The organism is Bradyrhizobium sp. UFLA05-108 (assembly GCF_059803455.1).
Genome location: NZ_JBANAZ010000013.1, coordinates 1 through 57,671 on the forward strand (window position 1 = coordinate 1; position 57,671 = coordinate 57,671).

Annotated in this window: 46 protein-coding genes and 1 pseudogene (1 of these 47 running past the window's edge); 22 read left to right on the forward strand and 25 right to left on the reverse strand. The window is 63.6% G+C overall.

Annotated elements, in window-relative coordinates; genetic code table 11:
* Positions 1-196 precede the first annotated feature (196 nt).
* Together SO140_RS12110 and SO140_RS12115 are read right to left on the reverse strand one after the other, a co-directional pair.
* Positions 197-946, reverse strand: coding sequence for a glycosyltransferase family 32 protein (locus SO140_RS12110; protein ID WP_474803431.1), 750 nt, complete (start codon positions 944-946; stop codon positions 197-199).
* A gap of 75 nt (positions 947-1,021) precedes the next feature.
* On the reverse strand, positions 1,022-1,768 hold the full coding sequence (locus SO140_RS12115) for an FkbM family methyltransferase (RefSeq protein ID WP_474803434.1): 747 nt from the start codon (positions 1,766-1,768) through the stop codon (positions 1,022-1,024).
* 723 nt (positions 1,769-2,491) lie between these two features.
* Between SO140_RS12115 and SO140_RS12120 the strand changes: the two genes are divergently transcribed.
* The 4 genes from SO140_RS12120 to clcA all read left to right on the forward strand — a co-directional run bounded on the left by SO140_RS12120 (position 2,492) and on the right by clcA (position 7,836).
* On the forward strand, positions 2,492-3,094 hold the full coding sequence (locus tag SO140_RS12120; protein WP_474803437.1) for a hypothetical protein: 603 nt from the start codon (positions 2,492-2,494) through the stop codon (positions 3,092-3,094).
* 219 nt (positions 3,095-3,313) lie between these two features.
* The gene (locus tag SO140_RS12125; protein WP_474803440.1) at positions 3,314-4,159 is read left to right on the forward strand and encodes a metal-dependent phosphohydrolase; all 846 of its coding nucleotides are present in this window, start codon (positions 3,314-3,316) and stop codon (positions 4,157-4,159) included.
* A 480-nt stretch (positions 4,160-4,639) separates the two neighbouring features.
* Entirely contained in the window at positions 4,640-6,169 is a 1,530-nt protein-coding gene (locus tag SO140_RS12130; protein ID WP_474803443.1) for a PAS domain-containing sensor histidine kinase, read from the forward strand.
* A gap of 302 nt (positions 6,170-6,471) precedes the next feature.
* The gene (gene clcA, locus SO140_RS12135; protein WP_474803446.1) at positions 6,472-7,836 is read left to right on the forward strand and encodes a H(+)/Cl(-) exchange transporter ClcA; all 1,365 of its coding nucleotides are present in this window, start codon (positions 6,472-6,474) and stop codon (positions 7,834-7,836) included.
* 57 nt (positions 7,837-7,893) lie between these two features.
* On the opposite strand, the gene SO140_RS12140 is transcribed toward clcA, so the two are convergent.
* Positions 7,894-8,271 carry an NUDIX hydrolase gene (locus tag SO140_RS12140; RefSeq protein WP_449383012.1) on the reverse strand — a complete coding sequence of 126 codons (378 nt, stop codon included), beginning with the start codon at positions 8,269-8,271 and terminating at the stop codon, positions 7,894-7,896.
* 229 nt (positions 8,272-8,500) lie between these two features.
* On the opposite strand from SO140_RS12140, the gene SO140_RS12145 reads away from it, so the two are divergent.
* From SO140_RS12145 to SO140_RS12155, 3 genes are all read left to right on the forward strand, one after another.
* Positions 8,501-9,964 (forward strand): GH1 family beta-glucosidase, encoded by a 1,464-nt coding sequence (locus tag SO140_RS12145; protein ID WP_449383013.1) that lies wholly within the window; start codon positions 8,501-8,503, stop codon positions 9,962-9,964.
* 384 nt (positions 9,965-10,348) lie between these two features.
* On the forward strand, positions 10,349-11,581 hold the full coding sequence (locus SO140_RS12150) for an acetyl-CoA C-acetyltransferase (protein ID WP_474803450.1): 1,233 nt from the start codon (positions 10,349-10,351) through the stop codon (positions 11,579-11,581).
* Between the two features lie 280 nt (positions 11,582-11,861).
* The gene (locus SO140_RS12155) at positions 11,862-12,164 is read left to right on the forward strand and encodes an HU family DNA-binding protein (protein ID WP_027528369.1); all 303 of its coding nucleotides are present in this window, start codon (positions 11,862-11,864) and stop codon (positions 12,162-12,164) included.
* A 239-nt stretch (positions 12,165-12,403) separates the two neighbouring features.
* Here SO140_RS12155 and lon read toward each other — a convergent pair whose 3' ends face one another.
* From lon to SO140_RS12170, 3 genes are all read right to left on the reverse strand, one after another.
* The gene (lon, locus tag SO140_RS12160; protein ID WP_498542606.1) at positions 12,404-14,785 is read right to left on the reverse strand and encodes an endopeptidase La; all 2,382 of its coding nucleotides are present in this window, start codon (positions 14,783-14,785) and stop codon (positions 12,404-12,406) included.
* A gap of 8 nt (positions 14,786-14,793) precedes the next feature.
* Positions 14,794-15,180: an Hsp20/alpha crystallin family protein gene (locus SO140_RS12165; protein ID WP_449383016.1), complete on the reverse strand. Its 387-nt coding sequence runs from the start codon at positions 15,178-15,180 to the stop codon at positions 14,794-14,796.
* Positions 15,181-15,360: 180 nt separating this feature from the next.
* Positions 15,361-15,927: a YciE/YciF ferroxidase family protein gene (locus SO140_RS12170; protein ID WP_449383017.1), complete on the reverse strand. Its 567-nt coding sequence runs from the start codon at positions 15,925-15,927 to the stop codon at positions 15,361-15,363.
* 224 nt (positions 15,928-16,151) lie between these two features.
* On the opposite strand from SO140_RS12170, the gene SO140_RS12175 reads away from it, so the two are divergent.
* The 3 genes from SO140_RS12175 to SO140_RS12185 all read left to right on the forward strand — a co-directional run bounded on the left by SO140_RS12175 (position 16,152) and on the right by SO140_RS12185 (position 19,844).
* Positions 16,152-16,778 carry a MarC family protein gene (locus SO140_RS12175; RefSeq protein ID WP_474803459.1) on the forward strand — a complete coding sequence of 209 codons (627 nt, stop codon included), beginning with the start codon at positions 16,152-16,154 and terminating at the stop codon, positions 16,776-16,778.
* A 206-nt stretch (positions 16,779-16,984) separates the two neighbouring features.
* A complete protein-coding gene (locus SO140_RS12180; protein WP_449383019.1) occupies positions 16,985-18,796 on the forward strand; it encodes a chloride channel protein in 1,812 nt (603 codons plus the stop codon).
* Positions 18,797-18,962: 166 nt separating this feature from the next.
* Positions 18,963-19,844: a dihydrolipoyllysine-residue succinyltransferase component of 2-oxoglutarate dehydrogenase complex gene (locus SO140_RS12185; RefSeq protein WP_474803462.1), complete on the forward strand. Its 882-nt coding sequence runs from the start codon at positions 18,963-18,965 to the stop codon at positions 19,842-19,844.
* Positions 19,845-19,905: 61 nt separating this feature from the next.
* On the opposite strand, the pseudogene SO140_RS12190 reads toward SO140_RS12185, so the two are convergent.
* Positions 19,906-20,587, reverse strand: a pseudogene (locus SO140_RS12190) (MFS transporter); the annotation flags it as partial.
* 409 nt (positions 20,588-20,996) lie between these two features.
* Between SO140_RS12190 and SO140_RS12195 the strand changes: the two are divergent.
* On the forward strand, positions 20,997-21,383 hold the full coding sequence (locus SO140_RS12195; RefSeq protein ID WP_474803465.1) for a hypothetical protein: 387 nt from the start codon (positions 20,997-20,999) through the stop codon (positions 21,381-21,383).
* Positions 21,384-21,426: 43 nt separating this feature from the next.
* On the opposite strand, the gene poxB is transcribed toward SO140_RS12195, so the two are convergent.
* Together poxB and SO140_RS12205 are read right to left on the reverse strand one after the other, a co-directional pair.
* A complete protein-coding gene (poxB, locus tag SO140_RS12200; protein WP_474803468.1) occupies positions 21,427-23,163 on the reverse strand; it encodes a ubiquinone-dependent pyruvate dehydrogenase in 1,737 nt (578 codons plus the stop codon).
* Positions 23,164-23,288: 125 nt separating this feature from the next.
* On the reverse strand, positions 23,289-23,507 hold the full coding sequence (locus tag SO140_RS12205; protein WP_449383024.1) for a hypothetical protein: 219 nt from the start codon (positions 23,505-23,507) through the stop codon (positions 23,289-23,291).
* A gap of 230 nt (positions 23,508-23,737) precedes the next feature.
* Between SO140_RS12205 and SO140_RS12210 the strand changes: the two genes are divergently transcribed.
* The 4 genes from SO140_RS12210 to uraD all read left to right on the forward strand — a co-directional run bounded on the left by SO140_RS12210 (position 23,738) and on the right by uraD (position 26,356).
* Positions 23,738-24,019, forward strand: a complete 282-nt coding sequence (locus tag SO140_RS12210) for a hypothetical protein (RefSeq protein WP_449383035.1) — start codon at positions 23,738-23,740, stop codon at positions 24,017-24,019.
* An 87-nt stretch (positions 24,020-24,106) separates the two neighbouring features.
* Entirely contained in the window at positions 24,107-24,520 is a 414-nt protein-coding gene (locus SO140_RS12215) for a DUF3830 family protein (RefSeq protein ID WP_027528380.1), read from the forward strand.
* 1 nt (position 24,521) lies between these two features.
* Entirely contained in the window at positions 24,522-25,457 is a 936-nt protein-coding gene (puuE, locus tag SO140_RS12220; protein WP_449383025.1) for an allantoinase PuuE, read from the forward strand.
* 11 nt (positions 25,458-25,468) lie between these two features.
* Positions 25,469-26,356, forward strand: a complete 888-nt coding sequence (gene uraD, locus SO140_RS12225) for a 2-oxo-4-hydroxy-4-carboxy-5-ureidoimidazoline decarboxylase (protein WP_449383036.1) — start codon at positions 25,469-25,471, stop codon at positions 26,354-26,356.
* Here the strand turns inward: uraD and SO140_RS12230 are convergent.
* Together SO140_RS12230 and SO140_RS12235 are read right to left on the reverse strand one after the other, a co-directional pair.
* Entirely contained in the window at positions 26,353-29,079 is a 2,727-nt protein-coding gene (locus SO140_RS12230; protein WP_474799032.1) for a molybdopterin-dependent oxidoreductase, read from the reverse strand. The two genes, uraD and SO140_RS12230, sit on opposite strands and share 4 nt — an antisense overlap.
* Positions 29,076-29,903 carry an FAD binding domain-containing protein gene (locus tag SO140_RS12235; protein ID WP_449383026.1) on the reverse strand — a complete coding sequence of 276 codons (828 nt, stop codon included), beginning with the start codon at positions 29,901-29,903 and terminating at the stop codon, positions 29,076-29,078. The genes SO140_RS12230 and SO140_RS12235 overlap by 4 nt, the downstream gene beginning before the upstream one ends.
* 140 nt (positions 29,904-30,043) lie before the next feature.
* Between SO140_RS12235 and SO140_RS12240 the strand changes: the two genes are divergently transcribed.
* The gene (locus SO140_RS12240; protein ID WP_449383027.1) at positions 30,044-31,390 is read left to right on the forward strand and encodes an 8-oxoguanine deaminase; all 1,347 of its coding nucleotides are present in this window, start codon (positions 30,044-30,046) and stop codon (positions 31,388-31,390) included.
* A gap of 109 nt (positions 31,391-31,499) precedes the next feature.
* Here the strand turns inward: SO140_RS12240 and SO140_RS12245 are convergent, their stop codons facing one another.
* The 4 genes from SO140_RS12245 to SO140_RS12260 form a co-directional block, all read right to left on the reverse strand.
* Positions 31,500-32,576: a BMP family ABC transporter substrate-binding protein gene (locus SO140_RS12245; protein WP_449383028.1), complete on the reverse strand. Its 1,077-nt coding sequence runs from the start codon at positions 32,574-32,576 to the stop codon at positions 31,500-31,502.
* A gap of 73 nt (positions 32,577-32,649) precedes the next feature.
* The gene (locus SO140_RS12250; RefSeq protein WP_449383029.1) at positions 32,650-33,567 is read right to left on the reverse strand and encodes an ABC transporter permease; all 918 of its coding nucleotides are present in this window, start codon (positions 33,565-33,567) and stop codon (positions 32,650-32,652) included.
* Positions 33,554-34,645, reverse strand: coding sequence for an ABC transporter permease (locus SO140_RS12255; protein ID WP_449383030.1), 1,092 nt, complete (start codon positions 34,643-34,645; stop codon positions 33,554-33,556). Before SO140_RS12255 ends, SO140_RS12250 begins: the two co-directional genes overlap by 14 nt.
* Positions 34,629-36,200: an ABC transporter ATP-binding protein gene (locus SO140_RS12260; protein WP_449383031.1), complete on the reverse strand. Its 1,572-nt coding sequence runs from the start codon at positions 36,198-36,200 to the stop codon at positions 34,629-34,631. Before SO140_RS12260 ends, SO140_RS12255 begins: the two co-directional genes overlap by 17 nt.
* Before the next feature lie 568 nt (positions 36,201-36,768).
* Between SO140_RS12260 and SO140_RS12265 the strand changes: the two genes are divergently transcribed.
* Positions 36,769-37,875: a hypothetical protein gene (locus SO140_RS12265; RefSeq protein WP_449383032.1), complete on the forward strand. Its 1,107-nt coding sequence runs from the start codon at positions 36,769-36,771 to the stop codon at positions 37,873-37,875.
* A gap of 190 nt (positions 37,876-38,065) precedes the next feature.
* Here SO140_RS12265 and SO140_RS12270 read toward each other — a convergent pair whose 3' ends face one another.
* Genes SO140_RS12270 through SO140_RS12295 form a run of 6 tightly spaced genes read right to left on the reverse strand, consistent with a single transcriptional unit; the run spans position 38,066 to position 43,938 of the window.
* Complete coding sequence (locus SO140_RS12270; protein WP_449383033.1) at positions 38,066-38,551, reverse strand: nucleoside deaminase; 486 nt, start codon at positions 38,549-38,551, stop codon at positions 38,066-38,068.
* A gap of 13 nt (positions 38,552-38,564) precedes the next feature.
* Entirely contained in the window at positions 38,565-40,097 is a 1,533-nt protein-coding gene (locus tag SO140_RS12275; RefSeq protein WP_474799028.1) for an ABC transporter ATP-binding protein, read from the reverse strand.
* Positions 40,094-40,777, reverse strand: coding sequence for a biuret amidohydrolase (gene biuH, locus SO140_RS12280; protein ID WP_474799026.1), 684 nt, complete (start codon positions 40,775-40,777; stop codon positions 40,094-40,096). The genes SO140_RS12275 and biuH overlap by 4 nt, the downstream gene beginning before the upstream one ends.
* A gap of 11 nt (positions 40,778-40,788) precedes the next feature.
* Positions 40,789-41,715: an ABC transporter permease gene (locus SO140_RS12285; RefSeq protein WP_449382044.1), complete on the reverse strand. Its 927-nt coding sequence runs from the start codon at positions 41,713-41,715 to the stop codon at positions 40,789-40,791.
* A 1-nt stretch (position 41,716) separates the two neighbouring features.
* Positions 41,717-42,829, reverse strand: coding sequence for an ABC transporter permease (locus SO140_RS12290; protein ID WP_449382045.1), 1,113 nt, complete (start codon positions 42,827-42,829; stop codon positions 41,717-41,719).
* Entirely contained in the window at positions 42,826-43,938 is a 1,113-nt protein-coding gene (locus SO140_RS12295) for a BMP family ABC transporter substrate-binding protein (RefSeq protein WP_449382046.1), read from the reverse strand. Before SO140_RS12295 ends, SO140_RS12290 begins: the two co-directional genes overlap by 4 nt.
* Before the next feature lie 406 nt (positions 43,939-44,344).
* On the opposite strand from SO140_RS12295, the gene SO140_RS12300 reads away from it, so the two are divergent.
* The 5 genes from SO140_RS12300 (at position 44,345) to SO140_RS12320 (ending at position 51,459) form a co-directional block, all read left to right on the forward strand.
* Entirely contained in the window at positions 44,345-45,604 is a 1,260-nt protein-coding gene (locus SO140_RS12300) for an allantoate amidohydrolase (protein WP_449382093.1), read from the forward strand.
* A 98-nt stretch (positions 45,605-45,702) separates the two neighbouring features.
* Positions 45,703-47,076, forward strand: a complete 1,374-nt coding sequence (locus SO140_RS12305) for a hypothetical protein (RefSeq protein WP_449382047.1) — start codon at positions 45,703-45,705, stop codon at positions 47,074-47,076.
* A 232-nt stretch (positions 47,077-47,308) separates the two neighbouring features.
* Positions 47,309-49,375 (forward strand): alkaline phosphatase family protein, encoded by a 2,067-nt coding sequence (locus SO140_RS12310; RefSeq protein WP_449382048.1) that lies wholly within the window; start codon positions 47,309-47,311, stop codon positions 49,373-49,375.
* A 99-nt stretch (positions 49,376-49,474) separates the two neighbouring features.
* Complete coding sequence (locus tag SO140_RS12315; protein WP_449382094.1) at positions 49,475-51,031, forward strand: sulfotransferase family protein; 1,557 nt, start codon at positions 49,475-49,477, stop codon at positions 51,029-51,031.
* Positions 51,028-51,459: a hypothetical protein gene (locus SO140_RS12320; RefSeq protein ID WP_449382049.1), complete on the forward strand. Its 432-nt coding sequence runs from the start codon at positions 51,028-51,030 to the stop codon at positions 51,457-51,459. The genes SO140_RS12315 and SO140_RS12320 overlap by 4 nt, the downstream gene beginning before the upstream one ends.
* A 14-nt stretch (positions 51,460-51,473) precedes the next feature.
* On the opposite strand, the gene SO140_RS12325 is transcribed toward SO140_RS12320, so the two are convergent.
* The 4 genes from SO140_RS12325 to SO140_RS12340 all read right to left on the reverse strand — a co-directional run.
* Complete coding sequence (locus SO140_RS12325; protein WP_449382050.1) at positions 51,474-52,793, reverse strand: dicarboxylate/amino acid:cation symporter; 1,320 nt, start codon at positions 52,791-52,793, stop codon at positions 51,474-51,476.
* A 116-nt stretch (positions 52,794-52,909) separates the two neighbouring features.
* A complete protein-coding gene (acnA, locus tag SO140_RS12330; RefSeq protein ID WP_449382051.1) occupies positions 52,910-55,570 on the reverse strand; it encodes an aconitate hydratase AcnA in 2,661 nt (886 codons plus the stop codon).
* A gap of 21 nt (positions 55,571-55,591) precedes the next feature.
* Positions 55,592-56,911 carry an MFS transporter gene (locus SO140_RS12335; RefSeq protein WP_449382052.1) on the reverse strand — a complete coding sequence of 440 codons (1,320 nt, stop codon included), beginning with the start codon at positions 56,909-56,911 and terminating at the stop codon, positions 55,592-55,594.
* Between the two features lie 107 nt (positions 56,912-57,018).
* Positions 57,019-57,671, reverse strand: the 3' portion of a protein-coding gene (locus SO140_RS12340; RefSeq protein WP_449382053.1) for a GntR family transcriptional regulator. Its footprint extends 232 nt past the window's final position; only the last 653 of its 885 coding nucleotides appear in the window; the start codon falls outside the window, past its right edge — the gene reads right to left on this strand; it ends in the stop codon at positions 57,019-57,021.

Consider the following 57,671-nt stretch of genomic DNA (forward strand, 5'->3'; position numbering starts at 1 on the left):
CTTGGAGGCTTTCGGACGCCGGCCGCCGAATACGCCGCCCCGTCCCTCATGCGGCCGGCATCCGAAACCCTTCACAAGCTGCGACGTAGCGGGAAGGGCCGTCTTTGTGCGCAAAGCGGACCTTCTGCGGGATGCGCACGTCTGCGATGGGGCCAGAACCGGACAGGAAGTCGAAAGCGACCACGGCATCTCGAAGCTATTGCCAGCTTCCGGCAGCCCCATGCACGAAGGAGGCTTCTTCCAACGTTCCCCTGCTCATTCCTGCTTGGAAGATTTGACTTCCAGGAACGACCCGAATGTCATTGTGTTGCTTCAATGAACCATTTTGGGTGATGGTCTTTGAAATAGCATTTGGTCCGGTGACACCAAAGACCGGCGGATAAACTGATTTTCCCAGCAGCTTGGCTGCTACTTGCTTTGCAAATCGGCCCGCTTGCGCAGTCGGCGACTGCACGGCTCGAACGTTCTGGGTAATTCCATTGAGGATATCTGTCCAAACGGGATGCTTCGGCTCGCTCGCAAATAGGCAGTTGTGCACACTGTTCGTGATCGAGCGATCGTTGGGCCAGGTCCATTCCCGCTCGACAAAAATGACTCCCGCGTCAAATTCAAATCTCTTTCTGAACAGAACGTCAGTGTCGCAGTAAACTCCACCACAGTGATCCATCAAGAGGTATCGGACAGTGTCGACAACCCAAATGAATTTGGGCATCTGGGAGATCGTACTCTCATAATACTCAGGATAGTTTTTCTTGATGAATTGCACGATGTCATCGTCGTCGTGGATCAGTATTTTGTAGTCTGGATAGAGGGCTCTTATGACATCGACATTGCCCTGCGCAGTCGAAGACAGTTTCTTACTCTTGCTTGTGAGGTGGAATATTTTAGGGATCATGCCTTGCCCTGTACCAATCGTTCGCGGCTCTTCTGCACGTTTTCCGATCACATAAGCTACCTACAAGCTATCTTCGTTCCCTGGCACTGCCGATGGCCGTCCCTTTGCTGCGGCTGTTTCGTAATTTCAAGCGAACGCAATCTCGATATCGGGCGCAGATGGATTGTTTGGGGCGTCGAGAGCAGAGGGGAGACTTTCGACTTTAGCCCCGCCCACGCTGTTTTTGGACAGCGTTAGCTCAATAACGAGGGGCGTGCCCTCGCTGATCGGAGACCAATTGTTGGCGTGGACATGCAGCAGACTGAACTTCAATTCGTTCACAAAACTCACAATCCGATCAAGATGAAGATCAACCTCGTGGAACTCGATGACGACGCTGGAAATCCGAGCCCGATTGCGCACGATTGAATCGAGACACCTGTATTCACTCCCTTCAATGTCCATTTTCACGAAGACATTCGAAGCCGTAACCCGCGCAAAGACGTCGTCGAGCGTACAATGTATTCCTCCAATCGGGAGGCCAACATACTTCGCGACATGCCGTCTTTGCCCTTTGAAAAACAGCCGGAACGCTCGCAATTTCCATAGAAGCCCTAATGCCAGTTTCGGCTTAAGGTCGAAGAACGCCCTAACCGCCCTTTTCATAAAGAGCTTCGGGTTGGTGGAGGCATCGTAGGCGTCCAAAGGAACATCATTGATATTCACAAAATCGCTCTCGAATCTCCAATCGCAATTGACGCCAAACGACAAAAGGAAATCGGAGCGAGCAACATCTGAGCGAGACACCAGATATCCGCCGTCGCCCTTGCCCCCCAATCTAATGAGATCTTGGCAGGCCACGGGCTGCAACGTTGCAGGCAATCTAGCTTTCATGGAAAACCTCTGTAGCTGAAGGCACACTCATTCGCCCAGTCGCTACTGCCACCACTTCGCGGCGGAAATATTTCTCGACTGCGTGGCTCATCAGGCGCGACTCGCGCATCGCTTCATCTTCTGTCTCAATACGGAACTAGATCTTACCCCTCGCGGTGTGGATGCCAGACGAGCGCCATGAGACCACACTATACCAATCGTTCGCGGCTCTCCTGCACGTTTTCCGATCACACAAGCTGCCTACAACGATCTTCGTTCCCTAGCGCTGCCGCGAATGAGGATGGAAGGAACAGTTCGGAAACGATGCTCACAGAGGCCGGCAATGGGTCAAACTGCGACGTGCGAGAGAGGGCGCTTCTGGCGCAAAGGGAACATTGGCGACGGTAGCCAGACAAAACTGACACGGCGCACAAACTCGTGAGCGGGCCCCCCGCCACGTGGTTCGCGTCACTGAATTCGTGCCCGCATCTCGCTTGGCGCCAGAATGAATTCACCGCATCGCCGGATTTAGGTCGCATTGCGACCTAGGTCGCGGCCAAAGCTCGTGCGGGTGGGGGCGCAACACCGGGGTTTTTCATGTCCGGTCATTTGCGATTTTGCTTCGCCGCTTTTGCGCTTCTTGCTGGTCTCTCGACGTCGCCTGCGTCTTCGAACCCTTTCGCCGGCTTACTCGACGTCGCTCCCACAACAGCCCCTGCGCCCACCCCTGCGGAAGAGGAGTGCTTGCTGCGACCCGGCAAGTCGGTCGCCGAGGGGCAGCACTGGGTCTATCGGTTGGAGGGCCGCCGCAAATGCTGGTTCCAGGCTGCCGAAGGGAGCGCGACGGTGAAGAAGGCGGTCCAGCATCGCGACCCCAAACATCGTGCCACCGCTCCCGAGGAGAAAGAGATTGTGGCGCGCAAGCGGCAGGCGGCGGTGGATGCGCGTGCGGAGCTGCAGCGCTCTGCACCGCTGGATACGTCTCGCCCGAGCCCGTCCGTGCCCGCGCAGGTCGCAGATGCCGGTCCCGTCCTTGCTGCCGAGATCGCGCCCCCCGCGTCGCCGGTGCGAACTCCCAACCGCGAGGACGACCAGCTCACGCCCGACCACATCACGCCGGGTCAGGTCGACGTGGAGGCGCTTCTGGCGGCCGCGCCGGCCGCCGGGGAGGTGATTGCCGCCTCTGCGCCTTCGGCGACGCCGGTCGCCTTTCCCGCGACAGAGGTGGGCGGTGACGGGCAGGGCTGGACCTGGCTTGGCATGCTGCTGATGGCGCTGGGGCTCGTCTCCATCTTAAGCGCGAGCCGCACTTTTCGGTGGACCGTGCTTTTGCACCAGTTGAGGTGATCTTTCGATTGCCAGAGGCTGCCGCTTGTCAAAACGCGAACTGGGGGGATGTGGAGGCAAGCGGCCATGCGGCCTGAACCGCACGTCTCGGATTGGCTCCGGCGGCGAGCCGAACTGCCGAGACGACCTTTGATTTAGGTCAAGCTTTCCGAACAAGAGTCAGGGCCCTAGGTTGGCGAGACGAGCCGTTGTCGTGCGCACACACTGACGGGTGTTCAGATGATCACGATTCCAGAACTGTTGGCGCAGACTTTATCATCGTTCCTGACCTCTGATACGCGAGATAGGTTTGGTTCCTCGCATGCCCGCCTGACCGAAGTGCTTCCGTTTGCAGCCAGACTTACGTTGGAATGCATCGGCAACAGCGACGCCCTTTATCACGACATTGAACATACTATGCTTGTTACTCTTGCGGGGCACGATATCCTAATGGGACGAATGTTGTTGCTGCCGACAACAGCCGTAGACTACGCAAGTTTCATCCTGGCGTGCCTCACCCACGATATCGGCTACGTGCGCGGGATCGTTCAAGGAGATAGCGACGACTCCTATGTCGCAGATCTGACCGGCCGTACAATTCGTCTCCCAAGAGGGGCGTCGGACGCCTCGCTCGGACCCTATCATGTGGACCGCTCAAAGCTGTTCGCCTCCGAGCGCTTCGATGGTATCGACGAGGTCGATGCAAGCCGAATTGCCCGAGCCATAGAATTCACGCGCTTTCCTTACACGGATTCTTCAAACGACGAACTGATCGAAGAGGAAGGTATGCTCCTGCGCGCTGCTGATCTTATCGGTCAGCTTGGCGATCCCAACTATCTGAGAAAATCAAATGCGCTGTTCTACGAGTTTGAGGAAGTCGGGTTGAACAAGAAGCTCGGCTACGAAACGCCTGCCGATGTCGTCTACAAGTACCCGCAGTTCTATTGGAACAATGTCGCCCCGCAGATTCAGAGCGCCATACGCTATCTCAACATCACCTCGAGCGGACGGCAATGGATAGCGAATCTCTATAGCAACGTTTTCCGAGCTGAACGTGAACCCGGCTTATCCGGGCCGCAGCCGTGACTGCGCTATCATCCAGATTTTAGGAAGCTAGGTCTTTCGGGCAAGACTGTTGGTACGTTCGCGCGCATTGTCTGCGTCGCGTCCAAGCACTTCTGCATGGGTCTGCGTGGCCGAACGTCGACCTTGCCGGGAGGGCAGGTCTTGGCGCACGGCGGGCATTGGTCGACGCCCGTGGCAAAGGTAGCACGGCTCCGCCTCACACGCAGGCGTTGATGGAACCGAAGCTCGGCCCGCGTTGTTCGCCGGCCGGACCAATTCGTCCCGCGATGTGGGCGACAGAGAAGCCCTCGTATACGTAAGTATAGTCGTCACAAGGCATATTCCTGAAGGATCATTGGCCACTGCGAGGCCAGGTTCGACCCGCCGTGCGTCTTTAGCGATCGCCGGGGCTATCTGCCGCTCCGGGACGATGGACAGCCCCGCTATCCGATGCGAGAAAGAAATAAGTCGATTTGATCCATCGCTCTTCAAGAGTCGATTATGCAAGATCCGGTTCAAGTGCCGTCGGTCGCGCTCGATTCGAATGAGCGCAAGCGCTCCGAGGAGGCGCTGCGCGAGAGCGAGGAGCGCTTTCGCACATTGGTGCAATTCTCCTTCGATGTGTACTGGGAAACCGACTCGCAGCATCGCTTCATCCGCCAGGAGTTCGCCGAGACGCTTGCCGAGCCGCCGGTCGCCGAGATCGGCAGGACGCGGTGGGAGGTGCCATCCCTGGAGCCTGATGCAGAGGGCTGGCGCAAGCATCGGGAGATGCTCGATGCCCACCTCCCGTTCCGCGATTTCGAGCACGCGCGGCCGACGCCCGATGGCGGCAAGCGCTACGTGTCCGTCTCCGGGCTGCCCGTCTTTGACGAGACGGGGGGCTTTATCGGCTACCGCGGAGTGGGGCGCCACATCACGGAGCGCAAGCGCGCCGAACAGGCGCTGATCGAAAGCGAGGCCCGTTTCCGTACCTTCGTGGACCACGCGACCGACACGTTCATGCTCCACTGTGAAGACGGTCGCGTGCTCGACGTGAACCGACATGCTTGCGATAGCCTGGGCTACAGCCGGGGCGAACTGGTGGGGGTAACTGCGTCCTTCTTCGATCTGGAGATGGATGAAGCGACCTGGCGGATCAACCGCGACCGCCTCAAGGCCGGCGGCATCGCTACGCTGGAGAGTCGCTATCGCCGAAAGGACGGCACCGTGTTTCCCGTCGAAGTTCGCATGCGTGAATTTTGCGAAGGCGGTCGGCGACGGATCATTTGTCTGAGCCGCGACATCACCGAGCGCAAGCGAGCCGCCGAGACGTTCCGCGAGATGCAGGCGGAACTGACGCACGCCAATCGCGCGGCGGCGATGGGCCAGGTCACGGCTTCGGTGACACACGAATTAAGCCAGCCGATTACCGCGATGCTCTGCAACGCGGAAGCCGCATTGAACTGGCTGGGATCTCAATCCCCGAATTTCGAGAAGGCACGGCAGGCGCTCGCATCCATTGTCGCAGACGCCAAGCGGGGCGGCGAGATCATCGGTTGGATCCGTTCGCTGATCAAGAAGACGCCGGCGCCGAAAGAGACCATCGACGTCAATGGCGCGATCCTGGACGTGATCACCATAGCCCGGAGCGAGTTGTTCAAGCATGGTGTCCTGATCCAGACCGACCTTGCCCCTGGCTTGCCGCTCGTGGAGGGCTATCGCGTCCAGCTGCAACAGGTTGTTCTCAATCTAATCCTGAACGCGATCGAGGCGATGAATTGCATCGACGTGCGGGAGCTCCGGATCAGCACGGCCGCAGATGCCTCAAATCGCGTTGTCGTCTCCGTGCGGGACAACGGCCCCGGACTTGACCTGGCCATGGTCGACCGCCTGTTCGAGCCCTTCTACACCACCAAGCCGGGCGGCACCGGAATGGGCCTGTCGATCTGCCAATCGATCATCGAGGCGCACGGAGGACGACTTTGGACCGGTGCGAATGAACCACGGGGCGCCGTGTTTCAGTTCAATCTGCCTTCGCAACACGGGTGATACGCGACATTTGCCAGTGATCTCGAAACACGCTGCGAGCGTCGCCTGGATGCCGCAGCGTGCGCGGCCGCAAATCCGTAGCATCGTGGGTGTCGAGAACGCCACCTGATAGAGAGGGTGGATCGCCAGCGATGACGCGCTCGTGCCGACGCCGATCGCGGCTGCCCCCCATCCCAGCGCGTCGTGCTGCAAGCCGAGAAAGACAGTTCTTCGATCAGGTCGGAAGCATTTTTTCCGGGACATTCGCCGGTGATTTCGGCAAAGATTGTCCCTTGCGAAAGCCTCGAGATCATCGACCTGCTGTGGACCATAACCCCAATGACGACCGACAAGTCGAGGACGAACGTCGCGGCCTATTGGGGCTCGCGGCGATGGCCCTCGTCATAGGAGCGGCCACTGGATGTGTTGGGGCTATTTTCCGGCTTCTGCTCGCGCATGCCGATCGTCTGCGCGATGCGATGATCGCCTGGGCCTATGGCCAAGGGATCTGGGGATTTTTGATCGTCGTCGGCGCGTGCGCTCTCGCAACCCTGGTTGCCGCGTGGATGGTGAGGCAGTTCTCGCCACACGCTTCGGGCAGCGGCATTCCGCATGTCGAAGCCGTCCTGCACGAAGAGATTCCGCCGGCTCGGTTTGGTCTGGTGCCGGTGAAATTTGTCGGGGGGATACTGGCGATCGGCTCCGGGCTGGCACTGGGCCGCGAGGGGCCGACCGTACAGATGGGCGCTGGCATCGCGGTTTTCGCTGCGCGAGTCTGCCGGCTCTGCTGGGCGGACTCCCGCGTGCTGCTGGCGGCCGGCGCTGGCGCCGGCCTTGCAACGGCCTTTAATGCGCCGATTGCCGGGCTCGTGTTTGTGCTGGAGGAGTTGGTGCAGAGGATCGAACACCGTGTTGCCATCGCCGCACTTGCAGCGCTGGCAACGGCGATCCCGGTCGCAAGGCTGCTTCTCGGTGACGCGCCCGACTTCCAGATCGGGCCGCTGGGCTACCCCAGCCCAGAGTCCGCCCCGCTGTTCTTTACCCTGGGTGGCGTCGCGGGCCTGCTGGCCGTCGCATACAATCGCACGCTGCTCGCGACCATCGCAGTTCGGGACCAATTCGGACGGCTACCGATCGAGCTCCGCGCCGGATTGATTGGCGCAAGCGTGGGCCTATTGGCCTGGTTCGCGCCCGAGCTGGTCGGTGGCGGAGATCAGATCACGCAGCGCACGCTGATTGGCCACGAGAGCGTGGGGATCCTCGGCTTCGCATTCCTGATCCGGTTCGGGCTCAGTGCTCTCTCATACGCCGCCGGCACTCCCGGCGGACTGTTCGCACCCTTGCTCGTGCTGGGAGCTCAGTCTGGGCAGCTGTTCGGAGCGGCTTGCCGTTTTGCATTCCCAACGTTCGCCATCCAGCCGGAAGCATTTGCATTGGTGGGCATGGCCGCTTTCTTCACCGGCGTGGTGCGTGCGCCGGTGACAGGCATCGTTCTCGTCGCCGAAATGACCGGTAACGTGACAATGCTGCTGCCGATGCTGGGCGCCTGCTTCATGGCGATGTTGCTACCCATGCTGCTGGGCAATGCACCGATCTACGATTCCCTGCGTGAGCATACGCTGCGTTTGGAGCGGCAAATCAGACAGAGACGAGGGCTGAAGGCTGACCAGACGTCGACAAAGGCGTAGAGCACCCGATGCCCGCTGATTGCCCGGGTTCGAAGCCGTGATTGCGAGCCTTGGGGCTCACTTCGGAAACAGCCTGTCCCGGATGTAGCGCGACGTCGGTGTTAATCTGAGCCCTCGCGGCTTGCACCAGGCCGCCTTGTCGATCTCCTTCTTGTCTCCGATCTTCAGCCCGCCGGAAGCATTCTTCGTCAGGAAAATCGCATCGCTCATCTTCCGTCCGGATCGGCGGTTTTTCCGCTTCACTTCTCTCCAGAGCTTCAAAGGGCCGGGCTTCAGGTTCGGCAATTCTTCCCTGATCTCGCGGCGTAGGCACTTCCTGTCACTCTCGCCTGCACGCCTGCGGCCGCCCGGAAACATCCAGCGCTTATCGCGCCGTCGTCTGACCAGGAGCACGCGTCCCTTCTTTGCCACAACGAGTTTCGAGGACTTTGCCATAATCCCTGCGAATCGATTTCCCCAATGGGCAGCAGTCTAGACCAGTCGGTTCGGCCTACAATAACGGGCGCCGCGTTTGCGACCCTGCTGGCCGGAGCGCGACCAAGTTTGCCCCTGCCGCTCTCGATACACCAGCAGCGCATCACGATCGTCCCCGAACTTCACTTCTCAAATCGGCCGGGACCCTCCATTGTGCCGGTCCGAAATGAATAGAAGTGGAACAGAACCAATGCCGGACAAGTTCTCGCGTCGCCAGTTTGCGAGGATCGCGGGGCTGTCCGCAGCGGGGATTGCGGCCCCCGGACAATCCGTCGAGGCGAAGCCGGGAGCGGCGCCACGCCCGGCGGGAGGCTTTCCGCCGGGCTTCCTCTGGGGCACTGCGACCTCGTCCTACCAGGTCGAGGGTGCCGTCACCGAAGATGGGCGAGGGGCCTCGATCTGGGACACGTTTACGCGGGTGGCTGGCAAGATCGAGGACGGAACCAATGGTGACCGGGCCAACGAGCACTACCATCGCTACAAGGACGACATCGCGCTGATCAAGGAGCTCGGCTGCAAGGCCTATCGCTTCTCGGTCGCATGGCCGCGGGTGTTTCCCGACGGCGACGGCAAGCCGAACCCGAAGGGGCTCGACTTCTATAATCGCCTGATCGACGAGCTCCTCAAGAACGGCATCGAGCCGTGGCTCACTCTCTATCATTGGGATCTGCCGCAATCGCTGCAAGATCGTTTCGGCGGCTGGCGCTCGGCCGAGACCTGCAAGGCGTTCGGGGACTACGCAGCCCATGTCGCGCGATACCTGACCGATCGCGTCAAGAACGTGTTCACTCTGAACGAGAGCGGCCGGTTCGTCTATTTCGGCTATGGCATCGGCATCGACGCGCCGGGGCTGACGCTGTCGCAAGCCGAGGTGAACCAGGTCAGGCACAACACCGCGCTGGCGCATGGTCTCGCGGTGCAGGCGGTTCGCAGCTCCGGCCGCCGCGGCACGAGGGTGGGGCCGGCGGAGAACATCGATGCCTGCATTCCCGCGATCGACACGCCGGAGAACGTCCGGGCCACCGAGATCGCGCTGCGCGAGCTGAACGCGAGCTATCTCAACGTGATCATGGAGGGCAAGTACACCGACGCCTTCCTGCAATTCGCGGGGCCCAACGCGCCGAAATACACCGATGCAGAGCTGAAGATCATCTCCTCACCGATCGACTTCCTTGGTCTCAACATCTATGCGCCGCAGCATTATGTCGTGGCCTCCGACAAGGGCGCCGGCTTCTCGCTGCTGCCGATCCCAAAATCGTTTCCGCACATGAATTCGGACTGGCTGCGTGTCGGCCCCGAGACAATCTACTGGGTACCGAAGTTAGCTGCGAAGATATGGAAGACGGGCGCGATCTATATCAGCGAGAACGGCGCCTCCGGCGACGACCAGGTCACGCCCGACGGCAAGATCTTCGACACCGACCGCATCATGTATTTGCGCAACTATCTCGCCCAGCTCGAGCGCGCGACGGCGGAGGGCGTGCCGGTCCGCGGCTATTTCCTGTGGAGCCTGATGGACAATTTCGAGTGGGTCTACGGGCTCAACAAGCGCTTCGGGCTCTATCACGTGAACTTCGACACCCAGGTCCGCACGCCAAAACTCAGCGCGAGCTTCTACCGCAACGTGATCGCAAAGAACGCAGCGGGGGTGTGAGGGGTCTTTGCCCAAGGCGGTCGCGTAGGCTCGGCCGCATGGTTCGAGCCGCGCCGCGAGCGGCGCTCCTCCGCATGAGGGTCCAGGATTTCGCCGCGATACCAGACCTCATCCTGAAGAGCCCGCCAAAGGTGCACGTCTCGAAGGATGGCGGCAAAGCGACTTTCTCACCGCATTGCCCGGCCATCGCTTGTTGCCTTCGATTTGTTTCGACGAATCAAATGGTTTCGCGGAACGGCCGTGTGTCGTCCGGCAGCCACGCTTCTACTTTGCATGGGGTTGTTTTTCAGCTTTTTGCAAAGAGGCGGCGCCGACCTGCGCATTGACTCCGCTCGCCCCCTGATTCAAAACCGCCGCAACAGCCAAGAACAAGAGGATAACGCCATGGTGGACGCGCTGATCATCGATGCCTGTCGGACGCCGCGCGGGGTGGGCAAGGCCGGCAAGGGGGCGCTGTCGGGCATTCATCCACAGCAACTGGGTGCGACCGTGCTGCGCGCGCTCGCCGATCGGACCGGCATCGACACCGCGGATGTCGACGACATCGTCTGGGGCTGTAGCGCGCAGGTCGCGACGCAAAGCGGAGACCTCGGGCGGATGTCGGCGCTCGATGCCGGCTATGACGTGCGCGCCAGCGCCGTCACGCTCGACCGCTTCTGCGGCTCCGGCATCACCAGCGTCAACATGGCGGCGGCTTCCATTATGTCCGGCGCAGAGGATCTCGTGATCGCTGGCGGCTGCGAGATGATGTCGATGGAGGGACGGCGCGGCGGCGGTCCGATGATGATGGATTCCGGCAATCTGCGTCTGCGCGCAAGGCATCCGCAGTCGCATCAGGGCGTCTGCGCGGATGCGATCGCAACCATGGAAGGCATCACGCGAAGGGATGTCGATGCGCTCGGGCTGGAGAGCCAGAAGCGCGCGGCGCATGCGATGGCCAATGGGCACTTCAAGAAGGGCCTGGTGCCGGTCTACCGCGAGGACGGCAGCCTCGCGCTCGATCACGAGGAGTATCCGCGGCCGCAGACCACGATGGAGGGACTTAGCAGCCTCAAGCCTGCATTTCCCGCGATTGCCGACTATGCGCTCGACGACAAGGGGACGACCTATCGCGGCCTGATCCTGCAACAATATCCAGATCTCAAAATCGACTTCGTGCACCATGCCGGCAACTCGTCCGGTGTCGTCGATGGCGCCGCCGCGATCCTGCTGGCCTCGCCGACCTATGCCAAGACGCATGGGCTGAAGCCTCGTGCCCGCGTGGTCGCGATGGCGAATATGGGGGACTCGCCGACCCTGATGCTGAACGCGCCGGTGCCGGCGACCCGCAAGGTGTTGGCCAAGGCCGGGCTTGGCATCGACGACATCGATCTGTTCGAGATCAACGAGGCATTTGCAGTGGTTGCGGAAAAATACATCCGCGATCTCAAGCTCGACCGCGCCAAGGTCAACGTCAATGGCGGCTCGATCGCGCTCGGCCATCCCATCGGCGCCACCGGCTCGATCCTGATCGGCACCATCCTCGACGAGCTCGAGCGGCGGGACCTGAAGCGCGGCCTGGTCACCATGTGCGCCGCCGGCGGAATGGCGCCCGCGGTGATCATCGAGCGGGTTTAGCCTTCTTTTATAGGGTGAATCGCGCTCCTTCTTGCACAAAGAGGGCGGTCGTCGCTTGTCGAGAGCATGGAATCAGCTTTAGCAAGGGCGTCGCGGGCCTTTGAAATAAGGTAAAAAGCGCTGTTTTGGCTGCCACCTGCTCTGGAAGTGGCTAAAAAGCAGGGTTTTTTGTCACAGCGGGACAAAAAAGCCCGTATTTTCGCGACAAAACTGTGCAGAAGGCTATAGGCCTTCAACGGTTGGTCTAATATGCAACCGGCAACGAATCAGAGGAGACACGATGCCAACCCAACTGTCCAAATCGCAACTGATCGAAAAGATCGCGACTGCCACCGAGCTTTCCAAGCGCGACGTCAAGAACGTCATGGAGACCTTGACGGATGTCGGCCACAAGGAGCTCAAGAAGAACGGCCTCTTCCTGGTGCCGGGCTTCGCCAAGTTCGTGGTCATCAAGAAGCCCGCGACCAAGGCGCGCAAGGGCACCAACCCGTTCACGGGTGAAGAGATGATGTTCAAGGCCAAGCCGGCCCGGAAGATCGTCCGCGCACGGCCCGTGAAGGCCGCCAAGGACGCCGTGGCCTAACGGCTAAAAGCAAAGGCCCCCTCCACAAGAGGGGGCCTTTTGTTTTTTAGGTGCCGCAGGGGCGAGGCGGAGGGGTCAGCCCCTGCGGTATCTGGCTTTGACCCGAACGGGCTGAAGCCGACCGCGCGACGCAGGGATCTGCTCCCGGAGCCGGCCGATCGTACGATCGAGCCATTGCCGCAACCGCTGCACCGTCCGTCTGGTCTTTGTTCTTTTCAACGCCATCGTCATCACCGTTCTCACTCCGCTGCCTCGACCTGTGCTTTGGCTGGGTCAAGCGCTTCGGCGACTGCCTCGTCGACCCGCTCGAGCCAGATGAATTCCAGGCTCTCGCGCGCGCTCTTCGGGATGTCATCGAAATCCCGCTTGTTGCGCGCCGGTAGCATCACCCGCTTCAGGCCTGCCGCTGCGGCCGCCACGACCTTCTCCTTGATGCCGCCGACGGGGAGCACCAAGCCGCGCAAGGAAATCTCGCCGGTCATGGCGGTGTCGTTGCGCACGGTGCGGTTGGTCAGCAGCGAAGTCAGCGCCGTGAACATCGCAACGCCTGCGCTCGGGCCGTCCTTCGGGGTGGCGCCCGCCGGGACGTGAACATGGATGTCGCTCTTCTCGAACAGCGCCGGATCAATGCCGAGCTGGGTCGCGCGGCTCTTCACCAGCGTCAGCGCAGCCTGCACGCTCTCGCGCATGACGTCGCCGAGCTGGCCGGTCAGGATCAGGCTGCCCCTGCCGGGCACGCGCGTCGCCTCGATGAACAGGATGTCGCCGCCGACCGGCGTCCAGGCAAGCCCCGTGGCAACGCCGGGCACACTGGTGCGCAGCGCAATCTCGCCCTCGAAGCGTGGCTGGCCGAGCACGTTCGTGATGTCCTTCGGCGTGACCACGACCTTGGTCGCGGTGCCCTCGGCAATCTGCACCGCCGCATGCCGAAACACCTTTCCGATCTCGCGCTCCAGCCAGCGCACACCGGCCTCGCGCGTGTAGCCCTTGACGATCAGCTTCAACGCCTCCGGCTCGATCTCGGCCTGTTCTGTCGTCAGGCCATTGGCCTCGAGCTGACGCCGCACCAGATAGCGCGTGGCGATCTCGAGCTTCTCGTCCTCGGTGTAGCCGGCAAGACTGATCAGCTCCATGCGGTCGAGTAGCGGTCCCGGGATCGAGTCCAGCATGTTGGCAGTGGCGATGAAGACCACGCGCGAGAGGTCGAAGGGCACGCCGAGATAGTTGTCCCGGAACGTGCCGTTCTGCTCGGGATCGAGCACCTCCAGCATTGCGGCCGACGGATCGCCCTGCACGCCGCGGCCCATTTTGTCGATCTCGTCCAGCATCATCACGCAGTTCCGGCTACCTGCCTTCTTGATGCCTTGGATGATGTTGCCGGGCAGCGCGCCGATATAGGTGCGCCGGTGGCCGCGGATCTCGGCCTCGTCGTGCACGCCGCCGAGACTGACGCGCACGAACGGGCGATCCATGGCGCGCGCGATGGACTGGCCGAGCGAGGTCTTGCCGACGCCGGGCGGGCCGACGAAGCACAGGATCGGCGCCTTGCCCTGTGGCGCGAGCTTGCGTACCGCGAGATACTCGATGATGCGGCTCTTGATCTTCTCCAGGCCATAGTGGTCTGCGTCGAGGATGCGGCGCGCCTCCGCGATGTCGATCGGCTTTTCCTCGGGCAGCGCCCAGGGCAGTTCGATCAGCCAGTCCAGATAAGTGCGGACCATGCCGGCTTCACCGGCCGCTTCCGGCATGCGCTCATAGCGGCGCAGCTCCTTCTTCGCATGCGCTTCTGCCTCCGGCGGCATTTTTGCTTTCGCGATGGCCTCGGTCAGCTCGGCGACCTCGGCCGCCTTGCCGTCGCCTTCGCCGAGCTGGCGTTGGATGGTCGCCATCTGCTGGCGCAGAATCGCCTCGCGCTGGCGCTCGTCGAAGGCCGCCTTGGTCTGCTGGCCGATTTCGTTGGAGATGCGCAAGACCTCCAGCCGCTCTGCGAGCCGCTTCGACACCTTGTCCATGCGGACCGAGAGATCGATCGTCTCAAGGACCTCCTGCTTGTCCTGTGGTTTGATGTCCATATAGGCGGTGGCGAGATCGGCCAGCGCGCCAGGCGCTGTCGTGCCCTGGAACATCGCCACAAGCTCTGGCGGCACCTGCGGTAGAAGCTGGATCGCCTCGATCGCCTGGCGCTGCAGGTTGAGAAAGCGCGCCTCGATCTCCGGCGAGGTCGTGCTCGGCTCCGGAATCTGCTGCACGCGCGCGGCCGGGAACGGCGTTCCCGGCAGGAAGTCGAGGATACGCGCGCGCTGCACGCCCTGGCAGACGATATGATGGGTCTCGTCAGGCGCGGTGATGTAGCGCACGATGTTGGCGATGGTTACGATCCGGTAGAGATCGTCCGGCGCGGGGTCGTCGATGTCGCCGTTGCGCTGGAGCACGATGCCGATCGGCCGCTGCTCGCGCAGCGCCTGCTGCGCGGCGGCAATCGACTTCGGCCGCGCGATCGCGATCGGCGCGATCACGCCGGGAAACAGCACCATGTTGCGGACGGGGATGACGATCAGCGCGTCGTCCGGAATCTTGGCGGCTTCGGTGGTCACAGTGGTTTCGGTCTGTTCGTTGGCCATGGTCGACCTCAGGCGGATTTGGCGAGGCGCAGCGCGACACAGCCGTCCATCACGAAGCGGCTGATGGCATAGCGTCCGACTGGCAGGGCAATGCGGCGCTCGAAACGCCCCTGTGGCAGCTCGAGCCGATGGATGCGGGCATTGCGCAGCTCCGGTGGCAGCGTGCGCCGGCCGGAGATGACGAGCACGCCGTCATGGATCACCGTTTCGACATTGTCGGGATCGACGCCGGGAAGGGCGACCAGGATCAGGAGCTCCCGATCGGTCTCCAGCACGTCGATCGGCGGCTCCCAGCAGGACTCCTGGCGACCGAACTGTTGGCGCAATCGCTCGCCGCGATTGAACTGCTCCAGGGCTTCGGAAAGCATCCAGTCGAGGGGGTTTTTAGGTTGCATGGCGCGGGCTCTGGAATTGGAAAGCCTGCATATGGTGCTGGTTCCGGGGAAATCCAGCACCAGCCTGCCAGGTTGACTGGGCGGCCAAGCGGCCTGTGCTGCCCGTTCAAATGCTCCGGCGCCGTTGCATCGCACACGGCGCCGTCTGTTGCCAATTTGCCTGGCCGCCGCGGGCAGCCTCTAGGCCGCCGCCCGGTACTGCTCTTCGGCTTCGAGGTTGATCACGGAGGTCGCAAGCTCGGTCAGCGTATGGTCGGTCGCTTCCTCTTCGTCCAGCGTCTGCTGGAGCAGGCGTGCCGCGTCCTGCATGCCGAGTTCCTCGGCCCAGGTGCGTAGCGTACCGTAGCGGGAGATCTCGTAGTGCTCGACGGCTTGCGCTGCCGCGAGCAGCCCCGCATCGAGAGCCGGCGCGCCCTTGAACTCCTTCATGATCTCCGCGCCTTCGTCCGCGATACCGTTGATGGCTTCGCAAGGTTTGCCGCGCGCGGGCTTGCCCAGCATCTTGAACACCTGGTCGAGGCGCTTCACCTGGCCTTGCGTCTCCTTGAGGTGTTTGTTGAAGGCGGCGGCGAGATCCTTTGAATGCGCTGCCTTCGCCATCTTCGGCAATGTCTTGATGATCTTGTTCTCGGCGAAATAGATATCCTTCAGCGTTTCGAGAAACAGGTCGTTCAGCGTCTTTGGCGTCGGGCGTGCGCGCCGCGCCTTCGATGTCCTCGTTGCTCGTTTCTTTGCTCGTTTGACCATGGATCCTCCTCTTGAGGTCGACGGGAAGGCGTCTGCTTCCTCAATCCTCAGGCGATCAAGACATGAGGCTGGCCCAAAGTTCCAATCGGCGCGACGAGGCGGCGATCCGCCAGGAGCATGCCGATCGCGCTGTTGCTCATGATCGACTCCTCTGGTTTTCAAGCTGGCGTTGGTGGGCTAAGTCGGTTCCGACAGTCATCGTTCTACGGGAGACGCTGCCGCGCATGCTCGATCTTGCCCTGTCGGCGTTTGTCACCCTGCTGCTGGTGGTCGATCCCGTCGGCCTCGTGCCGGCCTTCCTGGCCGCGACCGCCGGCATGCCGGAAGCGGTCAAGCGCACCGTCGCCTGGCGTGCGCCGCTGATCGCGGCTTCGATCCTGGTCGTGATCGCGCTGATCGGAAACTGGCTGTTGCGCCAACTCGGGATCGGCATCCCGGCGTTCCAGATCGCCGGCGGGCTGCTGCTGTTCGGCGTGTCCTACCGCATGATCTTCGGCGACCGGCCGCAGCGTGAGGCGCGCGAGGCCGACAAGGCGCTGTCCGAGCATGCCTCCGACGTTGCGGTGTTTCCGCTGGCGATCCCCATGATGGCCGGCCCCGGCGCGATCGCGACCACGCTGCTGCTCTCGGGCGACGCCGGCAACGCCGCCCGGCTCGGCATCAACATCGCGGTCATCCTCTTGGTCTGCCTGCTCTGCATGATCTCTTTTGCCGCTTCGACCCTGATCGCGCGCACGTTGGGGCGGACCGGCAACGCCGTACTCTCGCGCCTGCTCGGCATCCTGCTTGCGGCCTATTCGGTGCAGTTCGTCCTGAACGGCATCGCCACGGTCCGCGCCAGCCTGCCGTGAGATCAATGTGTTGATTTTGTTGCAATTTTCTTGCAGCTCCCGAGCCGGACATGCCATCGTCGGCTTTCTCTTGCGCAGCCTCATGGCTTTGACGTAACTCGGATCGATAAGAGCGCGGAACGCGCGCATCGCCAGGACGCCGATCCCGATGACAACACAGCGCATGGCCGGCGACGGCATGGCCGCAGAATAGAAGAGCCTCGCCGGTGTTCGCGCGGATCAGGCACATCGTCGATCGCAAGAGATCGCACAAGGGATCGAACAAGGCATCGAACCGGATGCTGGTCCGCATCCGCGCCCTCCTGCGCAGCAATGAATTCTACCTGATCCCGCTCGCGCTTCTGATCGGCATCGCCACCGGCGGCGTCGTGACGCTGATGGCCGAGATCGCGCAGATCGCCCACGTCCTGATCTTCGGCATTCCCGTCGACGTGCGGCTGTCCGCCAACGCCTATGTCAACCCGTGGGCGGCGCTGAGCGCGCCCGCCCTTGGTGGCTTGGCGCTCGGGATGATGGAATGGTCGCGGCGGCGGCTGAAGATCTCCAGTGCCGTCGACCCGATCGAGGCCAACGCGCTGCGCGGCGGCAATCTGTCCCTGCGCGACAGCGTGGTGGTCTCGAGCCAGACGCTGATCTCCAACGGCTGCGGCGCCTCCGTCGGCCTCGAGGCCGGCTATACCCAGATCGGCTCCGGCATCGCCTCGCTGCTCGGTCAGTTCTTCAACCTTCGACGCAACGATCTCCGCCTGATCGTCGGCTGCGGCGCCGCGGCTGCGATCGCCGCCGCCTTCGGCGCACCGATCACCGGCGCGTTCTATGCCTGCGAGTTGATCGTCGGCGTCTATGCGGTCGGCAGCGCCGCTCCGATCCTGGCAGCCTCGCTCGCCGGCGCGTTGACCGCGCAGTGGCTCGGCGGCGCGCCGTACTCGATCGAGATACCGAAGGTGAGCACGGTCGGCATTGAGCAATATCTGGCGCTGATCGGGCTCGCGCTCGTCACCGGCGGCGTGGGCATAGCCGTGATGCGCTCGTCCTCGACGTTCGAGCGCCTGTTCGCTTGGCTACCGGTCTGGCTGCGCCCGGTAATCGGCGGCCTCATCGTCGGCTCCTTCGCGGTCGCCACCCCGCAGGTGCTGGCGGCCGGCCACGGCGCGATGGTGCTCGATCTGTTTCACGACATGACGATCGGCCTGATCGCGCTGATCATCGCCCTGAAGCTGACAGCCTGTCTGATCTCGCTCGCATCGGGCTTCCGCGGCGGCCTATTCTTCGCCTCGCTGTTCGTCGGCAGCCTGATCGGAAAATTCTTCGCCGCCGTGCTCTTGCTGATCAGCCCCAGTTTCGCGATCGATCCGCTGGTTGCGATGCTCACTGGCATGGCGACGCTCGGGGTCGCCATCGTCGGCGGTCCCCTGACGATGTCGTTCCTGGTGCTGGAGATGACGCGCAATGTCGACGTCACTGCCGTGGTGCTCGCGGGCTGTATCGTGACCTCGATCTGCGTACGCTTCATGTTCGGCCATTCGTTCTCGACCTGGCGCCTGCATTTGCGCGGCGAGACCATCCGCAGTGCCAATGACGTCGGCTGGCTGCGAAACCTCACGGTCGAGCGGATGATGCGCAGCGATGTCGGCAAGGTGCCGTCCTCGACGACGATTGCCGCCACACGGCGCGAATTCGCACTGGGCTCGCGGCCGGGCATCGTCGTCGTCAACAACGCCGACGAATATGTCGGCCTCGTCATGTTGCCCGACCTGTTCTCCAGCGACCTCGACACCATCGCCGACGACATCCAGGTAATCGAGCTCGCCCGCTACACCGACATCGTGCTGATCCCGGAAATGAACATAAAAAGCGCGATGGCGGTGTTCGACGAGGCCGAGGCGGAGATGCTCGCGGTGGTCGAATCCGCCGATAGCCGCAAGGTGATCGGCTTCCTCACAGAGACCTTCGCCCGCCGCCGCTATGTCGAGGAGATCGACAAGGCCACGCGCGGCGTGCTGGGCGCGTTGTCGTAGCGCGTAGCGGTATTGGAGGAGGGGTGCCCGCGGCGTTCGTCTCGACCCGGCCCCACACTTTCCATGATGGGGTCTTGCTTTAGACAAACCGCGTCGGCGATGATCAGCCAAGCGGAAATGCGAAGAACGTCCTTCGGGGCGACATTGGGCTGGGGTAGGAGCGCCAATGAATTCCGTGTCAAACCCGACACAAGCCGAGCCACATTTTGCGCTGTCCGCGCGAATGGACCAAGAGCTCACGCATACGTACGAGAAGATCAGAAGCGTGGATGAAGAGATCGCGCGGGCCAGCGAGCAGCTTTCCAGGCTGGAGCGCGAGGAGCGCGATGACATGCGCAGCCGCCCGTCGCGCCGCCGGCCAGTGCTTCGCGGCCTGGTCGGCCTCGTGCTGGCCGCGGGTATTGGCACCGCGGCCCTGGTCTCGCAATCACCCCACGGTGATCAACTCAGGCAGGTGGTCGCCGGCTGGGCACCGCTGCATGCTGCACTGTCATCACCCTCGCAAGCAGAGCCCGTGCTTGCCGCGCAGCCCGGCCCGCCGGCTGTTCAGCTGGCCCAGGCATCGCCCGCATCGCCGCAACCGGAGCCTCCCGCTCAGGCCGTCCCGGAGGCGGTCGCGCCGACCGTGACCGCGCTTCCTCCGCAGGTGACGGAATTGCTCGAGAAGATGGCGAGCGATCTCGCCAACGTGCAGCAGGGTATCGAGCAGCTCAAGGCAAGCCAGGCCCAATTGAAAGCGAACCAGGAGCAAATGTCGGCCGACAGCCTCAGGGTTGCCGACGAGTTGAAAGCGAGCCAGGAGCAAATGGCGCGTCTTGTCGCCAAAACGCCCGATACCAGGACGCCGGTCAATGCGCCTGACCAGGCGGCGGGAAAGACTGTTCACCAGGCGTCCGATTCGAACACGCGCCCGAAGACGGCCGCTGCTGCCGTGCCTCCGCCGCACCCGGCTCCGGCTTCGTCACGCAAGCCGGCCCAGGCCGCTACCACCCCGCCTGCGGCTGCCCGGCGGCCGTCTCCAGTGCAACTGGAGTCCGCACAACAATAGTCGTCGGGACGGCTGTTTATCTCGGCCCTCGTACGCCGTCCTTGGGGATCGAGGGCCGATCTCACTCCAGTCGGTCGACCTGGCGAAGGATTGGGAACAGCTTCATCCACAACAGCGCCACTGCGATGGTGCCGATGCCGCCGAGCAATGCAGCCGGCATCGCGACCGAGCAGGGCAGCGACCATGCCGCTCTCGAATTCGCCGAGCTGGTTCGAGGCGTTGATGAAGAGGAAGTTGACGGCGCCGACGCGGCCGCGCATTGCATCGGGTGTCGCGAGCTGTACCAGCGCGACGCGGACGATGACGCTGATCGTGTCGGCCGCGCCCATGGCCATCAGCGCAGCGATCGACAGCCACACGGTTTGCGACAGCGCGAAGACGGTGGTGGCTAGCCCGAACGCAATCACCGCCTGGAACATCCGCAGGCCCGCGCGACGCGCGATCGGATAGCGCGCGATCACCGCCGTCATCAGAAGCGCGCCGGCGGCGGGCGCTGCCCGCATCACGCCGAGCGCCCACGGGCCGGCATGCAGAATGTCCTTGGCATAGATCGGAAGCAGCGCGGTCGCGCCGCCGAGCAGCACGGCGAACAGATCGAGCGAGATCGTGCGAGGATCGCGGGATTGCTGCGCACGAACGAGCATTCCGGCCAGCAGCGAGCATAGCGCCATGATGCCGGAGGGCGCGCCCGGCGCGAGTGCGTAGGCGAGCCCTCCGAGCGCAGGACCCGTGATCGTGGCGAGGCTCTTCAGTGTTGAAATGATCGACACCACGGCCGTCATGAGGATGGAAAGCACCAATGGCATGACGACAGGCGCATAGCGCGCCGGCAGTTTGCGAACCGCAATCATCTGATCTCTTTGGGAAAAGGACGCGTCAGTCACGTTGAACCCTGAAAAATGCATCGATCCCGACCACGTCGGTTGATGCGTTGGTTCACGTGTAACGCTTGCGGCGCCGAAGAACAGCGCGCCGGTTTGATAACGGCTCCGCTGAAATCGATCAAGCCGGGTTTTGCCAGGCAGCTTTACAATCGTTCAAATTGGCGCGGCGGATTGCCGCGATCAGGCAACCACATCGCTGGGTTGTGGGTTATGTATCGTTTGCATATCTGCAAATTTGGTTCTTTGAGCGCGAACAGAGGATGCTCAGATGACGGATAAAGCCATGATGTCCTTGAAGAGCAGGAGCGTCCTGCTGGCCACGCTCGCTGGCCTCGTCCTTGTCGCGGCGCCGGCGGTGCCCTCGGCTGCCGAGTCACGCACGTCACTTTCGAAGGCTGCCACAGTGGCCCCGGCTTCCGCCGCTGCGACCGACTTCAGCGCCGCACGGCGCCGCTATTACCGTCGCGGACCGAGCGCCGCCGGCCTCGCCTTCATGGGCGCGGCGACCGGCATGATCGCGGGTGCGATCGCCGAGCAGCGCCGGCGGGACTACTATGAGAACAACTATTACTATGGCCCGGGTCCGTATTACGGCTCCGGCTATTACGGCGGCGGTCCTTATTATGGTGGTCCGCGCTACTATCAGCCGTACTGATCACAAGGGCCTGCCGCCAGAGCTCGCGTGGACAAGCGCGTCTCTAGCGGGGTAACAGGTTCGTCTTGGCGAGATCGAGGACTTCGTCGCCGCGGCCATTCATGACGGCACGCAGGACCCAGAGACTGAAGCCCCTGATCTGCTCCGGGGTGATGGTCGGCGGCATAGAGAGCTCCTGCTTGGCGGTGACCACATCCAGGAGTGCCGGTCCGTTATGCGTCAGGATCTCCTGCATCGCGCCCGGGAGCTCGCCCGGGTCCTCGACGCGACGACCCATGATGCCCATGGCGCGCGCCATCGCCGCAAAGTCGGGATTCTCCAGATCGACGTTGGTGTCGACGAAGCCTGCAGCCTTCATCTCGAGCGCGACGAAACCGAGGACGCCATTGTTGAAGACGACGACCTTCACAGGCAGCTTCATCTGGGTGAGCGTGATGAGGTCGCCCATCAGCATGGTGAAGCCGCCGTCGCCCGATAGCGAAATGACCTGACGTCCCGGCTGTGCCGCCTGCGCGCCGATCGCCTGCGGCATGGCGTTGGCCATGGAGCCGTGCACGAATGATCCGATCAGCCGGCGGCGTCCGTTCATCTGCACATAGCGGGCCGCCCAGACGGTCGGCGTGCCAACATCCGCGGTGAACACCGCATCGTCCGCCGCATGATCGCTGATGACCTTCGCGAGATATTGCGGATGGATCGGCTTCCGGCCCGGGGTGCCCTCCGCGAGCGCGTCGAGGCCCTCGCGCGCCTTCTTGTAATGCGCAATCGCATTGTCGAGGTGCCGCCGCTCGGTCTTGACCTTCAACAGCGGCAGCAGCGCCTCGATGGTCAGCCTGACGTCGCCGACCACGCCGAGGTCGAGCTTGCAGCGTCGGCCGAGATTTTCCGGCCTGATGTCGATTTGCGCGATTTGGCAGTCAGTCGGGAAGAACTGCTTGTAGGGGAAATCAGTGCCCAGCATCAGCAGCACGTCGCAGGCATGCATCGCTGCATAACCGGACGAGAAGCCGATGAAGCCGGTCATGCCGACGTCATAGGGATTGTCGTATTCGACATGCTCCTTGCCGCCGAGCGCGTGCACGATGGGGCTCTTCAAGGTCTCGGCCATCCGCATCAGCGGTGCGTGCGCGCCGGCGCATCCCCGGCCGCAGAACAGCGTGACGCGCTCCGTTCCGTTCAAGAGAGACGCCAGCGCCTCCAGTTCGTTGGTCTCGGGCACGATCTTTGGTGTGGACAGCGCCAGGCCCCGCGCGGTCGCCAGAGCACGCTGAGGTGGCGCGCGAAACGCGACGTCGCCAGGTATGGCCACGACCGCAACTCCGCGCAGTCCGACCGCCGCGCGGATGGCGTTTTCCAGCACGTAAGGCAGTTGGCTTGGATCCGAGATCAGCTCGCAATAGTGGCTGCACTCCTGGAATAGATTTTGCGGATGAGTCTCCTGAAAATAGCCGCCGCCGATCTCGGCCGAGGGAATCTGCGCTGCGATTGCGAGCACCGGAACGCGGCTGCGATGGGCATCGAACAGACCATTGACGAGGTGCAGATTGCCCGGTCCGCAGGAGCCGGCGCATACTGCAAGGCTGCCCGTCATCTCGGCCTCGCCTGCGGCGGCAAACGCTGCGACTTCCTCGTGCCGCACATGCACCCACTCAATGGTGCCACGGCGGCGCAGCGCTTCCGTGAGGCCGTTGAGACTGTCACCGACGATGCCATAGATCCGCTTGACACCCGCCTGCTCGAGCGTTGCCACGAAGAGGTCGGCCACGTTGTTGATCGCCATCACGTTCTCCCGGTATCGCTGGTGTTGTCGCGTTTATCCTTCGAGGCTCCCCATACGGCGCGTTGCGCCCCCGGCTCGCTCCTCGGGATGACGGATCTGGCAGTATGGTCGTGCGAGCCTAGCAATCACCGCCCTGCGGGCGCCGAGAGCGCGCCGGTCGAGTAGCGCCACCAGTCGACTTCGCGTGGCTCGGTCGGCCAGACGGCAGCGCTGGAGTCGCGGAAGGACTGGGTAGCGGGGACGGGGGCCTTGCGGGGGTGGTGGCGCTGACTTGCTGAGGCCGTCTGGATCGTCAGGGACGCGAGCAGCGTCGTGGCGAGCACGGTCAGTGTTGTTGTTCGCATCATTGGTCTCCCTAGTCGGACGCCGCCCGAGAGAAATGTCTCGTGCCGGTGTCGCCGCTTTTCGGAGATGGCGATGCGTCTCGCCGAATATCACGGTTTCGGCCATCACGAAGCGGCGAGCCAAAATTTTAGTCGCGGCTAAATATTCGGCAATGGCGCGGATGGTCCTGATGGACTTGGCGAGCACGATCCGCTTGAATGGGGACCAGTTGATGTATCGAGCCACACCGATGTGGAAATATTTACTGGTCTTGGCGCTGGTGGCCTCGCCCACCGCAGCGCAGATGAAGCAGCCGCCGAAAGCCGCGACGGCGGTGCGCCCCGACCCTTGCGCGCCGGTCGGGCGTACCGCGGACGGCAAGCTGGTCTATTCCATGAAATGCGAGAACCTGCCGGCGCCGTCGTCACCTCCGCCGCAGGCGGAACTGAAGGAGGTGGCCCCGCCGGCGGCCGAGGCTGAGCCGGAAACGCGGCGGAGCGGCATTTTCGGCTGGTCTTATGACCGCAGGTGACGCCCCACTTGCGTTGGTCCTGCTGGGATGCTCTTTGCGTGAAGGTTCCCCGTGGAGGGCCAAAGCCTTCCCACCTAGAGAGATGAGATGAGCAAACTCGTTATTCGCGCCGGCGATTTCACCTTTGATGCCCGCTTCGAGGAGCAACTGGCGCCGAAGACCGTCGCCGCATTCCGTAAAGCCATGCCGTTCGAAAGCCACATCATCCACGTGCGCTGGAGCGGCGAGGGCGTGTGGATGCCGCTCGGCGACCTCGATTTCGGCGTCGGCTACGAGAACCACACCAGCTATCCCGCGCCGGGCCAGATCATCCTCTATCCCGGTGGCATCAGCGAGACCGAGATCCTGCTCGCCTATGGTGGCGTGCACTTTGCAAGCAAGATGGGCCAGCTGGCCGGTAATCACTTCATCACGCTGACGTCGGGTCTTGAGAATCTGGCGACGCTGGGCAAGAGCGTGCTGTGGAAGGGCGCCCTGCCGATCCGCTTCGAGGAAGTCTGAGTTGCCAGAACCCCGCTATCCCCGTGATCTGCGCGGCTATGGCCGCAACCCGCCGCATCCGCATTGGCCGGGCGGGGCCCGCGTCGCGGTGCAGTTCGTCGTCAACTTCGAGGAGGGCGGGGAGAACAACATTCTGCACGGCGACCGCGCCTCGGAAGCGTTCCTGTCCGACGTGCTGGGCGCGCAGCCCTGGCCCGGCCAGCGCCATGCCAACATCGAATCGATGTTCGAATATGGGTCGCGCGCGGGCTTCTGGCGGCTGTGGCGGATGTTCACGATGCGCAAATTGCCGACCACTGTGTTTGGCGTTGCCACGGCGCTGAAACGCAATCCGGAGATCGTCGCCGCGATGCAGGAGGCGGGCTGGGACATCGCCAGCCACAGCCTGAAATGGATCGAGCACAAGGACATGACCGAGGCGCAGGAGCGCGCCGAGATCACTGAGGCCATCCGCGTGCATACCGAGGCGACCGGCGCGCGGCCACTCGGCTGGTACACCGGTCGATCCTCGATCAACACCAACCGGCTGCTGATGGAAGAGGGCGGCTTCCTCTATCTCTGCGACTCCTATGCCGACGATCTGCCCTATTGGGTCAAGGGCTCCGGCCGCAAGCAGCTCATCATCCCCTATACGCTCGACAATAACGACATGCGCTTCATCAACGCGCAGGGCTTTGCGGAGGGCGAGCAGTTCTTCACCTATCTGAGGGATGCCTTCGACGTGCTCTATGCCGAAGGCGAGAGCGCGCCGAAGATGATGTCGGTGGGCCTGCATTGCCGCCTGGTCGGTCGTCCCGGCCGCGCGGCGGGATTGATGCGCTTTCTCGACTATATCGGCGGGCACGAGCACGTTTGGGTGCCGACCCGACTGCAGATCGCGCGTCATTGGCACGATAATCTCGCCCATCTCGCCGACGATGCGTTCGAGATTGGTTGAGGCGGGCGGCGATGTCGCAACTGTCTCTGTCCGATCTCAACGCTGCAAGCAAAGCCGACTTCGTCGCGGCGCTCGCCAACATTTTCGAGCACTCGCCATGGATCGCCGAGCGCGTCGCGGATCAGCGGCCGTTTGCCGGGGTCAATCAGTTGTTCGCGGCGATGACGGCGGCGGTCGAAAGTGCCGTGGCAGAGCTGCGACTCGCGCTGATCAAGGCGCATCCTGATCTCGCCGACAAGACGCAACGTGCGGCAGGTCTTACCGCAGACTCCAATGCCGAGCAGAACAGCGTCGGGCTCGACCGCCTGTCCGACGCCGAATACACGGCGTTCGAACGCGTCAACAATGCCTATCGCGCAAAGTTCGGCATCCCCTATATCGTCTGCGTGCGCCGCCATACCAAGGATTCCATCCTGCGCGATTTCGAGCAGCGGCTGCCGAACGACGCCGAGACCGAGACAGGGCGCTCGATCGCGGAGATCTGCCGCATCGCTGCGTTGCGGCTCGACCAGCACGTAGTCGCCGATGATCGCCTGAAGGTCCACGGCCGGCTCTCGACCCATGTGCTCGACAATCACAGCGGCAAGCCTGCGCCGGGCATCGCGGTCGAGCTTGTCGAGCTCGCTTCTCTCGGCGAGAGCCGCGTCATTGTGCGCGCCGTCACAAATCACGATGGCCGTACCGACCAGCCGCTGATCGGCGGCCGGCCCTTGCCGATCGGCCGCTACGAGCTCCGCTTCAGCGTCGGCAAATATTTTGCCACGCGCGGCGTGCCGATGTCGGACCCGCCGTTCCTCGACGAAATTCCGCTGCGTTTTGCGATCAGCGAGCCCGAGGGCCACTACCACGTGCCGCTGCTGGTCACGCCCTGGAGCTATTCGACCTATCGCGGGAGCTAGGCGCCGAACTTTTCGTGCAGCGCCGGGAATAGCCGGTCTGGCTTGAACGGTGTCGATGTAAAACGAATGCCGGTAGCGTCCGCGATGGCGTTGCCGAGCGCAGCAGCGACCGGGTTGTACGGGCTCTCGCTCATCGACTTCGCGCCCATCGGTCCGATCGTATCGGACGTCTCGGCGAACAGCACTTCCGTGCGCGGCACATCGGCGAAGGAGGGCAGGTGATAGTCGCGGAATTTGGCGTTGATGATGCGCCCCTGCGCGTCGATCACCATCTCCTCATACATTGCCGCCCCCAGAGCCTGCGCTACGCCGCCCTCGACCTGGCCGCGGCATTGCATGGGATTGGCAACGACGCCGGCATCGGCCGCCTGCACGCTCCTGAGAATCTTCAACTCGCCCGAGGCCTTGTTCACCGCCACGCGAAAACCCTGCACGTTGAACGCGACCGAGCGCGGCGTGCCCTGGGAATTGCCGCTCGCCGCGAGCACCTCGTCTTGCTCCTGCGCGTTCCTCGCGAGATCAGCAAAGGAGATCCGCCTGACACCGCTGACGACAGAATTGTCGTCAAGCGTGCAAATCGCGGCATCGCACAGCCATGCCTCGGCGGCCGCCGCCTTCAACATGCTCGCAAGACGCTCCGCCGCCGCCTGCGTTGCCTTGCCGGCGACGAAAATGCCGGCGCTGCCATAGGCGCCGGTGTCGTGGCCGCCATGCGCTGTGTCGGATTGCTTGAGGTCGATGTTGTCGACGGTGGTCGCGAGCGCGCTGGCCGCGATCTGCCGGTGCACCGTGCTGGTGCCGTTACCGAACTCGGCGGTGCCGACGGTGAGATCGAAGCTGCCGTCGCCGTTGAGCGTGATCATCGCGTCCGCGATATGCCCGGCCGGCGGCACGGTGTCGATCATGGTCAGCGCAATGCTCTCGCCGATCAGCCAGTCCGCCGACAAATCCGGTTGAGGCGCATCCGCCTGCATCGCGCGCTCGACCAGATCGAGGCACTGGTCGAGCCCGTAGGAGCCATAGGCGACGTCGTGATATTCCGACGGGGGTGGCGACAGCATGGGATCGCCGGGCCTGACGACGTTGCGGCGGCGGATATCGTATGGGCTGATGCCGAGCTGCCTTGCCAGTTCGTCGATCGCCGACTCGACCGCGAGCAATGCCTGCGGCAGGCCGTAGCCGCGATACGCGCCAGCCGGCACCGTGTTCGTGTAGACGACGACGCCATCGACCCTCTTGTTCGGGCAGTTGTAGACGCTGATGGACTCCCCCACCGCGTGGAACATCACCGCTCCGCCGTGATTGCCGTAAGCTCCGGTATTGGAGAGCAGGTCGAGCTGGAGCGCGGTCAGCCTGCCGTCCGCATCGGCACCGGCCTTGACGCGGACACGCATCGGATGTCGCGTCGAGGTCGCGATGAACTGCTCCTCGCGCGTCAGCTCGAGTTTCACAGGGCGCCCCGTCTTCAGCGCGGCGAGCGCCAAAATGTCCTCGACGAACATCTCCTGCTTGCCGCCAAAGCCGCCGCCGACCCGCGCGCAGAACACGCGCACCTTGTCCATGGGAAGATCGAAAATGTTCGACAGCGCGCGGCGAGTGAGGAACGGCACCTGCGTGCTGGTGCGGACATTGAGGACGCCGGACGCATCGAGCCAGGCCAGGCCGCCATGCGTCTCCAGCGCAGCATGCTGCACGCGCTGGCTAGCGAAAGTTCCCTCGTAACTGACGGCCGAAGCTGCGAACGCCGCCGCAACGTCACCGAACTCGCCATGGATCTCCGCCACGATGTTGCGCTGTGCGTTCGCGACGCGATGTTCGATGCTGCGATCGGGATGCACGAGCGGCGCCCCGAGCGCCATCGCCTGCTCCGGGTCGATCACCGCGGGCAGGATGTCGTAGGCCACCTTCAGCCGGCGGCACGCTTCCTCCGCGGCAGCCTCGCTTTCCGCCACGACGGCGGCGACCTTTTGGCCGATGAAGCGGACGATATCATCGAGGACGCGCGTATCCTCCGGGTCCATCCAGTCCTTCTCGTGCCGCGCGGTCGAGAACAGCCGGTCGGGCACGTCCTCATGGGTCAGCACCGCGTGGACGCCGGGAACGTCCAGCGCGGCCGTCTTGTCGATTGCGACGATCCTCGCATGCGCATGCGGCGAACGCAGGAGCTTGATGTGGAGGAGGCCCTGGATCTCGGTGTCGAAAGTGTAGCGCGCCTCGCCGCGCACGATGTCGGGTCCGGCCGGCGCGGGAAGGCTGCGGCCGAACGCGCCGCCGGCCTCCACGGCATCGTCGACATTGGTCTTGCCGTCGAGCGCATCCGCGATCGCGCGATAGCCGGTGCAGCGGCAGATGTTGCCCTTCAGCGCCGCGCCGAGATCGGTGCGCTGCGCCTGGTTCAGCGACGCGCAGGTCAGGATCATGCCGGCGGTGCAGAAGCCGCATTGAAACCCCTGGGCGTCGAGAAAGGCCTGCTGCATCGGATGCGTGCCGCCGTCGCCGCCAAACCCTTCGATGGTGGTGATCGCGCGGCCCTCGGCGCGGAAGGCCGGGATCAGACAGCTATGCACCGGCTCGCCATCGAGCAGCACCGTGCAGGCGCCGCAATCGCCGGCGTCGCAGCCCTTCTTGACGCCGAAATGGCCGAGCTCGCGCAGGAAGGTTCGAAGGCATTGGCCCGCGCGTGGGTGTTCCGAAAACGGCTTGCCGTTGATCTCGAAGCTCATGGCCGCGCGCCATCCAGCAATTCGCGACGAATCTCCTCGGCAAGGTGCAGCGTCATATGCTTGCGCCAGAACGGCTTGCCGTGGACGTCGTCATGATAGAGGCCGTCGATGATCTCGGTCACGATGGCTGCGCGCAATGCGTTCGCATCGGGCGGCTTCGGGAGGGACAGTCGGATCGGGCGCACGGTCGATGCAGTCACCGTCAGGTTCAGTCCACCATCGTCATCGAGGCTGCCGATCAACAGCGCCGCGGAGCGGCCGACCGGCGTCAGCGAGATCTGGCGGAACGCCGAACGGCGCTTCAGTGCGGATAGGGGGATATCAATCTGCCGCAACAGATCGCCCGGCATCAGGCGGTTGCGCTGATTGCCGGTGATGAAATCGAGAACGGGAAGCTTCTGCTCGCCGCCGCCGGCCTTCCAGATCGTGCAAATGCCGTCGAGTGCTGACGTCAGCGAGATCATTGGACCTGCTGGCAGCGACATGCAGAGATTGCCGCCGACCGTTGCCGTCTTCCAGATCTTGAACGAGGCGAGGAAGGCGCGGCAGCATTGGCTGATCAGCGGTGCGGCGACCCAGTCGAGCGGACAGGTCAGCGCATCGAGCTCTGCGATGGTGCAGGTTGCCGCGATCGTCAGATAGGTGTCGGTGATGGTCAGTGCCGGCCATTTCAGGTCGGTGAGGTCGATCAGGCGGGACAGGTGGGCCTGCGGCTCCGAGAACAGCCAGGTTCCGCCCGCGAGCCAAGCATCACCTGCCGTCCAAACGGGCAGTTGCGCGCGGCTCTCCGGATGGGCCACCGACGTGATGGTATTCAAGTCCATGAGTACGCCAACGCCTTGAATCGGATCGATCGCTTGAAATGGAGTCTTGCAAGTCCGGAGCCAAGTCGCAACAAGGATGCAAGCAACTAACCTTCGCCTTGCGGGCGAGAATGCCGGCCGACGTCAGGAGAAACGGGATCATGGATAACGCAAAGCCGGTCTGGATCAAGGATCCGCTCGCCATCCTCGCCGATGGGGCCGAGCGCGGCATCGTGGTGCAGGATGGGCTGATCGTCGAGCTTGTGCCCGCTGGCGGTAAGCCCGCAGCGGACGCCGCGGTGTTCGAAGCGGGCGAACATGTCGTCCTGCCCGGTCTTATCAATACGCATCACCACTTCTACCAGACGCTGACACGCGCGCTGCCGGCGGCGATGGACCGCGAGTTGTTTCCCTGGCTCAAGGCGCTCTATCCGGTCTGGGCACGGATGACACCGGAGGCACTCCAGCTCGGCGTCACCGTGGCGATGTCGGAGCTGCTGCTGTCGGGCTGCACCACCACGACTGATCATCACTACGTCTTCCCGGCGGGCCTTGAAGATGCGCTCGACATCGAGGTCGCCGTTGCCAAGCGGCTCGGCGTGCGGGTGCTGCTCACGCGCGGTTCGATGAACCTGTCGCAGCGCGACGGCGGCCTGCCGCCTGATAGCGTGGTGCAGGACGAGGACACCATCCTCGCCGACAGCGCGCGGGTGGTCGCAAAGCATCACCAGCGCGGTGCGGATGCGATGGTGCAGATCGCGTTGGCGCCATGCTCGCCATTCTCGGTGACGACGTCGCTGATGCGCGCCACCGCCGATCTCGCCGACAAACTTGATGTTCGCCTGCACACGCATCTTGCCGAGACCGAGGACGAGAACAGGTTTTGCGAACAGATGTATGGCTGCCGCCCGCTCGATTATCTCGAGCAGTGCGGCTGGCTCAATGCGCGGACCTGGCTCGCCCACGGCATCTTCTTCAACGCCGAAGAGATGAAGCGGCTCGGCAAGGCCAAGACCACCATCAGCCACTGCGCCTGCAGCAACCAGCTTCTCGCGTCGGGCTGCTGCCCGGTCTGCGAGATGGAGGACGCCGGCGTCGGCATCGGACTCGGGGTCGATGGCTCGGCCTCCAACGATGCGTCCAATCTGATGCAGGAGGTGCGTTCCGCGTTCCTGCTCCAGCGAGCGCGTTATGGAGTGACGAGGATCAGCCACAAGGACGCGCTGCGCTGGGCGACCAAGGGCTCGGCCGCCTGCGTCGGCCGCCCCGAGCTCGGCGAGATCGCCCTCGGCAAGGCGGCGGATCTGGCGCTGTATCGGCTGGATGAATTGCGCTTCTCGGGCCACGGCGATCCGATTGCGGCAGTCGTGCTCTGCGGCGCGCATCGGGCCGATCGGGTGATGGTCGCGGGCAAATGGGCCGTGGTCGACGGGGCAATCCCGGGGCTGGATATCGCCGATTTGATCCGCCGCCACAGCGCTGCGGCCCGCGCGATGCAGGCAGGTTAGGCAGGTAGGATAGAGAAGAGGGGGCAACCACCATTGCCGGGTATTGGTGGCTACCCCCTCCGAACCTCCTCCGGGAGGAGCAGGTGATTTTAGCAATGCAAGAAGCGTGCTACTTGCCCGGCACCTTGTCGTCGATGCCCTTGACGTAGAAGTTCATGCCGAGGATCTGGCCGTCATCGAGGTGATCGCCGCCCTTGCACTCGACTTCCTTGCCGTCCTGCCCGACGACCGGGCATTTGAACGGATGCAGCTTGCCTGACGTGATCGCGGCTTGGGCATCCTCTGCCATCTTTTTCACGTCGTCGGGCATGTTGGTGTAGGGCGCCATCGCGAACATGTGGCTGTCGAGCCCGCCCCAGGTGTCCTCGGACTTCCAGGTGCCGTCGAGTTCGGCCTTGACGCGCGCGATGTAGTAGGGACCCCAGGTATCGAGGATCGAGGTGAGCTGCGCCTTGGGCCCGAACTTGATCATTTCGGAATCCTGGCCGAAGGCGAGCTTGCCGCGCTCGGCAGCGATCTGCATCGCCGCCGGCGAATCCGTGTGCTGCATGATAACGTCGGCGCCCTGGTCGAGCAGCGCCTTGGCGGCGTCGGCCTCCTTACCCGGATCGAACCAGGTGTTGGCCCAAATGATCTTGACCTTGATGTTCGGGTTGATGGTCTGCGCCGCGAGGATCGTCGCGTTGATGCCGGAGACGACCTCGGGAATCGGGAACGAGCCGATATAGCCGAGCACACCGGTTTTCGACATCTTGGCGGCGATCAGGCCCTGGATGTACCGCCCCTGATACCATTTCGACGAATAGGTCGACATGTTCTTGTCGCGCTTGTAGCCGGTGGCGTGCTCGAAATGCACGTTCGGATATTTCTTCGCGACCTTCAGCGTCGGGTCCATGTAGCCGAAGGACGTGGTGAAGATCAGCTTGTTGCCGGCGCGGACGAGCTGCTCGATGGCGCGCTCGGCGTCCGGGCCCTCGGGAACATTCTCGAGATAGGTAGTCTCGATCTTGTCGCCCAATTCCTTCACGAGCGCCTCGCGCGCCTGCTCGTGCTGATATGTCCAGCCGAGATCGCCAATCGGGCCAAGGTAAATGAAGCCGACCTTCAGCTTGTCGGCAGCGGAGGCGGCGCCAATGCTTCCGGCAAGCAAGAGCCCGGCAGCCAGCGCAAGAAGTGTTTTCCTCATCATCAATCTCCAAACAGTCGGGGAAAGCCACACCGCAACGTGCGCGCCCCATCGCGCACGAAGCGGAAGTCCATCAACGATCGGGCACGAACACGGTGCCGAGCGCGGCCGGCGCGGTCGATCCGCCGGTGCGTGCGCGCGACAAGAGAACCAGGACGATCACGGTTGCCAGATACGGCAGCGCCGACATGAACTGCGAGGGAATGCCAATGCCCCAGCCCTGAGCGTGCAGTTGCAGGATGGTCACCGCGCCGAACAGGTAGGCGCCGACGACGAGGCGCCCCGGCCGCCACGATGAGAACACGACCAGCGCGAGCGCGATCCAGCCGCGGCCAGCAGTCATGCCGGGAATGAAGAACGGCGTGTAGGCGAGCGGCAGATAGGCACCGGCAAGTCCCGCGCAAGCGCCGCCGAACATCACCGCAAGGGTGCGGATGCGCAGCACGGGATAGCCGAGCGCATGCGCGGAGACGTGGTTGTCGCCGCAGGCGCGCAGGATCAGCCCGGCTCGCGTCCGATAGAGGAACCACCATACGCCGACGATCAGCGCGATCGAGAGATAGACGAAGGCATCCTCGCCGAACAGCACGCGGCCGATCAGCGGAATGTCGGTGAGGATGGGAATGTAGAGATGCGGCGCCGGCGTGATGCGCTCGCCGACGAAGCCGGCACCGATCAGGCCCGAGAGCCCGATGCCGAGGATGGTCAGCGCGAGCCCGGTCGCAACCTGATTGACCGCGAGACCGAGCGCCATCAGCGCGAAGACCAACGACATCAACGTACCCGCAATGATGCCGCAGATTGCGCCAATGATGATCGAGCCCGTGAGCCACGCACCCGCAAAGCCGCAGGCCGCGCCCATGATCATCATGCCTTCGACGCCGAGGTTGAGGACGCCGGAACGCTCGGTCACGAGCTCGCCCGTCGCCGCGATCAGCAGCGGCGTCGAGGCGGCAAGCACCGACAGGATGATGGCTTCAACCAGTTCCACGGGCCACCTGACGGTTCGGGAAGACCAGCCGGAAACGGTAGAGGATCAGGGAATCGCAGGCGAGCACGTAGAACAGCAAAATCCCCTGGAAAACCTTGGTGACATCAAGCGGGATCTTCATTGCGATCTGGGCCTGCTCGCCCCCGATGAAGGTCAATGCGAGAAAAAGGCCTGCAATTAATATTCCAATCGGATTCAACCGGCCGAGGAAGGCGACGATGATGGCGGTAAATCCGTAACCGGGCGAGATGCCGGGTTGGAGATGCCCAACCGGGCCGGCAACCTCGATGATGCCGGCAAGACCGGCCAGCGCGCCTGAGACGGCGAAGGTCAGGATGATCAACTGGTTGGCGTTGAAGCCGCCGAACCGCGCCGCGCGCGGCGCAGCGCCGACCACGCGGATCTCGAAGCCCTTGATGGTTCGTCCCAGCAGCACCGCCGCTGCCGCTACGATCAGGAGTGCGATGATCGAGCCGAGATGTAGCCGCCCGCCTTCGATCAGCACCGGGACTGTCGCCACGGGATCGAATTCCGCAGTGGTTGGGAAATTGAAACCGTGCGGATCGCGCCACGGGCCACGGACGAGATAGTCGAGGAAGAGGTCGGCGACATAGACCAGCATCAGGCTGGTCAGGATTTCGCTGGCGCCGAATTTCACCTTGCAGATGGCCGGGATCAGGGCGTAGAGCGCGCCGGCGACGGCACCAAGCAAGAGCATCGCCGGCAGCACCCAGACCCCGGCGTCCGTGCCTTGCGTCTTCACCGCGATCCAGCTTCCGGCGACTGCGCCAATCAGGAACTGGCCCTCGGCGCCAATGTTCCAGGCATTGGCGAGATAGCAGAGCGACAGCCCGATCGCGATCATCACCAGCGGCGTCGCCTTCACCGCGATCTCCTGGAGCGAGTAGCCGTCGGTCAATGGTGCGATGAAGTACGCATGGAGAGCAAGGAGCGGATTCTTGCCGAGGACCGCGAACAGGATGCTCATCGTCACGATCGTCAGGCCGATCGCGATCAGCGGCGAGACCAGCGCGATCGTGTTGGAGCGCTCGGTGCGCTTCTCAAGCACGAGCTGCATGCGCGACCTCCTTCTGGTCCAGGCTGCTGCCGCCCATCAGCAGGCCGAGCTTTTCACGCGTCGCTTCGCTGGCCGAGAGCGGCACCGAGAGCCGGCCGTGGAACATCACCGCGATACGGTCGGCGATCTCGGCGAGCTCGTCGAGATCCTGGCTCGTCACCAGGACGGCCGCGCCGCTGGCGGCGAGATCCAGCAGCGCCTGGCGGATGATGGCAGCCGCGCCTGCATCCACGCCCCAGGTCGGCTGACTCACCACCAGCACGGCCGGGTTGCGCAGGATCTCGCGGCCGACGATGAATTTTTGCAGATTGCCGCCGGAGAGGCTTGCCGCTTCCGGATCGCGCTTGGCCTTGCGTACGTCGAAGGTCTCGGTCGCCTTGTCGACCGTTTTCAACGTCGCCGCCGTATCGATGAAGCCGTGCCTGACCATGCCGCTGGCGGCGTGGCCCGTCAGCAATGCGTTCTCCGACAATCGCATGCGCGGCGCGGTGCCATGGCCGAGCCGCTCTTCGGGCACGAAGGCCGCGCCCAGCTTGCGGCGCTGGGTGATCGACAAATGGCCGGCGGCGATGCCTTCGATCACCACCGTGCCGGGATCCTTCGACAACCTCTCGCCCGACAGGGCGGCGAAAAGCTCGTCCTGGCCGTTGCCAGCGACGCCTGCGATGCCGAGGATCTCACCGCCCTTGAGCTCGAGCGAGATGTGCTCGAGGCGCACGCCGTGCGGCTCGTCGGGCACAAGCGTGAGATCGTTGACGACGAGCCGCGGCACAGTGGTCTGCCTGCCAGTCGCGGCCCTGACCTCCTTGATCTCGCCGCCGACCATCATGCGCGCGAGCGAGGCCGCCGTCTCTTGCCGCGGATTGCAGGTCGCGACCTTCTTGCCACCGCGCAGGATGGTGGCAGTGTCGCACAGCCGCTTCACCTCTTCGAGCTTGTGGCTGATATAGAGGATTGCGCGGCCTTCCGCCTTGAGGCGTTCGAGCACGATGAATAGCTGGTCGGCCTCCTGCGGCGTCAGCACGGCGGTCGGCTCGTCCAGGATCAGGAATTTGGGATTTTGCATCAGGGCGCGCACGATCTCGATGCGCTGCCGCTCGCCGACCGACAATTGCCAGACCTCGCGCTTTGGATCGAGCGGCAGGCCGTAGGTCCTCGAAACCTGTTCCAGCCGCGCCGACATGTCCTTGTAGGACTCCTTGCCGTCGAGCCCGAGCGCGACGTTCTCGGCGACGGTGAGATTCTCGAATAGCGAGAAATGCTGGAACACCATGCCGATGCCGCGGCTGCGGGCTTCCGACGGGCCGGACAGCACGATGCGCTCGCCCTGCCAGCGAATCTCGCCGGCGCTTGGCTGGATCAGGCCGTAGATCGCCTTGACCAGCGTCGACTTGCCGGCGCCGTTCTCGCCAAGCAGGGCGTGGATCTCTCTGGGGAAGATATCAATGTCGATCGAGGCGTTGGCGAGGAAGTCGCCATAGCGCTTGGTGAGCCCGATCGTCTGGAGCAGCGGTGGCTCCCCGGTATGCGGGCTGTTGGGCATCGCGTCTGACATTCGCCGTCACGTGGGTCGAGTAAAGTGCCTCTGCCTCAATAGTGGGCTAGTTTGATCCGCCGCGTAAGTAGCGAAAAAACGTCATGCCTTGCTCAACGCTTCGGCAAACGAGAGGATTCGCCATCCATTCGCGATTCTCGAGCGACAGTTCTAGCGAGTCCGTAGTTATGCGGTAAGTGTCTGTTGCAAATTTGTGACGGTTCAAGCCCAATCGGAACCGCCCTGTGCAGCCTTGATGCCAAGTTGGGCAACCGACGCGTTTCGCTTTGTACGCTTTGCGCAGACGCGGCGACGCCGCGGGTCCGGGCTCAGCGAATCGGTTTTTGCCGCGCACAAAAGGCAAAGAAAAACAATCGGGAAACTCTGGCAGGGGCTCGCGCAACGCGCGCAAGCGAAGCGCGTTGCCGGGCATCGAAGCGAGCGAAAAAGTCCTGATCCTCACGCGCCTTCTGCCGAAACCTGCAGCAGGCGCTGAAACAAGTTGAGGCTTCTCACCTCCAGGGAACGGCGCAAGTGTCGCACCCGACGGGGCTTGATTTCTAAAGCTTCAATTTTGGGGGTGTTCAGGATGTCGTTTCGTTTCACGGCAATTGCAGCAACGGCGCTGTCTCTTGCTACGCTAGCCACCGGCGGCTTGGCTCACGCGGCGGACCTTCCAGTCAAGGCCGCCAAGAAGACAACGGACCTTCCGTTCTTCCTGGTGATCGACGACCGGGTGTCGTTCTCGTATATGCCGAAGGGCACCGACCCCGGCATGTGGAGCGTGCGCCCGGATGGTTCGATCGACGGCAAGACGCCCAAGCAGGTCTACTCCTTCACCCACTTCGATCTCTGGGCCTACGGCACCAACTTCTTCACCATCTCGATGTTCAAGTCGGGTCATAACGACCCCGCCAGCCCTTGCGTTGCGCCCGGCGTGACCATCACCGGCGGCGCTGCCGACTGCGCCGGCGCGACCGAGATCTACGGCCTGTTCCGCTCGACCTTCGGCTGGAACGAACTATTCAACACCAAGGCCTTCACCGCCGGCCCGCTGCACAACGTCTCGTTCGAAGTCGGTATGGACGGCAACACCGAGAACAACTTCCTTGCGCCCGCCAAGCGCGACGTCGTCGCCGGTCTGCAGTTTGCCTTCGATCTTCCCTACAAGGGCTACATCAACGTCGCGCCCTTGATGTACTGGGAGTTCTCGAACCACAACGCCTTCACCCAGTGCGGCCTGTTCGTCGCCGGGCCTGCGGGCGTCGTCTGTAACTCGGACGGCAATGTCAGCTACAATCCGACCTGGGCGGTCGAAATCAACTATTACATGGACCTCGGCTTCCTGCCGCCGAACATGCAGTACTGGTCGATCAGCGGCCGTGCCGGATGGTATGGACCAAAGGGCGACTCGAACGGCCTTCCTGCGCTCTCGGGCGTCGGCCGGTTCTCCACCGCGTCCAAGACCGAGCTGAACAGCGAACCGATCCGCCTGACCTTCGACGCCTCGAAGGCGGCGTGGGGTGACAAGTACTCGCACTTCGTCGATCTCTGGGTCGCCTATCGCTACTGGGAGAACAAGTTCGGCCTCGATCACAACGCCATGCCCGGCGTCTGCACCGTCGCCGCCACCGGCCAGAGCACCAAGAGCTGCACCGAGTCCACGGTCTATGGCGGTGTCACTGTGAAGTTCTGATCGGTTGAAGTCTTCCAAGGTTCGGATGGCGCCGTGCAGGAATGCGCGGCGCCATTTGGGGGTTTTGGCGGAGAATCATAGGGTGGGCAAAGCGAAGCGTGCCCACCACTTCTGCTCTATTGCATTCAGATGGTGGGCACGGCGCGAGGGCGCCTTTGCCCACCCTACGAGTCCGAGTTTGTGGAGATTGCTACCTCGTCCACACGCCGTCGTGCAGGGCTTCGGCTTCGTTTTCCAGGAGCGGGCCGACGACCTCGGTTCGCCGCTGGCCGCTGACAAAGACCTCGCGGCAGGGCAGATCGAGGGTCGGGTTCTCCGGGTGGTTGCCGGTGACGCCGCGCAGGCGGTGTTCGCTGAGCCCATAGACCACGCGGCCGATGCCGGCCCAGTAGATCGCGCCGGCGCACATCGCGCAGGGCTCGGCGGAGGAGTAGAGCGTCGCCTTGGCGAGCACCTCACGACCCAGCGTCCGGCAGGCCTGCGTGGCGGCGAGGCGCTCGGCATGCGCGGTGCCGTCATGGTCCGGCATGTAGCCGTTTTCGGCCTCGATCAACACCTTGCCGTCCGCGTCGACCACGAGGCAGCCGAACGGGTGGTTGCCATGGGTGAGGGAGCGGCGAGCTACCTCAAACGACAGGCGCAAGAAGTGCTCGTCGCGTTCCGATGCGCCGCTCATCGCTGCTCCGCTGTTAGTGTCCCGCCATGTGACGGCCGACCACGGTGAGGTCGGCTTCGCTGGTCCGTGCTTCATACACGAATTCGCCGTGGAACATCACAACCAACCGGTCGGACAGCTCGAGCAATTCGTCGAGATCCTCGCTGACCAGCAGAACCGCCGCGCCGCGATTGCGCGCGGCCATGATCTCGGCGTGGATTTGCGCCACCGCCGCGAAATCGAGGCCGAAGCAGGGATTGGCCGCGATCAGCACTTCGACGTCGCCGCCGAGCTCGCGCGCCAGCACCGCGCGCTGCACATTGCCGCCTGACAGCGCCGAGATCGGCGTCTCCGGCGTGCGCGTCTTGATCTTGTATTGCGCGATCTTCTTTCGGGCGTCGTCGCGGAATGCGCCGCGATTGAGCCACCAGCCGAGGCTCGCAAAGGGCGCGCGGTCGAATTCGCGGAAGGCGATATTGTCGGCGACGCTCATGCCGCCGACGCAGGCGTTCTTGAGCGGTTCCTCCGGCAATAGTGACATCTTGTGCTGGCGCATCTCCTCGCGGCGTGCGTGATAGGGATCGCCGGCGACGCGGATTTCGCCGCTCTCGGCGTCGCGCTGGCCGGCCAGCACCTCGACGAGCTGGCGCTGGCCGTTGCCGGAGACACCGGCGATACCGACGATCTCGCCGGCGCGTACCGTAAGGGAAACGTCGTGCACTGCGATCGCGCCGGCATCGTCGCGTGCGCGGACCTTTGCCAGCTCCAGCCGCGCCTGGCCTGTTTCGCCGGTGCGCGGCGGCTGCACGGTCAACTCTTCGGCGCCGATCATGGTGCGCGCCATGGCGTCGGGCGTGAGCTCGGCAACCTTGCCTTGGCCGGCGAGCTTGCCGCGCCGCAGGATCGTCACCTCGTCGGCGAACGCCATGACCTCGCGGAACTTGTGCGTGATCATCAGGATCGTCAGCTCGCCCCTGACCACCATGTCGCGGAGCATGCCGAGTACCTCGTCGGCTTCGGCCGGCGTCAGTACGGAGGTCGGCTCGTCCAGGATCAGGAAGCGCCGCTTCAGATAGAGCTGCTTGAGAATCTCGCATTTTTGCCGCTCGCCGGCGGAGATGTCGGAGACTTTTGCGTTGAGCGGCACCTTGAACGGCATCCGCGCCAGAAACGCTTCAAGTTCCTTCTTCTCCTTACTCCAATCCACCACTGCCGGAACGTCGTCGCGCGCGAGCACGAGATTCTCGGCAACCGTCATCGCCGGCACGAGGGTAAAATGCTGGTAGACCATGCCGAGCCCGAGCGCGTGGGCATCCCTGGGATTGCCGATCGCCTGCTGGCGGCCGCCGATCAGGATGTCGCCTTCGGTGGCGTGGTAGTAGCCCATGATGCATTTGACGAGCGTCGACTTGCCCGCGCCGTTCTCGCCGAGCAGCGCGTGGAAGGAGCCGGGACGCACCTTAAGCTCCGCCTTGTCCAGCGCCAGGAAATCGCCGAAGCGCATGGTCATGGCGAGGGCATCGACGCCGAAGGCGCCGCTAGGCGGAGGTATTTCGCCGATGATCACGAGATCACCCCGATGAAGGCGTCAGATGTCGCGACCGCGCCGAACACGCCGCCCTGCATCTTGATCATCTTCAGCGCATGGTCATGGTTGCCCTTGTCGGTCGCGCCGCAGCAATCGTGCAGCAGCACGCATTCGAAACCGCGGTCGTTGGCCTCGCGCATGGTGGTGTGGACGCAGACGTCGGTGGTGATGCCCGTCAGCACGATGTTGTCGATGCCGCGCACGCGCAGGATCAGCTCGAGATCGGTGGCGCAGAACGAGCCCTTGCCGGGCTTGTCGATGATGGGCTCACCCGCCATCGGCGCCAGCTCGGGGATGATCTCCCAGCCGGGTTCGCCGCGCACGAGGATACGGCCGCATGGGCCGGGGTCGCCGATCCCGGCGCCGATCTGCCGCGAGCGCCAGCGCTTGTTGGCGGGCAGATCAGAGAGATCGGGCCGATGGCCTTCACGGGTATGTATGACGTGGAATCCCTGCTTGCGCATCACTGCGAGCAGCTTCTTGAGCGGCTCGATCGGCGCTCGCGTCAGCGACAGGTCGTAGCCCATCTTGTCGACATAGCCGCCGACGCCGCAGAAATCGGTCTGCATGTCGATGATGATCAGCGCCGTGTTCTCGGGGCGCAGATCGCCGTTATAGGGCCAGGCGTAGGGCTCGGACTTGATGTGACGCTCGGGCATGAGTTCGCTTCCTAGCGGGTAATCGATAGTTCAGCCGGCGCGCCCGTCAGCGTGCGCTTCGGCGAGCAGGTGATGATCATGATCGCCAGCGTCAGGATGTAGGGCGCGGCGTTGAAGAGGTGATAGCCGGAGGTGACGCCGACCGATTGCAGCGCGGGGCCGAGCGCCGCGGCGCCGCCGAAGGCGAGCGAGGCCCACAGGCACAGCATCGGATCCCAGCGCGCGAAGATCACGAGCGCAACCGCCGTGATGCCCTGGCCGGAGGAGAGGCCCTCGTTCCAGCTTCCGGGATAGAACAGCGACAGGAACGAGCCGCCGATGCCGGCGAGGAAGCCGCCGACCATGGTGGCGCGCAGCCGGATCAGGAGCACGGAATGGCCCATCGCGCGCGCCGCATCCGAGCTTTCGCCGGCGGTGCGGATGAGGAGGCCCCAGCGCGTGGTGCGGAAGGCCCAGTAGAGGATCGGCGCAAGCGCGACGCCGATCAGGAACATGACGTTGATGCGCAGTGCCGCGCGCACCTGAGGGATGTCGCTCCACCAGCCGAAGTCGATTGCGGGCAGCCGCGGCGCGGTCGGCTCGATCAGCGGCTTGCCGAGATAGAAGGCGAGGCCGGTACCGAACAGCATCAGCGCAATGCCGACCGCAATGTCGTTGACGCGCGGCAGCGAGCAGATGCCGGCATGCAGTGCGCCAAGCAATGCGCCGGTGACGCCGGCTGCAAGGACGCCGAGCCACGGCGAGCCGGAGAGATAGGAAATGCCATAGGCGCTCATCGCGCCCATGACCAGCGTGCCTTCGAGGCCGAGGTTGATGCGGCCGGAACGCTCGGTGATGCATTCGCCCAGGCTCACGAACAGGAAGGGAGTGGAGACGCGAATGGCGCCGCCGAACACGGCGAGCGGCACGGTCCAGAGTCCGATCGAGGCATCTGCCATCTCAGGACTTCTCCTTGAGAAAACCGATGCGGCCGTAAAGCGCATCGCTTGCCAGCACGAAAACGAAAATGATGCCTTGCAACACCAGCACGGACGCATCGGGCAGCCCCAGGCGGCGTTGCAACAACCCGCCGCTGGCGCTGATGCCGCCGAGCAGGATCGCCACTGGAATGATCGCAAGCGGATTTTGCCGCGCGAGGAAGGCGACCAGTATGCCGGTGAAGCCATAGCCCGCGGCGAGATTGGCGTTGGCGCGGCCCTGCACGGCCGCGACCTCGACCATGCCGGCGAGCCCCGCCGCGCCGCCGGCGAGGAAGCAGATTATGAGGATGAGCTTGTTGACGCCGAGTCCAACGATCTTTGCGGCCCGGATGTTGCCGCCGGCAACTCGCGCGGCGAAGCCGAACACGGTGTGGTAGATCAGGATGTAAGCGGCGATTGCGGCAGCCAGGCCGAAGACAAGGCCCCAATGCACGTCGGTGCCGGGGATGCTGCCGATCATGTTGACAGCGCCGATCTCACGCGTCGACGGCTTGTTGAGGCTTGCGGGATCCCGCATCACGCCTTCGACGAGATGGTTGAGGATGGCGAGTGCGATATAGACGAGCAACAGGCTCGAGATCGTCTCGTTGACGCCGCGATATTGCCGCAGCGCGCCGGACAGCATGATCCACAGTCCGCCGCCGATCACGCCGGCGCAGACCATCGCAATCTGGACCACGAGCGGCGGTAGGCCTTGCAACGCCAGTGCCGCGCTGGTTGCCGAGAGCGCGCCGATCAGCAGCGCCCCCTCGCCGCCGATGATGACCATGCCGAGCTGCGCGGGCAGCGCTGTGCAGAGCGCGGTGAGGATGAGCGGTGCTGCGCGTGTCAGCGTGTTCTGCCAGGAGAACCAGGTGCCGAACGCGCCCTGGTACATGTAGAAATAGAGGTCGAGCGGGTTCTTGCCGAACAGCGCGACGAAAATGCCGAACACCGCGAGCGCGCCGACCAGCGCCGCGCCTGGGATCAAGATGTACTCAATGCTCGCGCCGTGGCGCTGGAGGAAGCCCGCGTCAGCGACCGGGGCGACGGCCCCGACCGCACCGACGGGATCCGCCGCTTCCGTTGTCACGAAGTCGCTCCGATCACGCCTTCGACGAGGTAGTCCATCTTCTCGAGTTCGGGATCCTTCTGGCCGCGCTCGGTGCCGGCGGCAATTACTGTCTTGCCCTTGTTGTCGAGCAAGCCGCCCTTGAAGATGGCAAACCCGTCCGCAGACAGGAATTTGGCCTTGGCCTCCTCGGCCGCTTTGCGTGCCTCGGCCGACACCGCTTCGCCATAGGCAGATACCTTCACGATCTCTTCTTTCAGACCGCCGCGGTAGAAGTTCGGGATCTCTTCGCCGGCGGCGATCATCTTGACGAACTTCGGATAGAGCGCCTCCCAATTCCACTCGGCGCCGGTGAGATACGCCTTCGGCGCCAGCGCCGACTGGTTGCAGTGATAGCCGCAGACCATTGCGCCGCGGCGCGCGGCGTTCTCGACCATGGTCTTGGGACCGTCGACGTGACAGGTCAGGACGTCGACGCCCTGGTCGATCAGGCTGTTGGTGGCCTCGGCCTCCTTGACCGGCATCGACCAGTCGCCGGTGAAGATCACCTGCGTGGTGGCCTTCGCATTGACGGACCTGGCGCCAAGCGTGAAGGCGTTGATGTTGCGCAGCACCTGGGGGATTGGCTTGGCTGCGACGAAGCCGAGCTTGCTACTCTTCGAAGTCAAGCCAGCGACGATACCGGAAATGTATTGGGCTTCGTCGATATAACCAAAATAACTACCGGCGTTCTTCGGATCCTTGTCGGTCCAGAGGCCGCCGCAGTGCTCGAAGCGCAGCTTCGGGTACTTGGTCGCCATCTTGATCATGTGCGGGCTGTAGTAACCGAACGAGGTCGGGAAGAGCAGGGTAGCGCCATCGAGATTGATCATGGACTCGATGGTCTTCTCGACCGCATCGGTCTCCGGTACCTTCTCTTCCTCGACCACCTTCAGGCCCGGTATCTTCTTCAGCGCCGCCGCGCCCTGCGCGTGCGCCTGGTTGTAGCCATAGTCGTCGCGCGAGCCGACATAGATGAAGCCGATCGTCGTCTCGGCCGCGAAAGCCGGGCGGACACCGACTGCCGCTCCCAAGGAGAGCGCCGCGCCACCCTGCAACAAATGCCGTCGTGAAATCCTGCCAAGATCCATTGGATGCTCCCTTTGGCGGTGGTCCGCCCCTCTCTCGCGGCCACCGCCAGTCGGGGGCAGCCGGAATACGATGTCGCAAGCTTCGTGCCAGAGGTTATTGAGCAAGCAGGAGCGATTAACCCGTTATAAAATAAAGGCTTTGTTCCGGGGTCGAATCTTGGGCAGATGCCTTGGAGGCTAAATTATAGGCAGTATCACGACATTGTATGCAATGTAGTTAAGCAGTCTTAACTGACTTCCCTTCGACTATCCGTCTGCCGGATGGCGCTGTCGGCGCTGCATTCATGCTAACCAATCCGCGAGTCGGGCCATGCGCGCGAGGCGCGCTCCGGCACCGAACTTGTATCGATGGTCGTCGGGCCTCGCTTGAGAGGTTGCGGCCCGGAGGATGGAAAGTTTGAGCGAGATGGCTCCTGGTATCGCCGTTCAAAATGGCTCGCTCGGCGAAGGGATCGTGCGTCGCATCAACGAGCTCGGGGTCATCTCGGAGGACGCGGACAAGCTCACGCGGATCTATCTCACCAAGGAATTGCGCACCGCTACCGATCTCATCCTCGGCTGGATGCGCGAGGCTGGCATGCGCGCGCATCTCGATGCGATCGGCAATGTCTGCGGTCGCTACGAAGGCGAACGGCCGGGTTTGCCATGCCTGATGCTGGGCTCGCATTACGACACTGTGCGCGATGCCGGCAAATGGGACGGTCCCCTGGGTGTGATCACCGCGATTGCCTGCGTGGCGGAGCTGAACCGGCGCGGCAAACGCCTGCCGTTCGCGATCGAGGTCATCGGCTTTGCCGACGAGGAGGGCGTGCGGTTTGCGTCGACGCTGCTCGGCAGCCGCGCGGTCGCCGGCACGTTCGATGAGAGCGTGTTGAACACGCGCGACCGCGACGGCGTCTCGATGCGCGATGCGCTCGTGCAGTTCGGTCTCGATCCCGACCACATCGGCGCGGCCGCGCGGACGCGGCGGGAGCTGCTGGGCTATTTCGAGCTGCACATCGAGCAGGGACCGGTGCTGGAAGCACAAAATCTCCCAGTCGGCGTCGTCACCGCGATCGCCGGCGCGACGCGGCTCGCCGCGCGGCTGACCGGCATGGCCGGCCACGCCGGCACCGTGCCGATGGCGCTTCGCCGCGACGCGCTGACCGGGGCGGCCGAATGCATCGCCGCGATCGAGCAGTTCTGCCGCACCGATGAGGGCGGGCTCGTCGGCACCGTCGGCTACATCCACGCAAAACCCGGCGCGACCAACGTCATTCCCGGCGAAGTTTCGTTCACCATCGACATGCGCGCGCCGACCGACATGCACCGCAAGCGCGCGGTCGCCGACGTCGTCCGCCAGATCGAGGCGATCGCCAAGCGCCGGCAGCTTGCGCTCCAGCTCGACGTCACTCATGAGAACCGCACCGCGCCCTGCGCGCCCTGGCTGAAGGACCAGATCGCGCAGGCGATCGCAGCGGAAGGTTTTGGTGTGTTCGAGCTGCCGAGTGGAGCAGGACACGACGGTATGGCGATGATCGACATTGCCGACGTCGGCATGATCTTCGTCCGCTGCCGCGGCGGCGTCAGCCACCATCCGGACGAGCATGTCGAACTTGCCGATGCTGATGCCGGCGCGCGGGTGCTACTCAGGGTGATCGAGAATTTTCGGCCGCGGGAGGGGTAGGCCCGCTCCCGCAAGTCACCGGATGGAGACACGAATCAGACAGGGCTAGAATAATGGCCGCCCCCACCGGGATCACGAGACATCATTCGACAACGCATATGAATAGCGACATCTCTTTTCCATCCCATCGCGCAAACCGCTTTTATCAGGGACTGACCGCGACCGTTGTCGCCAACGCTCTTCAGGCGATGAATTTTCTCGGTGACCGCTTCCTGAGGAAGTCGCATCATTCGTTGTCGGCCATCGAGGATCTTTACCGGCACTCGATGGACAGTGCCTTTTCGGTGACGGAGTCCTTTCTTGTCACTGGCGCGCCGCACGCATCCGCTTACTACCCGCGTGACTTCGCCTGGTTCTATCCCGACGTCCTCGATCCCGAGACCATCATGGATGCGCAGGACGCGGTCCGGCGGGCACGGTTGCTCGAAAAGAGCGTCCGTCTCTTGCTGGAGGCGGTTCGCGCCGACGTCGTCACGACGACCATCGTTCCTGCGGGGCGTGCGCGGTATCTCGGCGTGAACTATTTCTCGCGGCCCTCGGACACGCTGCTCGGCATTCTTGCGGGTCTTCAGCAGATGCTCTCTGCCGAGGAGAGGGCGTCGTCTTATCTGGCAATGTCCCAATGCGCTCATGCCGGCCGTCTGTTGCTGGCCGAATATGGCGCCGACCTGAAACGGGCGATCTTGCACCTCGCAAGCGAGCTTGAGCCGTTCAACGATGACGGAGCCGGTCATTTGCTGTGCGACGTCGGCGCCCCTCGTTCCGCGGCAACGGACACGCGCGCCGAACGCAGGCGTTTCGTCACCAACGCCTGCGTCTATACGACCTTCGTGTGGGGCGTGCAGCTCGGCGTCGTCGACGAGAGCGAACTGAAGGCGCTGCTCGGACGTGAGCTCGCACAGTACAAGAAGGAGCTGCTCAGCCTGTTCGGCAAAGACGGTTATATCAGGCACTCCCTGGACGACCCGGCGGGCTCGCCGGCGTCCTCCGTCGCGCTGGATTTCGTCAGTGTGCATCGCGGATTCTGGGACCTGAGCGAGGCGAGCGAACGTGTGCTGTTTGCGGCCACGACGGATCTGGTTATTGCCGAACCTCGCTTTCGCATCCCGAGCACGTTCCACTTCCTGGTGTCTGCGGATAATCCGCGCAACAAGATGATCCACAAGATTGCGGCGCCCGCCTACCAGGGACGTTCCTCGTGGCCAACATTCAATGTCGAATTTGCCGATCGCATGCTGGACTACGATCAGCACGCGGGGAGCGATACTTATCGGTCCTACGCCCAGGGGATATTGAAGGACATTCGCACTGCGACCGAGCTCCATGGCGGTTATCAGGAATTGATCTCGGAATCAGGGCTGAAATACCGTACCTGGGCCTACAAGGGAGCCGTAGCGCACTCTTGGTTTCCCCGCTTCCTGTCCGTCTGGAGCAGGGCGTTCGGAACGCCCTTGCTGCATTGGGGCGACTGACCGGCGCTCGCGCGCCGATGGAACGTCGCGGGAAATCGCCGACAAGTCGTTGATCGCAATCCACAAGCCCCCCGCGCACGTCGCGCCGGTTGCGACAATTGGCCTCTGCACGTCGTCACAATCCCGTAACGGAAGTGATATGTCCGCGCAGCACGTCTGACAACTGCGCACCTTAGCCTGACATGTGTTGAAACAATTCTCTGCATTCAGGAAACGAACAGAGGGGCGTGCAATGCTTTCGAAAATGACACGACGACTACGCGATCGCACCGTGGTCACGGCTGGGATCCTGGCGCTGATGGGATGTGACGTCTATGCGATGGACAACAACGCTCTCGGTGGCAACAACAAGAATGGCGAGCGAACCGAGACGCCGATCAAGCATGTCATTGTAATCCTTGGCGAGAACCGCACTTTCGACCACGTGTTCGCCACCTATGAGCCGCGCCCGGGCGAGCGGGTCGACAATCTTCTTTCCAAGGGCATTATCACCAAGGACGGAATCCCCGGTCCGAACTACGCCAAGGCGTCGCAGTCCTCCGCCGTCGTCAACAACACCTTCTCCATCAACCCCGGCCAGAAGACGCCATACAACCACACGACCAACAAGGTGCAGGCGCCGGGAACCTCTTACGCGCCGCAATCCTGCTACACTTCAGTCGATCAAGCCGCGCTCAACGGTCCGGGCTGCCTCACCACGCTGCAACTCGCGGCCCAGGCCGACTATGGTTTGAGGAAACAGGACCTGCCGCTGCTGACCACCGGTGCGACGGGGCTCCCCGGCAGTTCGCCGGACTCGCGCATCGTGGATTTCGACAATCTGCCCAACGGCCCCTACCCATTGGTCACCCTCCCGCAAGGTGACGAAATTCCGGTAAGCCTCTACAAGACCTACGGCGGCAGCCCGGTGCACCGTTTCTACCAGATGTGGCAGCAGCTCGACTGCGATGTCAGCAAAGCCACTCACCACAATCCAAGTGGATGCCAGTCCGACCTGTTCACCTGGGTCGAAGAGACGGTCTCTTCGGGCAGCAACGGCAATCCCACGCCGAAGCCGCTCAAGGAAGGTGATATCGCGCTCGGCTTCTACAACGTCGCCCGGGGTGATGCGCCCTATTTGACGGAGCTTGCCCGCAAGTACACGCTCAGCGACAATTTCCATCAGGCCGTGATGGGCGGCACCTTCGCCAATCACATGGCGCTCGGCTATGCCGACGCGCTCTACTACGCCGACGACAAGGGCGATCCCGCGAAGCCGGATCACGTCCTGGTCCCCGGCTCCAATCCGCCGCAATATGTCAACGAGATCGAGAACCCGAACCCCGCGCCGGGCACCAACAACTGGTATCTCAATGACGGCTATGGCGGCGGCAGCTATTCGAACTGCTCCGATCCGAACCAGCCGGGCGTCGGTCCGATCGTGACCTACCTCAACGCGATTCACGTGTCGCCGCGCTGCGCGCCGAACGCCTACTATCTCCTGAACAACTATGTTCCGTCCTATATCGGCAGCGGCGCCACCGATCCGATCAACAACGGACCGTTCACGCTGCCGCCAGTGATCAAGCAACGGCACATCGGCGATGCGCTGACGCAGGCGGACGTCTCCTGGGCCTATTTCGGCGAGCGCTGGAACGACTTCAAGACCGCGCCGGGCGAAGGCACCAATTTCGGCGCACTTGATCCGGTCGCCTATCTCTATTGCAATATCTGCAACCCCTTCCTCTATTCGTCCTCCGTCATGACCAACAAGACAGCGCGCGATGCGCATCTGAAGGATACGCTCGATCTGTACGATGCGATCGCCAACGGCAATTTGCCGGCCGTGTCCATCGTCAAGCCGAGCACCTTCAACGACGGTCATCCGTCGTCGTCCCGGCTCGACCTCTTCGAGTCCTTCACCAAGAAGATCGTCGACCAGGTGAAGTCCAACAAGGAGCTGTGGAAGTCGACCGCTATCGTCATCACCATGGACGAGGGGGGCGGCTACTACGACTCCGGCTACGTGCAGCCGGTCGACTTCTTCGGCGACGGCACGCGCATCCCGCTTTGGGTGGTCTCGAAATATTCCCGCGGCGGGCACGTCTCGCATGAATACGGCGATCACGTCTCGATCACCAAGTTCATCGAGCGCAACTGGCACTTGAAGCCGCTGGGGCCGAAGACGCGCGATACGCTGCCCAATCCAGTGGCATCGGACGACAATCCCTACGTTCCGACCAACCGGCCGGCGATCGGCGATCTCTTCGGCAACTTCAACTTCGCCGATCGACACGACGACGATCGCGACGATGATTGATCTCGGCCGATAGCCTTCATCCGTATGACCCGGCGGCCGCCCGGCCGCCGGGTCAATCTCGTTTTGCTCATGCAGCATGGAGTCATCCGCGTGAACGGCATGCTACCGCCCAGCGCGAGCACCGCTTCGATCGACGCCGCGCGCCGCGCCTTCGCCGGCGGCGATCTGGCGGCGACCGAGCGGATATGCGCGCAGCTCCTGGCAGGCAATTCGTCGGACTGGCGTATCTGGGCGCTCCTGACCGAGACCGCGTTCTCGCGCGGCCGGCAGGATGCGGCGATCGTCAGTGCGGATCGCGCCGTTGCGCTGGCGCCAGCCAATCCGATCGCGCTGGCGTTGCGCGCCAAATGTCTGTTCGTGAGCGGGCAGACGCGCCAAGCCTGCGAAGTAACAGAGGCCGCGGCCAAACATCTTGGCGATGCACCGGACGCGCTCGATGCGGTCGGCGCGATGTTCGGGCTGCTCGGGCTTCAGCAACGGGCGAGGGAGCTCTTCCGCCGCGCGCTCGAGCGGCAGCCCGGCGTGCCGCAATATCTGTTCAATCTCGCTGCGGCCGAGCGGATGATCGGTGCGCTCGATGATGCCGAAATGCATTGCGACGCGGCGATCGCCGGCGACCGTCACTACGGCCTTGCCCATTACCTGCGCTCGGACCTTCGCATCCAGACCGCAGACCGCAACCATGTCGACGAGATGGAGGCGCTGATCCGCGAGGGGCGGTTGTCGCCGCCGGCCGAGATCATGCTGCACTTTGCGCTCGGCAAGGAATACGAGGATCTCGAGCTCTGGGGCAACGCGTTCGATCACGTCGAGGCCGGCTGCCACTTGCAGCATCGATCGCTGCCGCGCGCCCCCGCGGCCGAGATTGGTGAGGTCGATGCGATCATCCAGGCGCACACGCGTCGCTGGATCGAGGCAGCGCCGCGCGGGCACGCCGAGGCCGCGCCCGTTTTCGTCACCGGCCTGCCGCGCACCGGTACCACGCTGGTAGAACGGATCATCGCCAGCCATTCCACCATGCATTCGGTTGGCGAGACCAGTGCGTTCACGGCCGAGATGCGCCGTGCGATGGTGGCGCGTCCGGGCGGCCGGGACCTCGAAGGCATCGGCAGACGCTATCTCGACACGGCCGCGGCGCTGCGCGTTCCGGACAACGTCCGCTTCATCGACAAGACGCTGGAGAATTATCTCTATTGCGGCCTGATTCACGCGGCGCTGCCGTCGGCGAAGATCATCCTGGTGCAGCGGCATCCGATGGATTCGTGCTGGGCGATCTACAAGGCACACTTTCGCGGCAAATTCTCGTTCTCCTATCACCAGATCGAGCTCGCCGAGTATTATCTGGCCTATCGCCGGCTGTCGCAGCATTGGCGGAGCGTGCTGCCGCCGGATGCTATGATGGAGATCAAATACGAGGATATCGTGCGGGACCAGGCGGCGGCGAGCCGAGAGATCATCCGCTTCCTGGGGCTTGCCTGGGAGGACGAGGTGATGCGGTTTCACGAAAGCCCGGCGCCCTCGGCGACCGCCAGTGCCGTCCAGGTGCGCCGCCCGGTCTACGCATCCTCGGTTGGCAAATGGCGTCACCATGCCGAACGGCTGGCGCCGCTGCGCGAACGCCTTGCGCGGGAGATTCCGGAGGCGGAGCTGGTATGACGATGCGGCGTGTTGCCCTGCTGATCATGACTGCATCGGTCATCCTCTTGGCCGGCGATTGTGCGGCAACGGCGGAGGTGCAAGTCGATGGCAGGCCGGATGCCGTGCATATCGAGGCCCGCGACGCCACCCTCCGCGACGTCCTGGCGGCGCTGCACGACCGCTTCAATCTGCGCTATCGCGCGAGCGACACGCTCGAAACGCAAACGACCGGCGTGTTCGACGGGCCGCTATCGCGCGTGGCAGCCAGGCTCCTCGATGGCTACGACTATGCGATGCGGATTACGCCGGATGGCGTCGACCTGCTCGTGCTGGGACGGCAGCAATCGAGCGCCGCCGTCGTGGTTGCGGTGACGCCGGCAAGTGCGGCGAGGCCGCCGCTCACGGCGGCGGAGCGCAGGCACTATGAGCATGGGCACCTCCGCTAGCGCCCGACGGCGGCTTAACCTGCCGTCACGTCCACCGTCTCGCCGCCCTCCAGCACCTGCGCCGCCTTGGTGCGGTCGAGATCACCTTCCCAGGCGGCGACCACGACGGTGGCGACGCAGTTGCCGATGAGGTTGCCGACGGCGCGCGGCATGCCGATGAACCAGTCGACCGAGAGCACCAGCACGAGGCCGATCGCTGGAATGCTCGGCACCGCGTTGAGCGTCGCTGCCAGGATCACGATGGCCGAGCCCGGTACGCCGTGGGCGCCCTTCGACGTGATCAGGGACACGCCCAGCACCAGCAGGAGATCGCCGAAGGACAACGGCGTGTTGGTTGCCTGCGCAATGAAGACTACTGCAAGCGTCAGATAGATCGAGAACGCATCGAGGTTGAAGGAATAGCCGGTGGGAATCACGAGACCGACCACGGAATCCTTCACGCCCATCCGTTCGAGCTTCTTCATGATCTGCGGCAGCACCGCATCGGAGGAGGCGGTCGCCAACACGATGGTCAGCTCCTCGCGCAGGTAGGCGAGAAATTTGAGGATGTTGATTCCGGCGAGCGCCATCACGCCGCCGAGCACGCCGAGCACGAAGATGCCGACCGAGACGTAAAACAGCATCACCAGCGAGACGAGCTGCTTCAGCGAACCGGCGCCGTATTTACCGACGGTGTAGGCGACGGCGCCGAGCACACCGAGCGGTGCGACCCGCACGATTAGCCCCATGACGCGGAACAGCACGGTGGAGGCCGCATCGATCATGGTGGTGACGAGCTTGCCCTTCTCGCCGCCGACCAGCGCAAGGCCGACGCCGAACAGGACGGCGAAGAACAGCACCTGGAGCACGTCGTTGCGCGACAGCGCATCGAATGAGGTGCTTGGGATCACGTTGAGCAGAAAGGCTCCGATGCCCGCGCCCTGCAGCTTGTGGGCGTTGTCGGCGTAGGTGTTGAGTGCCTTGGCGTCCAGCGTCGAGGGATCGATGTTCATGCCGTGGCCGGGGCCGAAGGCATAGGCGAGGACGAGGCCGACCACGAGCGCTACCGTCGTCATCGCCTCGAAATAGACCAGCGCCTTGACGCCGACCCGGCCGACCTTCTTGAGATCGCCGGCACCGGCAATGCCGTGCACGACTACGCAGAACACGATCGGCGCCACGATCATCGAGATCAACTTCAGGAAGGCGTCGCTCAGGATCTTGAGGCTGATGGCGAAGTCCGGGACGGTCACGCCCAGGATGATGCCGAGCACCAGCGCCGCCAGGACCTGGACGAACAGCGAGGTGTAAAGCGGCTTCGGCTCGGCGGCCGGCGCCGCAGTGATGGTCGACATGGTGAACTCCCCCGGTTTGACGCGTCTTGGACGCCAAAAAGGAGCAACAAGCGTGCCAGATTGTCACGGTCTGGCTGGGAATCTGCTCTTTTTTCGATTTTCTCCAGCGCCTCCCTTCAAACCGAGGGGATGATGGCCCCTTCGAGGGATGCCTCGCCGGCCTGTTCGGTCGGGCCGTCCGAGTGCCGCCTCAGGATCAGCGGCAGCAGCCCGCCGACACGCAGGGTCTCACATTCCAGATTGGTTTCCACCGCCGCGATGGCAACAAAGCGGTAGATCTCGGCACCGTCCCGCAGGATGCGAACGTTCACCGCGGCGCGCGGCTTGAGCGCTTCGACGGGTGCGTCGATCTCCAGTCTGTCGTCCGGCCTGAGGCCCAGCGTTTGCGGCCGGCGATCGGCCGGCAGGCGGAGCGGCAGAATGCCCATGCCGATCAGGTTGGAGCGGTGGATGCGCTCGAAGCTCAGCGCCAGCACGGCACGCGCGCCGAGAAGCGCGACGCCCTTCGCCGCCCAGTCGCGCGACGAGCCCATGCCGTAGCGCTCGCCAGCCACGATGACCACCGCGCGCTGTTGCTTCTCATAGTGCTCGGCGGCAAGCCGGAGCGATAACCGTTCACCGGAGCCTGCAAGGATCGTCTGACCCGGCGGCAGATCGGGGGCGAGCAAATTGCGCACGCTTTTGTTGGTGAAGAGCCCGCGCAGCATCACTTCCCAGTTTCCGCGGCGCGCTGCGAACACGTTGAGATCATGCGGGTTCGCGCCGCGCGCGACGAGATAACGAGCCGCCTCGCCGTCCGCCGCGATCGCGCCCGCCGGCGAGATGTGGTCGGTCGTGATGTCGTCGCCGAGCACCAGAAGCGGCGTCGCCGCGTAATGTCCAAGGCGTGTGCCGTGGCCGAAGCCGGCAAATGGCGGCCGCCGGATATAGGTGGATGTGTCATTCCATGGAAACAGAGCCGTGCGAGGCGCCTCGAATGCCTTCCAATCGGCGCTTGCTTCCGCGGCGTCATAGGCGAGGCTGTAATCGCCCGACTTTCGCGCCAACGCCAGTGCTGTATCGATCTCGCGGCCAGTCGGCCAGAGATCCGCAAGGCGCACTTCGGTGCCAGCCGCATCGCGCATGATGGGATCATGCAGGATGTCGCGCGCGACGTCGCCGGCCAGAGCAAAAGCTACGACCAGCGGTGGCGATGCAAGAAATCCGAGCTCGATCTGCGAATGCACACGGCCGGGGAAATTGCGGTTGCCCGACAGCACGGCGACCGGCGCCATTTGCTTCTCCTCCATCGCGCGTGTCATGCGTGGTGCCAGCGGCCCTGAGTTGCCGATGCAGGTCGTGCAGCCATAGCCGACGATGCCGAAGCCGAGCGCCTCGAGATCGTCGAGCAGGCCTGAGCGTCGCAAATAGCGCTCCGCGGTCGGCGATCCCGGCGCAAGCGAGGTCTTCACCCAGGCGGGAGGCATGAGCCCGAGCCGCCGCGCCTTGCGCGCGAGCAGACCGGCGGCGATCAGGAGCCTTGGGTCCGAGGTGTTGGTGCAACTCGTGATCGCGGCGATCGCGATCGCGCCATTGACCGGCGGATCGGCCCGCTCCACGTCGGTGGTTGCAGCGGAACGTGCTAGCGACAGCGCCGCGGCGGTCTTGCCGGCTGCGATACGGTCCTGCGGGCGGCGAGGGCCGGCGAGGCTGACCTCGATCTCGTCGAGATCGATGCTGATCGTCTCGGTGTAGCGCGGCGAGGCTTCGGGATCGAACCAGAGTTTTTGGCGCCGCGCATAGGTTTCCACCAGCGTGACCTGCTCGCGCGACCGTCCGGTCTGTTCGAGATAGTCGAGCGTCCGGGCGTCGATCGGGAAGTAGCCGGAATTGGCGCCGAACTCCGGCGTCATGTTGGCGACGACAGCCCGATCGCCGGCGGAGAGCGCGGAGACACCTGGCCCAAAGAACTCGACGAACCGGTCCGCAAGGTCGATCTGTCGCAGGCGCTCGGTGACGGTTAGTGCAAGGTCGGTCGCGAGCACGCCTTCGCGCAGCCGCCCGGTCAGGCGGACGCCGACGACATCAGGCACACGCATCGTCACGGGCATGCCGAACATCACGCTTTCGGCTTCCAACCCACCGACGCCCCAGGCGAGCACGCCGATCCCGTTGATCATGGGCGTGTGGCTGTCCGTGCCGATCAGCGTATCGGGCGCGGCCCACGTTGCGCCGTCGCGGTGCAGCGTCGTCACGACGCTGGCGAGCCGCTCCAGGTTCAGCGTGTGCATGATTCCGGTGCCAGGCGGATGCACGCGCACGCCGTCGAGGCCCTGGCTGGCCCATTTCATGAAGCGGTAGCGCTCGCCGTTGCGCGTGAGCTCTTGCGCCATGTTCCGCGCCATCGCATCCGGCCGTGCGAACACATCGACGCCGAGCGAGTGGTCGGTCGAAACGTCGATCGGGAGGACCGGATTGAGGCGCTTTGGATCGCCACCTGCCTCCGCCAGCGAGGCGCGCAGCCCCGCAATGTCGACCAGCGCCGGACCGCAGGTCGTGTCGTGCATGAGAATGCGCGAGGGCTGGAACGCGATCTCGCTCTCGCTGCGTCCATCGGCGAGCCAATCGAGAATGGCGGCAACTGACGCATCTTGATCCGTACCGCCGGTGCGCAGCACGTTTTCAAGCAGGATGCGGTGGATCACGGGCAGGCGAGGGAGGTCCTCACCTGCCACGGCCGCGATGTCGGCGATGCGATAGGTCTGCGATCCGCAGCGAAGCGTTCCGAAATCAGTCATCTCTCGATCCTGCCTATGCGATCAGGCGTGTTGCTCGGCAGCCTGCGTCTGCGCTTCGTCCGTGTTCTCCATTCGGGCGAACCAGGTCATCAGGAACGACACGAACAATAATCCGCTGAGGAACAGGAGCCCGCCATAGGTACTGCCGGTGGCGTCCTTGATGGTGCCGATCGCATAGGGTCCGGCGAAGCCGCCGAGATTGCCGATGGAGTTGATCGCCGCGATCGACACGGCTGCGGTCGAGCGCGTCAGGAACAGGCCGGGCAGCGACCAGAACGGCGACTTGAAGGCGTAGATGCCGGCAAGCGACAGCGAGATCAGCGTCATCGCGACGGCGGGTTGTGCGACGAGCCCGGTGAGCGCCAGCGCGACGGCGCCCCACAACAACGGAATGGCCGAATGCTTTTGCCGCTCGCCGGTGCGGTCGGAGTTGCGCGACCACAGCACCATCACGATCGTCGCAAAGGCATAGGGCAGCATGGCGACGAGGCCGATCTCGAAATTCGTCAGCGACGACGAGAGGCCCTTGATGATCTGCGGCATCCAGAGACCGATGCCGAGATTGCCGACCTGGTAGATGAAATAGATCACCGACAGGAATAGTACTTTTGGGTTGGTGATCGCGGCGACGATGCCGAGGTGCTGAACATTACGGCGGCCGGCTTGGTCCTTGCGCAGCTCCTCGGTGAGCCAGTCGCGTTCCTGCGGCGTGAGCCATTTGGCCTGCTCGGGGCGATCGGTCATGATGAAGTAGTTGACGATGCCGGCGACGATGGCGGGGCCGCCTTCGAGCAGCAGCATCCAGCGCCAGCCGCTGAGGCCGAAGCCTCCGACGTGGTCCATGATCCAGGTGCTTAGGGGTGCGCCGATCAGATAGGACACCGGAATCGCCGCGGTGAACAGCGCGATCGTGGTCGCCTGCTCCTTGGCGCGGAACCAGTAGGTCAGATAGATGATGATGCCAGGAAAGAAACCGGCCTCGGCGACGCCGAGCAGGAAGCGCAGGGTGTAGAGCTGCATCGCGCTCTGCACGAAGGCGCTCGCGGTCGCGACGATGCCCCAGCTGATGAGGATGCGCGAGATCCAGATCCGCGCGCCGTATTTGTTGAGCGCGATGTTGCTCGGCACCTCGAACAGGAAATAGCCGATGAAGAAGATGCCGGCGGCAAAGCCGAAGGCCTCGCTCGACAGCGCGAGCTCCTTGTTCATCTGAAGCGCCGCATAACCGATATTGGCGCGGTCGAGATAGGAGATGACGTAGAGGCCGAAGCAATAGGGCACGATGCGCCAGGACACCTTGCGCATGGTGGATTGCTCGATGGTCGCTGTGGCGGCGGACATTGATGGCGTTCCTTGCTGCGTTTCGTCGGGGGCTTGTCGGCAACGCCACAACCTTCCCCGCAGGGACATGTATGCATTTTATAATATAAAATGCAATACGGTCGAAGTCAGACCTTCGGGACCTTGATCAGGCCGGCGCCCTCGATGTGCACACGAAGGAAGTCCGACGCCTCCTGACGCAGGCCTTTTTCCAGCAATGTCAGGATGTTGATGTGCTCACGGCACTGGATGGGAAGGCGGCTGCGGTCCACCGTGATGCGGTATTCCACCAGCCGGCGCAGCCGGTTCACGCGCTTCACCGCATCGAGAAAGAACGGATTGCGCGCGCAACCGACCAGCATCTCGTGGAACTCGGCGTTGGCGGCAAAGATCTCCGAACGCGAGGCGCGCTTGTAACCGCCGTCGAGCAGCCATTGCTGCTGCTCGCGTGCGGCCGCAAACGCCGCGCGATCGATCTCGAAGCTCGGCAGCAGCAGGGCCTGTGGCTCCAGCGCGACGCGCAGTTGATAGCCCTGCTGATAGCTCTCGCGCGAGGTGAGGAGCAGGCCGAACGCCCAGCCATTACCGGGCAGGCGCTCGATCCAGCCTTCATCGGCGATCTTTGTAAGGATTTTCAGGAGGCGCGTGCGGGAGAGACCATAGCGGCGCATCAGCTCGTTCTCGCTGACTTTGTCCGGAAGCTTTCCCGCCAGCCGGTCCTCGGCGATGGCGAAGTACCACTCGTCTTCGCGTTCCGGCTCGGCGTCCTCCACATCCGGCA

Coding starts and splice junctions, on each gene's coding strand:
- SO140_RS12335 (WP_449382052.1), bottom strand. CDS start 56,911: ATGTCCGCCGCCACAGCGACCATCGAGCAATCCACCATGCGCAAGGTG.
- uraD (WP_449383036.1), top strand. CDS start 25,469: ATGTCGCAACTGTCTCTGTCCGATCTCAACGCTGCAAGCAAAGCCGAC.
- SO140_RS12320 (WP_449382049.1), top strand. CDS start 51,028: ATGACGATGCGGCGTGTTGCCCTGCTGATCATGACTGCATCGGTCATC.
- SO140_RS12245 (WP_449383028.1), bottom strand. CDS start 32,576: ATGAGGAAAACACTTCTTGCGCTGGCTGCCGGGCTCTTGCTTGCCGGA.
- biuH (WP_474799026.1), bottom strand. CDS start 40,777: ATGCCCGAGCGTCACATCAAGTCCGAGCCCTACGCCTGGCCCTATAAC.
- SO140_RS12155 (WP_027528369.1), top strand. CDS start 11,862: ATGCCAACCCAACTGTCCAAATCGCAACTGATCGAAAAGATCGCGACT.
- SO140_RS12140 (WP_449383012.1), bottom strand. CDS start 8,271: ATGGCAAAGTCCTCGAAACTCGTTGTGGCAAAGAAGGGACGCGTGCTC.
- SO140_RS12130 (WP_474803443.1), top strand. CDS start 4,640: ATGCAAGATCCGGTTCAAGTGCCGTCGGTCGCGCTCGATTCGAATGAG.
- SO140_RS12150 (WP_474803450.1), top strand. CDS start 10,349: ATGGTGGACGCGCTGATCATCGATGCCTGTCGGACGCCGCGCGGGGTG.
- SO140_RS12315 (WP_449382094.1), top strand. CDS start 49,475: ATGCTACCGCCCAGCGCGAGCACCGCTTCGATCGACGCCGCGCGCCGC.
- SO140_RS12285 (WP_449382044.1), bottom strand. CDS start 41,715: ATGGCAGATGCCTCGATCGGACTCTGGACCGTGCCGCTCGCCGTGTTC.
- SO140_RS12125 (WP_474803440.1), top strand. CDS start 3,314: ATGATCACGATTCCAGAACTGTTGGCGCAGACTTTATCATCGTTCCTG.
- SO140_RS12205 (WP_449383024.1), bottom strand. CDS start 23,507: ATGCGAACAACAACACTGACCGTGCTCGCCACGACGCTGCTCGCGTCC.
- SO140_RS12305 (WP_449382047.1), top strand. CDS start 45,703: ATGAATAGCGACATCTCTTTTCCATCCCATCGCGCAAACCGCTTTTAT.
- SO140_RS12310 (WP_449382048.1), top strand. CDS start 47,309: ATGCTTTCGAAAATGACACGACGACTACGCGATCGCACCGTGGTCACG.
- SO140_RS12260 (WP_449383031.1), bottom strand. CDS start 36,200: ATGTCAGACGCGATGCCCAACAGCCCGCATACCGGGGAGCCACCGCTG.
- SO140_RS12165 (WP_449383016.1), bottom strand. CDS start 15,180: ATGCAACCTAAAAACCCCCTCGACTGGATGCTTTCCGAAGCCCTGGAG.
- SO140_RS12185 (WP_474803462.1), top strand. CDS start 18,963: ATGAATTCCGTGTCAAACCCGACACAAGCCGAGCCACATTTTGCGCTG.
- SO140_RS12195 (WP_474803465.1), top strand. CDS start 20,997: ATGACGGATAAAGCCATGATGTCCTTGAAGAGCAGGAGCGTCCTGCTG.
- SO140_RS12235 (WP_449383026.1), bottom strand. CDS start 29,903: ATGGACTTGAATACCATCACGTCGGTGGCCCATCCGGAGAGCCGCGCG.
- SO140_RS12270 (WP_449383033.1), bottom strand. CDS start 38,551: ATGAGCGGCGCATCGGAACGCGACGAGCACTTCTTGCGCCTGTCGTTT.
- SO140_RS12215 (WP_027528380.1), top strand. CDS start 24,107: ATGAGCAAACTCGTTATTCGCGCCGGCGATTTCACCTTTGATGCCCGC.
- SO140_RS12210 (WP_449383035.1), top strand. CDS start 23,738: ATGTGGAAATATTTACTGGTCTTGGCGCTGGTGGCCTCGCCCACCGCA.
- SO140_RS12295 (WP_449382046.1), bottom strand. CDS start 43,938: ATGGATCTTGGCAGGATTTCACGACGGCATTTGTTGCAGGGTGGCGCG.
- SO140_RS12230 (WP_474799032.1), bottom strand. CDS start 29,079: ATGAGCTTCGAGATCAACGGCAAGCCGTTTTCGGAACACCCACGCGCG.
- acnA (WP_449382051.1), bottom strand. CDS start 55,570: ATGACTGATTTCGGAACGCTTCGCTGCGGATCGCAGACCTATCGCATC.
- SO140_RS12240 (WP_449383027.1), top strand. CDS start 30,044: ATGGATAACGCAAAGCCGGTCTGGATCAAGGATCCGCTCGCCATCCTC.
- SO140_RS12325 (WP_449382050.1), bottom strand. CDS start 52,793: ATGTCGACCATCACTGCGGCGCCGGCCGCCGAGCCGAAGCCGCTTTAC.
- SO140_RS12300 (WP_449382093.1), top strand. CDS start 44,345: ATGGCTCCTGGTATCGCCGTTCAAAATGGCTCGCTCGGCGAAGGGATC.
- SO140_RS12145 (WP_449383013.1), top strand. CDS start 8,501: ATGCCGGACAAGTTCTCGCGTCGCCAGTTTGCGAGGATCGCGGGGCTG.
- poxB (WP_474803468.1), bottom strand. CDS start 23,163: ATGGCGATCAACAACGTGGCCGACCTCTTCGTGGCAACGCTCGAGCAG.
- SO140_RS12175 (WP_474803459.1), top strand. CDS start 16,152: ATGCTCGATCTTGCCCTGTCGGCGTTTGTCACCCTGCTGCTGGTGGTC.
- SO140_RS12115 (WP_474803434.1), bottom strand. CDS start 1,768: ATGAAAGCTAGATTGCCTGCAACGTTGCAGCCCGTGGCCTGCCAAGAT.
- lon (WP_498542606.1), bottom strand. CDS start 14,785: ATGGCCAACGAACAGACCGAAACCACTGTGACCACCGAAGCCGCCAAG.
- SO140_RS12255 (WP_449383030.1), bottom strand. CDS start 34,645: ATGCAGCTCGTGCTTGAGAAGCGCACCGAGCGCTCCAACACGATCGCG.
- SO140_RS12170 (WP_449383017.1), bottom strand. CDS start 15,927: ATGGTCAAACGAGCAAAGAAACGAGCAACGAGGACATCGAAGGCGCGG.
- SO140_RS12265 (WP_449383032.1), top strand. CDS start 36,769: ATGTCGTTTCGTTTCACGGCAATTGCAGCAACGGCGCTGTCTCTTGCT.